Origin of the sequence: Streptomyces sp. NBC_00209 (assembly GCF_045206345.1) — a bacterium.
Classification (GTDB): domain Bacteria; phylum Actinomycetota; class Actinomycetes; order Streptomycetales; family Streptomycetaceae; genus Streptomyces.
On the sequence record NZ_CP108121.1, the window covers coordinates 1548209 to 1605879 of the forward strand.

Genomic DNA, 57671 nt, shown 5'->3' on the forward strand with positions numbered 1-57671 from the left:
GGGCGCTGCGCTTGGCGGTGCCCTTGAAGAGGAGGTGTTCGAGGTAGTGCGTCGCGCCGTTCAGCGCGGGCGTCTCGTCGCGTGAGCCGACGTTCGCCCAGATACCGAAGGTGGCGGAGCGTACGGAGGGCAGGGTCTCGGTGACGACGCGGAGGCCGCCGGGGAGGACCGTACGGCGGACCGTGCCGATGCCGTTGCTGCCCTTGAGAAGCGTTTGGGTACGGGCGACGGCCCGCCCCTCCGAGGAGGGGCGGGCCGTCGTCGCGGAACTACGGGACGTCACTTGTCGGTGTCGTCCTTCTTCTCGTCCTCTTCGCCCTCGACGACGGGGATGAGGGAGAGCTTGCCGCGGGAGTCGATCTCGGCGATCTCGACCTGGACCTTGGCGCCGACGCCGAGCACGTCCTCGACGTTCTCCACACGCTTGCCACCGGCCAGCTTGCGGATCTGCGAGATGTGCAGCAGGCCGTCCTTGCCCGGCATGAGCGAGACGAACGCACCGAAGGTGGTGGTCTTGACGACCGTGCCCAGGTAGCGCTCGCCGACCTCCGGCATGGTCGGGTTGGCGATCGCGTTGATCGTGGCGCGAGCGGCCTCGGCCTGCGAGCCCTGCTGGGCACCGATGTAGATGGTGCCGTCGTCCTCGATCGTGATGTCGGCGCCGGTGTCCTCCTGGATCTGGTTGATCATCTTGCCCTTGGGGCCGATGACCTCACCGATCTTGTCCACCGGGATCTTGACGGTGATGATCCGCGGGGCGTTCGGGGACATCTCGTCCGGGACGTCGATGGCCTCGTTCATCACGTCGAGGATGTGGAGGCGGGCGTCGCGGGCCTGCTTCAGCGCGGCGGCCAGGACCGAGGCGGGGATGCCGTCGAGCTTGGTGTCGAGCTGGAGCGCGGTGACGAACTGCTTCGTACCGGCGACCTTGAAGTCCATGTCACCGAACGCGTCCTCGGCACCGAGGATGTCGGTGAGGGCGACGTAGTGGGTCTTGCCGTCGATCTCCTGGGAGATCAGGCCCATGGCGATGCCGGCGACGGCGGCCTTGAGGGGCACACCGGCGTTCAGCAGGGACATGGTGGAGGCGCAGACCGAACCCATGGACGTCGAACCGTTGGAGCCCAGGGCCTCGGAGACCTGGCGGATCGCGTAGGGGAACTCCTCGCGGGACGGGAGGACCGGCACGATCGCGCGCTCGGCGAGCGCGCCGTGGCCGATCTCGCGGCGCTTGGGCGAGCCCACGCGGCCGGTCTCGCCGACGGAGTACGGCGGGAAGTTGTAGTTGTGCATGTAGCGCTTGCGGGTCACCGGGGAGAGGGTGTCCAGCTGCTGCTCCATGCGAAGCATGTTGAGGGTGGTGACGCCCAGGATCTGGGTCTCGCCACGCTCGAACAGGGCGGAGCCGTGCACGCGCGGGATGGCCTCGACCTCGGCGGCCAGCGTACGGATGTCCGTGACGCCGCGGCCGTCGATGCGGACCTTGTCCTTGATGACGCGCTCGCGGACCAGCTTCTTGGTCAGCGCGCGGTAGGCGCCGGAGATCTCCTTCTCGCGGCCCTCGAAGGCCGGGAGGAGCTTCTCGCCCGCGATCTCCTTGATGCGGTCGAGCTCCGCCTCGCGCTCCTGCTTGCCGGCGATGGTGAGCGCCTTGGCGAGCTCGGTGCTGACGGCCTTGGAGAGCGCCTCCAGGACGTCGTCCTGGTAGTCGAGGAAGACCGGGAACTCGCCGGTGGGCTTGGCGGCCTTGGCGGCGAGGTCGGACTGGGCCTTGCAGAGCGCCTTGATGAAGGGCTTCGCGGCTTCCAGACCGGCGGCGACGACCTCTTCGGTCGGGGCCTCGGCGCCGTCCTTGACGAGCTGGATGGTCTTCTCGGTGGCCTCGGCCTCGACCATCATGATCGCGACGTCGCCGTCCTCCAGGACACGGCCCGCGACGACCATGTCGAAGACGGCGTCCTCGAGCTCGGTGTGCGTCGGGAAGGCGACCCACTGGCCCTTGATCAGGGCGACGCGGGTGGCGCCGATCGGGCCGGAGAAGGGCAGGCCCGCCAGGATCGTGGAGGCGGAGGCGGCGTTGATCGCGACCACGTCGTACAGGTGGTCGGGGTTGAGCGCCATGATCGTCTCGACGATCTGGATCTCGTTGCGCAGGCCCTTCTTGAAGGAGGGGCGCAGCGGGCGGTCGATCAGGCGGCAGGTGAGGATCGCGTCCTCGGAGGGGCGGCCCTCCCGGCGGAAGAACGAGCCGGGGATCTTGCCGGCGGCGTACTGCCGCTCCTCGACGTCCACCGTGAGGGGGAAGAAGTCGAGGTTGTCCTTGGGCCGCTTGGAAGCGGTGGTGGCCGACAGCACCATGGTGTCGTCGTCCAGGTACGCGACGGCGGAGCCGGCGGCCTGCTTGGCCAGGCGGCCCGTCTCGAAGCGGATGGTGCGGGTGCCGAAGGTGCCGTTGTCGATGACGGCCTCGGCGTAGTGGGTCTCGTTCTCCACTAGTGAATTCTCCATACTCGTCGTCTTTCGTCCGAGCGCCCGTGTGGCGCCGGACGGAGCGGAGAAGCGCGCAGTCTCTGCGGGGCCGGTCTTCGATCGAAGCTCCCGGGCGTTGTCCCGGGGGCCACTACCGAGGACCGGCGGCGGCCGTGCGGCGCCTCTCCTCGTCTGTTGTTGTACGTCCAGGTTACTGAGGTTCCCCCCGGTACCGCACGTACGGCAAAGGGAGCGGCTCCCCGAGTCAGGGAACCGCTCCCTTGCGCAGCGTCCTTACTTGGCGCCGCCGGCCGCACCGCGGCGGATGCCGAGGCGGTCGACGAGCGCACGGAAGCGCTGGATGTCCTTCTTGGCCAGGTACTGCAGGAGGCGGCGACGCTGGCCGACCAGGATCAGCAGACCACGACGGGAGTGGTGGTCGTGCTTGTGCGTCTTGAGGTGCTCCGTCAGGTCCGAGATGCGGCGCGAGAGCATGGCGACCTGGACCTCGGGGGATCCGGTGTCGCCCTCCTTCTGCGCGAACTCGGACATGATCTGCTTCTTCGTAGCGGCGTCGAGCGGCACGCGTACTCCTCTTGGTCTTCGATGCGCCCACGAGTGCCCCTGGTCTGGTTCTCAGGGGAGCTTGGGTGACTCGGGAGCGAGGGTCCGATGAGCGCAGCTCCCAGAGCGAACCGGGAACGCGTACACAAACGGCCACAGCCAGACTACCAGCCGTCCGGACCCGGCCTCGCCGGGCGTCAGCCGGTGAGTGCCCTCGCGCGCGCGTAGAGGTCCAGGACGGCGAGGCAGAGGGGGAGCAGGGAGAGCAGGAGCGCGCTCTCGGCCAGGTCCAGGAATCTGCCCCAGAACGGGGAGAGGCCCTTGCGCGGGACGGTCGCCCCTGCGGCGGCGAGGAGCAGGGCGCCGGCGACGAGCGCCGCGCACAGTCCGGTCGTACGGGGGTACAGGGCCGGGTCGTCTCCCTGGACGGTGAGGGCGAGGCCGGTGACCGGGGCGGCGAACGCGCCGATGCCCGCGACCAGCAGGCAGGCGACCTGGGCGGTGTAGCGAAAGAGGCGGGCGCGGAGCAGCAGCGCGAGCCCGGCGGCGAGGGCGAGGAGGCGGGCCCAGGTGTTGTCCGAGGCGGCGAGGACGGCGGCCGCGGCGGCGGCCAGGCCCGCACAGCCCCCGGCCAGGCCGAGCAGCAGTTCGTGGCCGCGCCGGGCCCGGTCCGCGACGAGGCGGGTGTCGACGGGGGCGGCGTCCGGGGCCTCCGTGTCCTCGTGCTCGTCGCTGTAGGGGCCCGTCGGCCGGGGCGGCGCGTACCCGATCGGGAGCCGGGCGAAACGGGCGGAGAGGCCGGGCAGGAACGCGATGAGGCCGAGGGCGGCGGGGACGCAGACGGCGGCCGTGGCGGTGGCGGACGCCTCGGTGAGGATCGCGGCGAACGCGGCCAGAGCTCCGGCGCCGGCGAGGAGGGCGGCGCCCGCGAAGGGGGCGTCCCCGCACGGGGCCAGCGCGGTGAGGGCGGCCGAGACGACCAGGACGGCGGCGCAGCCGAGCAGGAACTGCAGCCGCCCCGCTCCCCCGTCCGGGTCCGGGACGATGAGGCCGGAGCCGGCGAGGAGGACGAGGGGCAGGGCGCCCAGACCGAGCGCGGCGGCGGTGACGCGGTCGGCGTAGACCCGGGCGCGTACGGCGGCGAGGGTGGCCGACAGGAGTCCGGCGACGCCCGCGACGGCTCCGGGTGGTCCGTGCAGGTCGTGGCGGACCGGGTCGGCCCGCCACAGGACGAGGGCCGCCAGGAGGAGAAGCAGCGCGCCTGCGGCCGGCGCGGCGCCGCGGAGCAGGTCGTCACTCCACAGGTGGCGGTCGCGGCCGGTGGCCGAGGCGATGGCGTCGGCGACGTCGTCGTAGACGGGCGGGGGCAGCGAGGCGGCGAAGGGGCGAAGGATGAGGATCTCGCCGTCGAGGACGCGTTGTGCGGCGAGGGTGCGGTCGCCGTCCAGGACCGTTCCGTCGAGCCGCACGAGGTGGTGGCCGGGGGGTGCGGTGTCGGGTGCTGCCGGTCCGGTGAGGCGCAGGATCTCGGGCCAGATGTCGGCGGCGGCGATGTCCTCGGGCAGGGCGACGTCGATGCGGGTGTCGGGCGTGACGACGGTGACGCGGCAGAAGCCGGTCGTTGCGGTCGGACTCACGTGTCGGGGGCCCCTGTTCGTCGCTGGTCGGCGGTGTCCGCACGATGGGCGGGTCACCCTAGCGGGCGGATCGGGGCGAAGGCTGACAGTGCGTAGGATCACGGGCGCTTCGGGGCGGGGGCCGACGGGGGTGGGCCCGACCTGTGTACCGCCCGGCCGCTCCGCCTCTCCCCGTTCGGCAGCGCCCCACACCCGCCCGCACCGAAGGATCGATGCACCGGTGAGCCAGATCGTCGTGAAGCGTCCGCCCCGCCTGCTGCCGCCGGAAGTTCCCACGAAAGAGGTGTTGTTGGAGCCGCCTCCGGTGGAACCGCGCGGGCAGCGCGAGGGGGTGTTGATGCAGCTTCTTCCGGTGCTGGGCATGGCGTCGTCGGTGGTGTTCTTCTTCTCGCCGCAGGCACCGCCGTTCATGCGGGTGATGGGTGTGCTGATGCTGGTGTCGACGCTGGCGATGGTGGTGGCCCAGGTGGTGCGGTACCGGCGCGGTACGCAGGGGCGGGCGGCGGACGTGCGGCGCGACTATCTGGCTCGGCTGGCGCGGGCGCGCCGTGCGGTGCGGCGGACGGCGCGGGCCCAACGCGACGGCCTGCTGTTCACGCATCCCGCCCCCGATCAGCTGTGGTCGGTGGTCGCCGAAGGGGGCCGGGTGTGGGAGCGGCGGCCCGGCGACGCGGACTTCGGGGTGGTGCGGATCGGCCTCGGCAGGCAGCGGCTCGCGACGCCGTTGGCCGTGCCGGAGCACGCTGCGGGTGAGCCGGAGCCGGTGTGCGCGGACGCGGTGCGGCGATTCGTGGCGGTGCACGGCTCGCTGGACGGCCTGCCGTTGTGCGTTCCGCTGCGGGAGGCGTACCGGGTGCGGCTGAGTGGTTCGGCGGAGCCGGTCAGGGCGGCGGCGCGGGCGTTGGTGGCGCAGCTGGTGGCGCTGCACTCGCCCCGGGACCTGGTGGTGGCGGTGGTGGCCGCGCGGGACGCGGTGGTGTGCTGGGAGTGGGTGAAGTGGCTGCCGCATGTCCAGGTGCCCGGTGAGGTGGACGGGGCCGGTGCGAGGAGGCTGTTCGCGCGGGATGCGGCTGGGCTGGAGCCGCTGCTCGGCGCGCTGTTGGAGGGGCGGGGGCGTTTCGTACCGGAGGGGGTGCCGCTGCCGGACCGGCCGCATGTCGTCGTGGTGCTGGACGGGGCTGGGGTGGCTCCGGGTTCGGTGCTGGGTGCTGCGGGGGGCGTGGAGGGGGTGACGCTGGTCGAGGTGGCCCCGGGTGACGCGGCGGGGCCGCGCGGTGCTCTGTGTGTGCGGGTGCGTCCCGGCGTGCTGGAGGCGGAGTGCGGGGTGGGGGTGCCGGACGGGTTGTCGCTGCCTGCGGCGGAGGCGCTGGCCCGGCGGCTCGCTCCGTTACGGGCCGGTGGGCGGGACGGGGACGAGCCGCTGCTGGCCGCGCTGGACTTCACGGATCTGCTGGATCTGGGTGACGCGGGTGCGGTGGAGGTGGAGCGGACCTGGCGGCCCCGGCCGGTCGCGGAGCGGCTGCGGGTGCCCCTCGGGGTGGGTGAGGACGGTGTCCCGGTGGTGCTCGACCTGAAGGAGTCGGCGCTCGACGGGATGGGACCGCACGGGCTGTGTGTGGGCGCTACCGGTTCGGGGAAGTCCGAGCTGCTGCGGACGCTGGTGCTGGGTCTTGCCGTCACCCATTCCTCCGAAACACTGAACTTCGTGCTCGCGGACTTCAAGGGCGGGGCGACGTTCGCGGGGATGTCGGGGATGCCGCATGTGGCCGCCGTCATCACGAATCTGGCCGACGACCTGGCGCTGGCCGACCGGATGGGCGACGCGCTGCGCGGCGAGCTCCAGCGCCGTCAGGAACTGCTGCGGGCCGCGGGCAACTTCGCGGGCGTCCACGACTACGAGCGGGCGCGGGCGGCGGGCGCCGCGCTGGAGCCGCTGGCCACGCTGGTGCTGGTCATCGACGAGTTCTCCGAACTGCTGACCGCCAAACCCGACTTCATCGACACGTTCATCCGGATCGGGCGCATCGGCCGTTCGCTGGGTGTGCATCTGCTGCTGGCGTCCCAGCGCCTTGAGGAGGGCAGGCTGCGGGGTCTGGAGACCTACCTCTCGTACCGGATCGGGCTGCGTACGTTCTCGGCGGAGGAGTCGCGGGCCGCGCTGGGTGTACCGGACGCGTACGACCTGCCGCCGGTGCCCGGTTCGGGGTTTCTGAAGACCGGTACGCGGGAACTGACGCGCTTCAAAGCGGCGTACGTCTCGGGGCCGTACCGGCCGGGTGGGCCCGGCCGGGCTGTCGGGGAGGGGGCGGGCGGCCTTGCGGCGGCGCTGTTCAGCGCGCTGCCGGTGCCTGCGTCCGTACCGGCGTCTGCGACCGCGACCGCGTCTGTGGCGGAGGTGCGCGGGGAAGACGCGGTCGTGGAGTCCGTGCTCGATGTGGTGGTGCGGCGGCTTGAGGGGCAGGGCGTGCCCGCCCACCAGGTGTGGCTGCCTCCGCTGGACCGGTCGCCGGGTCTGGACGCGCTGCTGCCGGACCTGGGAACGGACCCGGAGCGCGGCTTCACCGTTGCGGGGGATGGCAAACATGGTGGGCTGGTCGTTCCGCTCGGGCTCGTGGACAAGCCGTTCGAGCAGCGGCGGGAGGTGCTGTTCCAGGACTTCACCGGGGCGGCGGGCCACATGCTGGTGGTCGGCGGGCCGCAGTCCGGCAAGTCCACGGTGCTGCGCACGCTGGTGATGTCCTTCGCGCTCACCCACACACCGCGTGAGGTCCAGTTCTACGGGCTCGACTTCGGCGGTGGCGCGCTGGCGTCGCTGTCGGGCCTGCCGCACGTGGGCTCGGTCGCCTCGCGGCTGGATCCCGAGCGGGTGCGGCGTACGGTCGCGGAGGTGGCCGGGGTGCTGCGGGCCCGTGAGGAGCTGTTCCGGGCGTGTGGCATCGGTTCCATGGCCGCGTACCGGCGCGAGCGGGCCCGGGGCGGTCTGCCCGGTGAGGCGTGGGGCGATGTCTTCCTCGTCGTGGACGGCTGGGGCGGTTTCCGTACGGAGTACGAGGAGCTGGAGCCGGTCGTCGCCGACATCGCGGCCCGGGGGCTCGGCTACGGGGTGCATGTGGTGCTCACCGCCGCCCGCTATCTGGAGGTGCGGGCCGCGCTGAAGGACCAGCTGACCGGGCGGCTGGAACTGCGGCTCGGTGACGTGTCGGACTCCGAGTTCGACCGGAGGGTCGCCGCACAGGTGCCCGGCGGTGTGCCGGGCCGGGGGCAGGTGGCGGAGGGGCTGCACTTCCTGGCCGCGTCGCCGTGCCTCGGCCCGGTGGAGAACGCGGCCGGTCTCCCCGACCGTACGGCGGCGCTGGCCAGACGGATCCGGGCGGACTGGTCGGGTCCGCCGGCCCCGCCCGTACGTCTGCTGCCCGCCGTGCTCCCCGCCGAGCGGCTGCCCAAGGGGGACGAATTCCCGGAGCGGGGTGTCGCGATCGGTATCGCCGAGGCCGATCTCGATCCGGTCTTCGTGGACTTCGACGCCGATCCCTTCCTTCTGGTGTTCGGGGAGAGCGAATCGGGGAAGACCGCTCTGCTGCGGCTGCTCGCCCGGCAGATCGCCCGCCGCTACTCCCCCGACGAGGCGAAGCTCGTCGTCGGGGACTACCGGCGGGGGCTGCTGGGCGCCCTGCCGGAGAGCCATCTGCTGGAGTACGCGCCGACACCGGACGCGCTCGCGACGCATATGGAGGCGCTGGCCGGGGTATTCGCGCGGCGCCGGCCGCCGGCGGATGTCACGCCCCGGCAGTTGCGGGAGCGCAGTTGGTGGACGGGGCCGCGGATCTTCGTCGTCGTGGACGACTACGACCTCGTCGCGACGGGTACGGGCAGCCCGCTCGCCGCGCTCACGGACTGTCTGCCGTTCGCGCGGGACACCGGGGTGCGCTTCGTCCTCGCGCGCAACTGCGCGGGCGCGTCCCGTGCGATGTACGAGCCGTTCCTGCAACGCATCAAGGAGCTGGGCGCGCAGGGCGTGGTGCTGTCGGGCGATCCGGCGGAGGGCGATCTGGTCGGCTCGGTGCGTGCCCGCCCGATGCCGCCGGGGCGTGCGTGCATGGCGACCCGGCGCGGTGGGAAGAGCCTCGTGCAGACCGGCTGGCTGCCGGAACGGGGTTGAGTGCGGGGGCGGTCACGGGGCTTTGGCGGAGCGGATCCCCGGCCGCCTTGTTGCCTGTACGGTGCCGTGCAGAGCCAGGTACGAAAGGAGCCCTCACGATGGGCACGCAGGCGGAGAAGGACGAGCTGTACGCACTCGACATCTCGGGGGTGAAGTGGCTGTGTGCTCCCGGGACGGAGCAGGAGGAGGAGCGCGTCGAGATCGCGCACCTTCCCGGTGGCGCGGTGGCCATGCGGTCCTCTCTGGACCCGGACACGGTGCTCAGGTACACGGAGGCCGAGTGGGAGGCGTTCGTCCTGGGCGCCAGGGACGGCGAGTTCGACCTTCCGTAGGAACCGCCGGGCAGGCGTGGGGGCACGTTCGGGTGAACGTGCCCCCCTTCCTGCGTCCGGTCCCTGCGGGTCCGGCTCAGAAAGCCTCGGTGAACAGGCGCGAGGACCGCAGGTCCGTCGCCCGGTAGTGGTCCTTGCCGGTCTCGATGAGCCTCGCGACCTCATCGAGCCGGGCCCTCATGTGGTCTGCCTTGTTCCGGTACTTGTGCTGGAGGGCCACGTACTCGGCGTGCGCCTGGCCGTCCCAGGTGTCGGTGACGACCTTCAGGGCGCCGTCCATCTCCTCCAGGTCCCGGCAGATGTTCCGCGCGACCGCGCGGATGCGGTTGGCGACCTCCTGGACGCTCTCGTACCTGACCTTGGTGTGCGGGTCGTGCCCCATGGGGTTTCCTCTGGTCGTGTCGGGGAACGGCGCCGGGTTCAGACGCCGTTCAGGGCGGAGGAGCCGCCCGCGGAAGCCGGTTCCCGTACCGCCTTGAAGGCCGCGCGGACCTCCTCGTCGTTGGCGTTGCTGAGGTTCCTGGTGCCGTCGACGGCGTTGAGCAGTACGCCGAGGAGGCGCCGGATCTCGTCGTGGTCCTCGTTGACCACGAGCTGTGCGGAGGTGAACCCCGAGGCGCCGGCACCGGTCCAGCCGGCCCCCACCGTCGCGAGGACGTCGGCGAGCTCCCGGGCCTGCCGCGACACCGCCTCGGCGGTGTGGACGATCTTGTTCCTGGCCTGGACGACCGGATCGTCGGCAAGCGCGAATCCACCCGTGGGGCTGGTCATACGAGGTCCTCTCTCTGGGCCGTTCAGGCGGCTCAGGCTAGCCAGTCCGGCGTCCGTTCCCCGCCGCCACGAAGGCCCCTCGCGGGTGTACGGAGGCGGTTCCCGGCGCCCTCCGGCTCATCCCGTGCGGCGTCGGCGCAGCTCTCGTGCAACGGCCGCGGCGCCCGCCACCGTGCCGGTCAGGAGGGCCGTGAGGGCCATGGCCCAGGCGGCGTGGCGGCGGTCACGCCGCTGCGGGGTGTCGGCCGCCGACAGCGGCGCGGGGTCGGGTGCGCGGGCGCCGGGGGGTGGCCCGTCGGGGTGCGGGGCGTCCTGCGGGGCGTCGTCGCCGGACAGTGCGCGGACCGGGTCGACTACACCCCATCCGACGAAGTCGTCACGGCCGTTGACGGAGCGTTCCGCGGTCTGTTCGATACGGGCGGCGATCTGCGCGGCCGTCCAGTGCGGGTACTTGGCGCGCATCAGTGCGGCGACCGCGCTGACGTACGGGGCGGCGAAGCTGGTTCCGCTGTCGGCGCAGTGGCCGCGGCCGGGGGCGGTGGAGACGATGTCGACGCCCGGCGCGGCGACGTCCACGAAGCTCCCGGGCCGGGAGAAGGGGGCGCGTTCGTCGTCGCGGTCGGACGCGGCGACGGCGAGGACCCCGTCGAACGCTGCCGGGTAAGTGGGCGTACGGCTGCCGTCGGCGCCGTTGTTGCCGGCGGAGGCGACGACCACGATGTCCTGGCGGACGGCCTCGGCCACCGCGCGGCCCAGGTCGGAGCCGGGGGCCTGCGGGCGGACGGTCTCCTGCGAGATGTTGATGACCTGGGCGCGCCGGGCGACGGCGTGGCGGATCGCGTCGGCCAGCGACGCGTCGGTGCCGTGGTCGCGCGCGTCGTTCTGGCGGACCGGGATGACCGTCGCTCCGGGGGCGAGCCCGACGAAGCCGGTCCCCGCGCGGGGGCGGGCCGCGATGAGGCCGGCGACCAGGGTGCCGTGGCCCACCGTGTCGCCGGTGCCGTCACCGCCGGGTTCCAGCGTGTCGGCGCCGCGGGCGACCGCGCCCGCGAGCTGGGGGTGGGTGTCGTCCACCCCGGTGTCGATGACGGCGACGCGGACGCCCTCGCCCCGGGTGTCGTGCCACAGCTCGTCCAGGAGCACGCGCTGCAACGGCCAGGGGCGGCCCTCGAACCGCCGGTTCGCCGGGAGGACGCACGCGCCGCCGTCCGGCCCGGTGGCCGCACGCGCGGGCTGGGCCACGGCGAGGGTGGCCAGCGCGGCGAGAGCCGCCACCGTCCGGATCGCCGCCATGTCAGGAACCCTGCGGGCGGCGCGCGCTGGAGGTGTCGAGCCGGGGTCCGCGGGGAAGGAACTCCGACCACTCGGCCGGTACGAGGACGGGCCGCACGTCCTCGTAGCCGAGGCGGGTCTGCGCCTCGTTGGCACGGCCCCGAACATGTGGGGTGCTGCCGGTGGGGAGCGCGGAGTGCCCGGGGGCGCCGTCGCCGTTCCCCTGAACCGCGTACCGCAATCCGGTGTCCGTCACCAGGAAGAGTGATCCGTCGGGGCTGGTCTGGCGGCCCCGGACCTGGGTGTAGAGGAGCCCGCTGCCGGGGGTGACGTAGGTGCTGGTGCCGCCCGCGCCGACGGCGGCGGGGTAGGTGGTGCCGGCCCAGGTGCTCAGGGTGGTGCGGCCCCTGCCGTCCGTCGCCCGTAGTACGGAGCAGACGGTGCTCCGGTGCGCGGTGTCGACGCGGACGGCCTTGCGGGCGGGCCAGCGCGTGGCCTGGCCGGCGAAGGGTGCGGGGTCCGACACGAAGTCCTGGAGTCCCGCCGGGTAGGCGGCGCCGGCCTGGTCGAGGGCTGCGGTCTGCGGGGAGTTGACGATCAGCCAGGCGGTGAACTCGGAGACCGGCTGGACGCGGCCGTCGAGCACCACGTGGTACGCGGTGCCCGCGCCGGTCCTGGTCCGCAGCACCGCGCCGACGCGGTTCTCGCGGGCGGACAGCCGGCCCTCGACACGGGCGGGGGCGCCGATCTCGCCCGGGACGACGGGGAAGGCAACGGGGCTGCCGGTGTGCAGGGTGGCGAGCCAGTCGCCGGTGACGGGTCGCGGCCGGGCGCGGCCGACCAGGGCGTCGGTGAGGTGTCCGAGGTCGCCGGGCCGCTCGTCCACGCGGTATTTGGTGCCCCGGGCGTCCACGAGGTACCGGGTGCCGTGCGGGTCCTGTACGTAGAGGACCTGGCCGCCGGTGAGCCGGTCCGGGCCCTCCGTCAGCCGGTGGTCGCGGGCGGCGAGGACGAAGCCGGCCTCCTGTACACCGGTGCCTCCGCCTCCCGGCCGTACGCACACGGCCCACCGCTTGGCCGTGCCCGCGTCCCGCTTCCCGGGAAGCCGGTCGGGGGCGTACGGGATGCCGATGACCGGCCCGCGCGGAGGTCTGCCCGCGTCGAGGACGTCGTCGGCGACCTGGACGACGCCGTAGTCGCCGGGGTCGAGCAGCAGCCGGGCGGACGCGAGGTTCAGGACGGGGTGCAGCCGGGTACGGCGATGGGCGCCGCGGCCGGTGGTGAGCACCACGTAGCGGGTGGTCGACGTCCTGCCGACGACGACCTTGGCGCCGGGGCGGTCCCAGCCCTTGGGCGCGACCGGACGGAACATGCCGTACGCGCCGAACCCGGCGAGGAGCAGGGCGCCGGTGAGCACACCGGGGAGGACGGCGCGCAGCGGGCGCGGGGCGCCCTCGTCGGAACCGTCCGGTAAGGGCTGGAGGAAGGCGGCAAGAGCCCTCCTCTTCGCAAATGTGTACGCGTTCAGCTCGTCCCGTCGGGTCACCATGGCCCGGCCCGCCTTCCCTCTCCGCCCGCACCGCGCACCTGCGGACGCCCACCACTCGCGCTTCGGCGGGGCTTCTCGCTGTCGGCCACCACTATGCCGCCCGTGCCTGGGTGTTGACCGATCGCCGGTACGCTGTGCGCTTCCGCCCGAGAGCTCGGCGGGTCAGGTGCGGAGCGGGCCGGGACGGCGCGGACGGGGGCAGGGCGGGATGGCGAACAGGGGCGGGGCACGGCTGAACCGGCGGGCCGGGCCGATCGGTACTTTTCGATTGCAACAGCTGGTTCTGTTCGAAGCCGCGGTGTCGGTCCTGCTGTGCGCCTGGGTCGTCGGGCCCGCACTCCTGGGGCCTGCGGGCATGACGGCCGCGCTGCTCGTGGTCCTCGCCGTCGTGCGCAGGCGCCGCCGTTCCCTTCCGGCCTGGCTGGCCACGGTCATCGCCTTCCGGGTGCGGAACCGGAGGGCCGCCGCGCGGGTGCCGGTCGCCGGCCCCGGTGCCGGGTCCCCGGTGGCCCCGCTGACCGAGTGCGTACCGGGCCTGCGCACCTGTTCGTTCACGCACCGGGACCGGCGGCCGGTGGGCATGGCCGTCGACGGTACGCACCTCACGGTGGTGGTGCGGGTGGACGCGGAGGACACGGTGCTGCGGGCGGACCGGACCGCGCGGCCGCTGCCTCCGGGGCTCGTCCGGGACGTGATGGACGTCGACGGGATCCGCCTGGAATCGGCGCGGATCGTGCAGCACACCCGGCCCGCCCCGGCCCCGCATCTCTCCGGCGACGCGGTCGCCACGCTCAACTACGCACCCCTCCAGGCCCGTACGGGGTCACCGGCGGTGCGCCTCACCTGGGTCACGCTGACGCTCGATCCGGAGCTCTGCCCGGAGGCCGTACGCATGCGAGGCGGCGGCCTCACCGGGGCGCGGCGCTGTCTGTTGCGGGCGGCCGACCAACTGTCCGGCCGGCTGACCGGGGCGGGCTTCGGCGCGACCGTACTGACGGAGCAGGAGCTCGGGGCCGCGCTCGCCACCGCGGTTTGCGCGGATGTCATCGGTGCGCCTCGTGCCGACGGGACCGCGCCGCCCGCCCGTCGCACCCGGGAGACCTCGCGGACGTGGAGCTGCGACGGGCGCCGGCACACCGTGTACTGGGTGCGCCGGTGGCCGCGTTCCGGTGATGTGCCGATGGCCCGGCTGGTCGCGCTGCTCACCTCGGTGCCGGCGCCGGCCACGACGTTCAGCCTGACGCTGGCGCGGGGCGACCGGCAGGAGGTCGCCGCGGCGGGGCACCTGCGGATCAGCGCGCGCACCGATGAGGAACTTCGGGCCGCGCGGCGTGCATTGGAACGCGTGGCGCGCGGGGTGCGGGTCTCGCTCGTGCGGCTGGACCGCGAGCAGCTGCCCGGGGTCCTCGCGACGCTGCCGCTGGGCGGGGCCCACTGATGGCGGCACCCGGGTGGGCGCGGGGCCGGCTGGGGTTCGGGCCGGTCGGTCCGCGCCGGCGGCGCTACACCATCGGGCCCGAGCAACTGGCCACGCTGGACCTGCCGGTGGGCGACGACGGGGTGGTGATCGGCGCGGACGAGGAGGGCTTCCCCGCCGTGCTCGGCCTCAACCGCCCTTCCCCGTACGAGATCACACTCGTCGGCGGGCTGTGGACGGCACAGGTGCTCGCCCTGCGGGCGGCGGCGACGGGTGCGCGGATCGTGGTGGAGACGGGGCGGGCGCACGCCTGGGCGAGCCTGGCCCGGGCCGCCGGTGGCAGCGGGTGCGTCGCGCTGCACGAGGTCGGCCGGGTGCCTACGCCGGGCCCCTCGGCGGCCTCGCCGGTCGTCGTCGTACGGGACTGCGGCATGCGTCCACCGCCCGGGCGGGCCGCGTCCGGGCCGTGGCAGTCGGTGCTGACCCTGTTGCCGTATCTGGGTCCTGCCGCGTCCGGGCTGATGGAGAAGGCGTCGCTGGTGGGCGTGCAGCGGGTGTCACCCGACGAGGCGGAGGAGGCCGGGCGCCTCCTGCGGCTGCCGGCCGGCGCGGTCCGCGCGCTGCCCGCCCTGGCGGACGGGGCCACGCTCTGGTGCACGCGGCGGGGGAGCCGGATGGTGACGACCCGGGCGACCGACGCGGAGACAGGACTGCTGGGCGCCGCGCGCCGGGTGGACTGACCCGCGTACGCCTGGGAACCACCGCCGTGCGGTATGAGGGTGCGGCGGACGCAATGCACGGTGCAATTGTGCTTATTTGACCGCTTTGGGTTTCACTCCCTGCCGCACTCAGTCCACTTGGGTGCAGTACGTGACGTACGGGACAGCGTTCGCGGCGCCGTACGGCCTGCCGTGGCGGGGCCCATGGCGTTTAGGCTGGGTCCGGACGCGGCGGAGAACCTGTGGGCAGGCCATGTGCGTCCCAGGGGGAGAGCCGGGCGGTTCGCGTTACGGGAACGGCCCCCACCCACCACGGCACAAGGGTGCTCGACCACACCAGGAGGCAAAGTGAACGGCGATCGGGACGAGATGCGCGGGGGCTGGGACAAGCCCGTCGACGAGTCGTCCGACGCGGAGCCCGCCGAGACGACGGGTGAGTTCACCATCGACTACACCCCGCCCGCCTGGTACACGCAGAACGCGCCGGGTGACTCCCTGGGCGGCGCCGGTACGCCTCCGGCATCGCCCCCGCCGCCGAGCGGGGACCCGGTGCCGCTGCCCCCTCCCCCCGCGCAGCGCGGCTTCGACCCCGACTGGACCCCCGCCCCCGCCGGGCCCTTGGACGCGGGTGTGCAGGAAACCGGCGACCTCGACAGCGGCGCCACCATGCGGTTCTCGGCGTCCGCGCTGAAGCGGGAGATCGAGGAGCGGGACCGCGCGGAGCGGGAGCGCGAGGCGGAGCCGGACGCCGAGGCGGTGGGCGGCGACGCGCCGTCCGGTGCCGACGACGAAGCGTCCGAGGCCGCCGGTGCCGTTTCGGACGACGCCGAGGCGGGTACGCCCGGCGCGGAACCGGAGGAGTCCTGGGACGACGTCCTGGGAAGGGTCTTCGACTTCGAGCCCGAGGTAACGGAGAACACCCCGAAGCCCTCGGACGAGACCGGCGACACCCCGGTGGCCGAGGACAGCGAGGAGAGCGACGACTCCGGCCTCGCGTCGACCGGGGCGTCCTCGGAGCCGTACAGCCTGAAGCCGCACGACGCGGAGCCGTCCGAGACCGAACCGTCCGAGACCGAACCGTCCGACGCCGCGCCCTCCGACGAGGCCCCCGCCGAGACGGACTCCCCCGAGCCGGACGACGACGCTCCGGTGAACGACGCCACCCCGGACCCGGCACCCCGCGACGTACCGCCGGACAGCGCGCCGCAGGACGGCTCGCCGTCCCCCTGGGCGCCGGCCGCGCCCGCGCAGGGTGGTCTTCCGCCGCTGCCGCCCGCCTTCCAGCCGGCCGCCCAGCAGCCGCAGCCCCCGCAGCCCGAGCCCGCCCAGCCCGCGCAGCCCCAGCCCCCCACCCCGCAGTCCGGCTACGGCTTCCCCCAGCAGGCACCGCAGGCACCGCAGCCGCACCACCCGGCACCGCAGCCCCAGCAGCCCCTCCCGGCCGCCAACCTCCCGGCGCAGCGCCCGCAGCCGCCCGCGCCCCAAGCCCCGCAGGCCCCGCAGCCGCAAGCCCCCTGGTCCGCACAGCAGCAGCCCCAGCCGGCGCAGCAGCCCCACCCCCAAGGCGGCTACGGCTTCCCGCAGGGCGCCCAGGCCCAGGGCACCCCCGCCCACGGCACCCCCGCCCCGACGGCCGACACCCCGAACCTCCCCGCACAGGTCCCACCGCAGCCCCAGCCCGAACAGCCCCAGCCCCAGCAGCCCGTCGACCCCCGGGCCGGCACCTCCTGGCCCACCCCCGCCCCCCGCGATCCGCGTTCCGGTGCCGGCGCCCCGCTGGGCTACACCGCGGCCGTGGAGCTCACCTCCGACCGACTCATCCGGAGTAAGCAGAAGACCCGGAGCAGCCGCAACCCCTCGGGCGCCTCGCGCTTCAAGCTGGGCGGTAAGAAGGAGGAGCAGGAGAGGCAGCGCAAGCTGGAGCTCATCCGTACGCCGGTGCTGTCCTGCTACCGGATCGCGGTGATCAGCCTCAAGGGCGGCGTGGGCAAGACCACGACCACCACCGCACTCGGGGCGACCCTGGCCAGCGAGCGGCAGGACAAGATCCTCGCCATCGACGCCAACCCGGACGCCGGCACGCTGGGCCGACGGGTGCGGCGCGAGACCGGGGCGACCATCCGCGACCTGGTGCACGCGATCCCGCACCTCAACTCGTACATGGACATCCGGCGGTTCACCTCGCAGGCGCCCTCCGGCCTGGAGATCATCGCCAACGACGTGGACCCGGCGGTCTCCACGGCCTTCAACGACGAGGACTACCGGCGCGCGATCGACGTGCTCGGCAAGCAGTACCCGATCATCCTCACGGACTCGGGCACCGGTCTGCTGTACAGCGCGATGCGCGGCGTGCTGGACCTGGCCGATCAGCTGATCATCGTCTCGACGCCCTCGGTCGACGGCGCCTCCAGCGCGTCCACGACCCTGGACTGGCTGTCGGCGCACGGGTACGCGGAGCTGGTCCAGCGGTCCATCACCGTGATCTCCGGCGTCCGCGAGACCGGCAAGATGATCAAGGTCGACGACATCGTGCAGCACTTCCGGACGCGCTGCCGCGGGGTGGTCGTCGTGCCGTTCGACGAGCACCTGTCGGCCGGCGCGGAGGTCGACCTCGACATGATGCGGCCGAAGACCCGGGAGGCGTACTTCCACCTCTCCGCCCTGGTCGCCGAGGACTTCGCGCGCGCCCAGCAGCAGCAGGGACTCTGGACTTCGGACGGCAGCGGCCCGCCGCCGCAGTACGCCCCGCCGCTGCCGGGCCAGCAGATCCCCGGCCAGCAGGTCCCCGGTCAGCAGCCGTACGCACCCCAGCAGCCGTACCCCGGACAGCCGTACGCGCCGCAGCAACCCGGTCAGCCCTATCAGCAGCCCCAGCAGCCGCAGCCGTACGGCGGCCAGCAGCAGCCCCATCCCCCGCAGCCGGGCCCCGGCGCCGGGCAGAACTGGCAGCAGCAGCCCCCGGCCCAGACCCAGCAGCCGTACCAGCAGCCCCAGCCGCAGGGTGATCAGCCAGGTCAGCCGGGCCGGCCCGCGCACCCCGAGCTGCAAGGCCCCGTACCGCCCGCCGGATGGCAGCAGCAGCCGCCGCCAGCGCCTCAGCAGTAAGGCGTCAGAGGTCTGAACCAATGAGGGTCCGCATCGTCTCCGCGATGCGGACCCTTTTGGCATATCCGCAGACCACACGCCGTTTCGGGGACCGTTGACGCGGCTCGACCACCGCTGATAAACCTTCGCAACACCAGCCGGCGAACCGAAGTTCAACACGCCTTTCCCGTGCGAGTCATGACGCGAGGTCCCAGACCATGGTCGTAAGAGTTCCACCGTCCTCCGCCCCGCCACGCTCACGCCTGCGTGTGCTCCTGGCCTCCGGTGCCGCCGCCCTCGCTCTCGCAGCCGGGTCCGTCGTGCCGGGAATGCCCCTCGGGGCCGCGCCCCAGCAGGCGCAGGCCGCCGACAGTGGTGGCAAGACCGACAAGACACTCACCGTCGCGGTCGCGCAGAGCGTCGACTCCCTGAGCCCGTTCCTCGCCCAGAAGTTGCTGAGCACCAGCGTCTCGCGGCTCATGTACGACTTCCTGACGAACTACGACGCCAAGGACAACCACGCCATCCCCGGCCTGGCGACCAAGTGGGAGCCCTCCGCGGACAAGCTGACGTGGACGTACACCATTCGGTCCGATTCGAAGTGGTCCGACGGGCAGCAGGCCACCGCCGAGGACGCCGCCTGGACGTTCAACAAGATCATGGACGACGACGCCGCGGCCCAGGCCAACGGCAGCTTCGTCACCAACTTCAAGAAGGTGACGGCCCCGAGCCCCACCAAGCTGGTCATCGAGCTCAAGGAGCCGCAGGCCACCATGGCCGCGCTCGACGTGCCGATCGTGCCGAAGCACGTGTGGGAGAAGGTCGGGGACTTCTCGAAGTTCAACAACGACACGAAGTTCCCCGTCGTCGGCAACGGTCCGTTCATCCTGACGGACTACAAGGTCGACCAGTACGTGAAGCTCAAGGCCAACCCGGACTTCTGGCGGGGGAAGCCGAAGTTCGACGAGCTGGTCTTCAAGACGTACAAGGACCAGGACGCCGCCGTCGCCGCCCTCCGCAAGGGTGAGGTCTCCTTCGTCGCCGGTTCGCCCGCGCTGACGCCCGCTCAGGCGAACTCGCTCAAGGGCGACAAGAACATCAAGGTCAACGAGGGGCCCGGCCGCCGCTTCTACGCGCTGGCCACCAACCCCGGCGCGCAGACCAAGGACGGCAAGAAGTTCGGCGACGGCAACAAGGCGCTGCTCGACCAGAAGGTGCGCCAGGCGCTGTTCCTGTCGATCGACCGCGAGACGATCATCGACAAGGTCTTCCAGGGGCACGCCGTCGAGGGCAAGGGCTACATCCCGCCGCGCTTCTCGGCGTACGCCTGGGAGCCCTCCGCCGACCAGGCGCTGAGCTACGACCCCGACAAGGCGGGGAAGCTGCTGGACGAGGCGGGCTACAAGCTCAAGGGCGACCAGCGCGTCGGCAAGGACGGCAAGCCGCTCGACCTGCGCCTCCTGTGCCACGCCACCGACCCGAACGACAAGGCGGTCGGCAAGTACCTGAAGGAGTGGTGGGGCAAGCTCGGCATCGGGCTGAAGGTCGACTGCCTGGACGACGTCTCCGTGCCCTGGTACGCCGGTGAGTACGACCTCGCCTTCGACGGCTGGTCGGTCAACCCGGACCCGGACTTCGTCCTCGGTATCCACACCTGCGCGGCCCTGCCGACGAAGGCCAAGGCCAGCGCGACCACGGACAACTTCATCTGCGACAAGAAGTACGACGGGCTGTACAAGAAGCAGCTCGCCGAGTACGACCCCGCGAAGCGCGCCGAGCTCGTCGGGCAGATGCAGTCGTGGCTGTACGACTCCGGGTACATGAACGTGATGGCGTACCCGAACGCGGTCGAGGCATACCGCACGGACCAGATCAAGTCGATCACGACCATGCCCGAGGCGGCCGGCAACATCTACGGCCAGGACGGCTACTGGAGCTGGTGGTCGGCCGTGCCGGCGAGCGGCAACGGCGGCTCGGAGAGCGACAGCTCCGGCTCCTCCACCGGTGTGATCATCGGAATCGTGGTGGCAGTCGTGGTCCTCGCAGGTGGCGGCTTCCTGATCTCGCGGCGCCGCCGCACCACCGCGGACGATCGCGAGTAGGTTCTCGAACGGGATGCGGGGAACCGGCCGGCGCGGACCGCGCCGGCCGGTTCTTTCCAGGAACGACACGAGTAACGAGAGTTCCCCATGACAGCTGACAGCACTCCGGCGCTCGTGCAACAGGCGGACGCGGCCGCGGACGGCCCTCCGGCCGGTCCCTCGGCCGCACGCGGTCCACGGGCGCGCAACACCACGGCCTATCTGAAATATGTGGCCGCCAAGATCGCGGGCGCCGTCGTCTCGCTGTTCGCGGTTCTGGTCACCAGCTTCTTCCTCTTCCGGCTCATTCCGAGCGACCCGGTCAAGCAGATGACGGGCGGCCGGCCCGTATCGGCCGAACAACTGGAATCGCTGCGCCACCAGCTCGGGCTCGACCAGCCGATGTGGCAGCAGTTCACCAGCTACATCGGGGACGCCCTCACCGGCGACTTCGGTGTCTCGTTCGCGTACCACGCCCCGGTCATCGACAAGATCGTGGAGAAGCTGCCGGCGACGCTGCTGCTCACCGGCACCGCCTACGTCCTCTACAGCGTCATCGGCCTCTGGCTCGGCACCCGCACCGCCTGGCGCAACGGCTCGGCCGGCGACCGGTTCAACACCGCGCTCGCCCTCACGCTGTACTCGGTGCCGTCGTTCTGGCTCGGGCTGCTCCTGATCATCGTCTTCTCGGTGGGCGTCGGCCCGATCCCGGGCATGTTCCCGACGGGCGGGATGTCGTCGGGCGACACGAGCGGCTTCGGTTACGTCACCGACGTGGCGCATCACATGGTGCTGCCGGTGATTACGCTGGTGGCCGTCGGGTACGCGCAGACGCTGCTGGTGATGCGGTCCTCGCTGCTGGACGAGATGGGCAGCGACTACCTCACGACGGCCCGCGCCAAGGGGCTGCGGGACGACGTCGTACGCCGCAAGCACGCCGTGCCCAACGCGATGCTGCCCACCTTCACGCTGATGTTCGTCAACCTGGGGCATGTGGTCGCCGGGCAGATCCTGGTGGAGACCGTGTTCTCCTGGCCGGGCCTCGGCTCCCTCTTCTACCAGGGCCTCAGCACCCCCGACCTGCCACTCGTCCAGGGCCTCTTCTTCGTCTTCGCCACCGCGGTGATCCTGGCGAACACCCTTGCCGATGTGCTGTATCCGCTGCTCGATCCCCGGGTGGGCCGATGACCACGACCGATTCCATGCCCACGCCGACCCCGGCGCCGGCCCCGCCCGAGCCCGTCCGGAGCGCCCGCTCCCTGGCCCGGGCCCGTAAACGCCAGTCAGCGGCCCGCTTCTGGCGGGAATACCGCACGCACAAGGGCGGGATGTGGGGTCTGGCCGGCCTGGTGCTCATCGCACTGATCGCCGTGGCCGCTCCCCAGCTCGTCGGCGCCGACTCGCAGAGCGTCACCGAGGCGTCCGGCGGCGCGCTCGAATCGCCGAGCGGCGAGTTCCCGCTCGGCACCGACCAGTTCGGGCGCAGCGTGCTCGCGCTCCTGGTGTGGGGCGCGCGCGTCTCGCTGACCGTGGGGCTGCTCGCGGCGTTCCTTTGCGTCGCCATCGGCACGATCGTGGGGATCGTCGCGGGCCACTTCCGCGGCTGGTACTCGACGGTGCTGATGCGGGTGACCGACTGGTTCCTGGTGATGCCGACGCTGGTCCTCGCGGTCGCGCTCGCCTCGGTGATGGACCGCTCCCTGTGGACGATCATCATCGCGATCGGCGTCACGACCTGGCCGACCACCGCCCGCCTGGTGCGGGCGCAGACCCTCGCTGTGGAGTCCCGCCCCTACATCGAGCGCGCCCGCGCGCTGGGCGGCGGCCACGGCCACGTCATGCTCCGGCACGTCCTGCCGAACGTGATGCCGCTGGTGCTCGCCCAGACCACGCTGGCCATCTCCAGCGCGATCCTGAGCGAGGCCACGCTGGCCTTCCTCGGCCTCGGCGACCCGACCATCACCTCGTGGGGCAGCATGCTCCAGGACGCGCGTGCCGCGGGGGCGGTGAGCGCCGGTGACTGGTGGTACCTGGCACCGCCCGGCATCGCCATCGCCTTGGTGGCCCTGGCGTTCACGCTGTGCGGGCGCGCGATCGAGTCCGTCCTCAATCCCAAGCTGGGGGTGGCCCGTTGAGCACGACGAGCATCCACAAGACGCCTCTTCTGGAGGTACGCGACCTGACGGTGACGTACGCCGGCGGGGCCCAGGCCGTCCGCGGCGTGAATCTCCGGGTCGAGGCGGGGCGCAAGCTGGGCATCGCCGGGGAGTCCGGCTGCGGCAAGTCCACGCTGGCGCTGGCCCTGCTGCGGCTGCTGCCCGCCAACGCGAAGGTGACCGGCGAGATCCTGCTGAACGGCGAGGACGTCCTCGCGATGAAGTGGGGCCAGGTCAGGGCCGTGCGCTGGGCAGGCGCCTCGATCGTCTTCCAGGGCGCGATGCACTCGCTGAACGCGGTGCACCGCATCGGGGACCAGATCGCCGAGCCGATCCTGCTGCACAAGAAGACGACGCCGGCGGCGGCCCGGAAGCGCGCCGGTGAACTGCTGGAACAGGTCGGCCTGCCCGCGGCCCGGACGGACGCCTATCCGCACGAGCTGTCCGGCGGGCAGCGGCAGCGCGTGATGATCGCGATGGCGCTCGCCTGCGACCCGGGCCTGATCATCGCCGACGAGCCGACGACGGCCCTGGACGTGATGATCCAGGCCCAGATCCTGCGCCTGATCGAGCAGCTGGTCTCCGAGCAGGACCTCGGCCTGATCATGATCAGCCACGACCTGGCGGTGCTGTCCGACACCTGCGACCGGCTCGCCGTGATGTACGCGGGCCGGGTCGTGGAGGAGGGCCCGGCGTCCGAGGTCTACGAGAGCGCGCACCACCCGTACAGCAGGGCCCTGTCGGGCGCCTTCCCGCGCATCGGGGACCTGTCGTCCCGGTTCGCGCCGCAGGGCCTGCCCGGCGACCCGCCCGACCCGTCGGCGCTGCCGGCCGGCTGCACCTTCCACCCGCGCTGCGCCCTGGCCCTGGACTCCTGCGCCACGCAGGACCAGGAGCTGCGGGACGCGGGCGACGGACGGCAGGCCGCGTGCGTGCTGGCCGGTCCGGAGGGGGCGGCGCCGGTCCTGCCGGGCGCCGAGGAAGCAAGGAGCACATCATGACGACGACCCCCGTGGACCTGCTCAGCGCGCAGGGACTCCGGATCACCTTCCCCGGCCGGCACGGGGCCGAACCCGCGCGTGCGGTGGACGGGGTCGACCTGGACATCCGGCCCGGCGAGATCGTCGCCCTGGTCGGCGAGTCGGGGTGCGGCAAGACGACGCTGGCCCGCTCCCTGCTCGGCCTGGTCCCGCCGACGGCCGGTCGGATCACGTTCGACGGGAAGCCGCTGGCCTACGGGAGCCGGGCGCTCAAGGCGTACCGCAAGCGCGCCCAGCTGGTCCTCCAGGACCCCAGCGGCTCGCTGAACCCGCGCCACACGGTGTACGAAGCGGTGGCCGAGGGGCTGCGCATCCACGGCTACGGGGGCGACGAGCGGCAGGCGGTGCACGACGCGCTGTCGCGGGCCGGGCTGCGTCCGCCGGAGCGGTTCTTCCTGCGCTACCCGCACGAGCTGTCGGGCGGTCAGCGCCAGCGCGTCGTGATCGCGGGCGCGCTGGTCCTGGAGCCGGAGCTGATCGTGGCGGACGAGCCGGTCGCCTCGCTGGACGCGTCGGTGCGCGGCGAGATCCTGGCGCTGCTGCTGCGGCTGCGCGAGGAGCTGGGTCTCTCCGCCCTGGTCGTGACGCATGATCTCGGTCTTGCGTGGAACATCGCGGACCGGGTCGCGGTGATGTACCTGGGCCGCATCGTGGAGACGGGTGCCGTCGAGCAGATCCTGACGGCGCCGCGCCATCCGTACACCCAGGCGCTGCTGTCGGTGCTGCCGGAGGCGCCGGGCGATCCGGTGGTGCTCACGGGTGAGCCGCCGGACCCGTCCCGGGTGCCGTCCGGCTGCCGCTTCCACGCCCGCTGCCAGGTGCTGGCCTCGGGCGAGGCGGAGCGGGCGGGCGTCGCTGACGCCTGCCGTACGCGGGACCTGCCGGTCCTGTCGGGCGGCGGGGAGGCGCAGGTGGCGTGCCACTGGGCCACGGCGAAGGTGACCGCGCCGACCGTCTGACGGGCGGTACGGGTTTCCCGGCCGGACCGGCCGGGAAACCCGAGCGGTCAGTCCTGTCCGGCCTCGGCGGCGGCGACCAGTTCGCTGCACCGCTTCACGTCGGCGGCCATCGCCACCAGCAGGTCGTCGATCGTGTCGAACTTCAGCATCCCGCGTACGTACGCCAGGAAGTCCACGGCCACGTGCAGGCCGTACAGGTCGAGGCCGACGCGGTCGATCGCGTACGCCTCCACCGTGCGCTCGGTGCCGTCGAACTGCGGGTTGGTGCCGACCGAGATCGCGGCGGGCATCGCCTCGCCGTTCGCGTGCAGCCAGCCCGCGTAGACGCCGTCGGCGGGGATCGCGGTGTGCGGGAGGGTTTCGACGTTCGCGGTGGGGAAACCGAGCTCACGGCCGCGCTGCGCGCCCCGGACGACGACGCCCTCGACGCGGTGCGGACGGCCGAGGATCTCGGAGGCCCCGGCCACGTCCCCCTCGGCGACCAGGCGCCGGGTGAGCGTGGAGGAGAACGGCTCGCCGCCGCCCGCCGCGCCGCTCACCCGCAGGTCGATGACCTCGACGCGGTAGTCGTGCTCGGCACCCAGCTCGGCCAGCAGCTCCACGTTCCCTGCGGCCTTGTGGCCGAAACGGAAGTTGGGGCCCTCGATGACCAGCTGGGCGTGCAGCTTGTCCACGAGCACCTTGGCGATGAAGTCGGCCGGGGCGAGCCGCGAGAACTCCGTGGTGAACGGCAGGATCAGCATCGCGTCCACGCCCAGCTCCGCCATCAGCTCGGCGCGCCGGTGGTGCGGGGCGAGCAGCGGGGGGTGGCTGCCGGGCCGGACGACCTCGCTGGGGTGCGGGTCGAAGGTCACGACGACCGACGGCACACCCAGCTCGCGGGCCCGCTCGACGGCGCGGCCGATGATCAGCTGGTGTCCGCGGTGCACCCCGTCGTACGAGCCGATGGTGACGACGCCGCGCCCCCAGTCCTGGGGGATGTCCTCCAAGCCTCGCCAGCGCTGCACTCTGACCGCTCCTCGCCCGAACCTGTGTACGTGGATATCTCGCTTACGCAGGTCTAAGACTGCCATGCTCACGCCCTGCGGCCCGCATCGGCATGGTCATCGGCGCCCGCAGCGCCTCCACCGTGCGCCGTGCGCTGGGCCCCACGACGGCCGCCCACTCCTGCGGCGCGTCGGCCAGCCAGCCCGCGACCAGCGCGCCGAACCCGGGCACCTCGCGGACCAGCGCGACGAGCCGCCGGTCGAACAGGGCGGCCCCTTCGGGGGTACGCACGAGAAGCATCCCGGTCCGGTGCACCAGCGCCCGGGTGCGCACCGGTGACCGCCCGGCGCAGCCGGCCGCGGCGGCCCGCAGCAGGGCCTCCAGAACCACCGGGTCCGGGATCCCCCCGCGCAGCTCGGCGTCCAGCAGTACCTCCAGGAGTTCGTCGCGGGCGGGCTGCGACGCGGGGCTGCCGGGTGAGGCGAGCACCGCGGCCAGCGATCCCCGGACCGGCGCGGCCGCCGGGCGGTCCCGGAGCAGGCCGGTGAGCAGCGGCAGCAGCAGGGCGCGCGCGGCGGGTCCGTGCTCCAGGCGGCGGTCGAGGTACGCGGCGGCGTGCGCCGTGTCCTCCGGGTGGCCCTCGGCGTAGGCGCGTACGAGTCCGGCGGCGTGCAGCGCGAGCTCCGGGGCGTCGATCCCGGCCAGGGCCCGCAGTACCTCGCCCGCGCCCTGGTCCGGCCGGCCGAGCCGGTCCCGGTAGGCGGTCACCACGATGTCCGCGTGCGTGGGCAGGGCGGCGGCGAGCGCGGCGGCGGGCACGCGCACCTCCTGCGGGCCCTCGGCGACGAAGGCCCGGACGGCCTGCGGGAGGTAGCGGGCCCTGGTCCGGGGGTCGGCGACGAGCAGGGCGAGGACCGGCCCGTGCAGCTCGCTGTCGGCCGGGCGGGCCAGCACCGCGAGCGCGGCCCGGCGCACCCGGTCACGGTCCGCGTCCAGGGTGACGTGGGGGGCGACGAGCGTCGCGTACGAGACGGCGGCGACCCGGCGGGCGCGCCGGTCCTCGTCCCCGGCCCACCGCTCGACGGCCCGGCAGAGCGCGGCGGGCTCGTCCTCGGCGAGCGCGGCGAGCAGCTCCTCGGCCCGGGGGTGCCCGGCGGCGACCAGCGCGTCGGCCAGGTCATCGATCGCGAGGTCCCGGCGGGCGTGGAGGAGGGCCTGCGCGGCGGCGGCGACGGTGGGACGGACCGGGGTGTCCGGGGCTGCGGCGAGCGCCCGCTCGTCCGTGAACCACGCGCACAGGAGAGGCATGACGGTACGCGGATGGGCGGCGAGCCGCCGGGCGACGGCGTCGAGGAACCGCGCGTCGCCGCCCCCCTCACCCGGCGGCCCGTCGGCCGGGACGAGGCGCCGGAAGAGGTCCATCCGGTCGGCCTCGGGCAGCCGCGGCCCCCGCCAGAACCAGGGCCCGAATGCGGCGTACGCCCCGCGCGCCCCTCCCCCGCCCGCCTCGGCGGAACTCCGCACGACGCGCCCGGCGAGCAGCCGGAGCACGCCGAGGTACGGCCGGGCGTCGGGCACCCTGAGCAGCGTTTCGGCGAGCAGGCGCGCGGCCCACCAGCGCGGATCGGACAGGGGCAGGGCCCGGTCATCGTCGGCCGCGCCCGCCACCCCCTCCGGCAGCCGGTCCAGCGCCTCGATGAGATCCGCCAGCCGGTGTGCCAGGGCGGCCGTGCCGTGGCGGCGGGCCAGCAGCAGAAGGGCCTGGATCACCGGGCCGATGCGGTGCCGGGGCACGGGCAGGCTGCGCGGTCCGGCCGGCGGCGGGTCCTCGGCCGGTCCTCCCCGGCGGGGGTACGGCACCCGGCCGTCGTCCTCCGCCGGCTCCGCGTGCCACCGGTGCACCAGCGCCCGCAGGGCCGCGTCCAGATCGAGGTGCGTGCTCTGGATCCAGTCACCCACCTCTTCGTGGGCGAAGCGGTAGCCGGCGCCGGCCGGGACGAGGAGCCTTTCGGTGAGGACCGCCGGGGCCCATCCCGTACGCCAGGGGAACAGCTCCTCGAAGGCGGCCCGGTCCAGCTCGCCCTGGCCGGGGCCGAGGCAGCGGCGGGCCGCCTCGTGGACCTGTCCGGCCACCCGCGCCGCCAGGCGCCGCACCGCCGTGGGCCCGGGGCGGCTCCCGGCGGCGATGCGGACGGCGATGCGCAGGCACATCAGGTCGAGGTGGGCGGCGAAGACCTCCTCCGTGCCGGGGCGCCCGGCCGTGTCCGGCGGCAGGGCCTCGCGTACCTCGGCGAGCAGCCGGAGGGTCAGCGGATGGCGGTCGTGGCCGGCGGCGAGGGCGTCGGGCGGGAGGCCGAACCCTTCGCGGGCGCGTTCGGCCTGGCCGGCGGTGAAGTCGGTGACGCGGACCGCCGGGGGCAGCCGACGGGCGGGCCTGGCGGGCCGGTGCAGGGCCTCGGGAGGGCAGAGCGCGCCGGCCGTCTCCCAGTGCTCGGGGCGGCAGCCGACGACGAGCCGGGCGCCGTTGTCGCGGAGCCAGCCGACCGTGCCGGTGGTCCAGTCGGCGAGCCGGTGTGCCAGGACGGGCGGCATCTCCTCCGGGGCGTCGAGCAGGACCAGCAGCGGCACGCCGGAGGCCGCGGTCAGCCGGGCGACCCGTTCGGGTGTGGCGCTCGCCATGTCGCCCGGGGCCCCGGCGGCGCCGACGATGCGCCCGGCCTGCTGGAGCGTGCGCGCGACGGCGTCGGCGACGGAGGTGTCGTCCGCGAGGAGGTCGGCGCCGCGCAGCCACAGCGTGGGGGCGGGCACCGGTCCGGTCGCCCGGCGTGCGGCGATGGCGGCGAGCTCGGTGGTACGGCCGGTGCCGGGCTCACCGACGAGGCCGAGGACCACGGCGGGTTCGTCCGGTCCGGCCGCGGCGAACGCCTCGGACTCGGCGCGGACGTCGGGCCGCTCCACCGGTTCGTGCCGCTCGCCCGGGCCGCCCGCCGAGCCGACGGACATGGCGGTGAGCTGGAGGGCCCCGGCGAGGTTGAGATCGGGGCCGTAGCCGGGGACGGTCGCGGCGTTGCGCCGCAGCAGCTCGCCCAGCGGCCCGTCGGCGGGCGCCCCGGCGAACGGTGCGGCGCAGCCGGCGGTGGCGTGGGAGGCGCGCAGGGCGAGCCCGATGACGGCGATGACGGCCCCGCTGTCCGGGTCGAGCACGGGCCCGCCCACCGCCGCGCCACCCAGCCGGAGCGCGTCGCTGCCGTCCGTGCCGAGAGCCAGTTCCAGAGCCTTGTCGATCCGGTGGGTGCGGCCGCGACTGGTGTACGTGACCGGCGTGCGGCCCAGGATGCGCGCCTCGCGCAGGCCGTGCGCGGCGACCGTCACATACGTACCGGGGTCGATGCGCTCGCGTACGCACAGGGGCAGCGGCCGGACGCCGAGGGTGTCGGGGCCGCCGGTGGGCAGGAGGGCGAGGTCCCCTTCGGGCACGGCGGTGATGTCGGCGGCCTCGACGCGGTGGCTGCGGCCGTCCGTGCCGTGCAGCAGGAGGTACGGAAGGCCGTCGACCGCCTCGTGACTGGTGACCACCGTGCCCCGGTCATCGGCGACGAAGCCGGTCCCCCGCGGCCTGCCGGCCGGATCGCACAGTCGTACCAGCGTCGCCCGGTCCCCGCATCCCATGATCCGACGGTAGGCCGCCGAAGATCCCCGCGCGGACCACTCGGGGCGAAAGCGCCCCTGTCACCCCCCTGATTCACTCCGAGCGCCTGCCCGTTGGGGTGAATCCGGGGCGTTCGCTGGACAGAAATGGGTGGGGGATCGTGGAGCGGGCACAGGGGGCCCTGCCCGCTCCACGATGAGGGTCCGACAAGGCGCCGGCGCCCGGTCAGGCGAAGACGGCGAGGCTCTTGGCCTTGCCCTTCTGCTCCTCGACCAGCACCAGGAACCGCCCGTCCGGCCCGAAGACGGCGACCGGCCCCGGCGGGTAGGCGGGCATGTCCAGGCGTACGCCGTTCAGCAGCAGCTTCGACCGCTTCTCGTCCACGTCCCAGCGGGGGAACGCCGACGCGGCGGCCTCGGCCACCGGCACCACGGCCAGCTCCTCCTGGTGCTGGTCCAGGGTGCGCGCGCCGTCCAGCCCGTACGGGCCGACGCGGGTGCGCCGCAGGGCGGTCAGATGGCCGCCCACACCGAGCCCGGCGCCCAGGTCACGGGCGATGGCCCGGATGTACGTCCCCGAGGAGCAGACCACCGAGACGACCAGGTCGAGTACCGGCGTACCGTCCTCGGCGACGGCCTCGCGGACGTCGTAGACGCGGAAGGACGAGACGGTCACCGGCCGGGCCGGGATCTCGAACTCCTCGCCGCCGCGCACCCGCGCGTAGGACCGCTTGCCGTCGATCTTGATGGCGCTGACCTTGGACGGCACCTGCATGATGTCGCCGGTCAGGACGGCGACCCCGGCGTCGATCCCCTCGCGCGTCACCCCGGAGGCGTCGGCGGACGAGGTGATCTCGCCCTCCGCGTCGTCCGTGACGGTGCTCTGGCCGAGCCGGATCGTGCCCAGGTATTCCTTCTCGGTCAGCGCGAGGTGGCCGAGGAGCTTGGTGGCCTTCTCGACGCCGAGCACGAGCACACCGGTCGCCATCGGGTCCAGGGTGCCGGCGTGGCCGACGCGGCGGGTGCGGGCGATGCCGCGCATCTTGGCGACGACGTCGTGCGAAGTGAAGCCGGACGGCTTGTCGACAATGACCAAACCGTCCGGCGTCTTGTTCTGCGTCATTCGGAGGCGGTGTCCTCGTCGGTCTCGTCCTCCGGCTTGCGGTACGGGTCCGCCTCACCGGCGTACGCGGCGCCCGAAGACGCCTCGCGCACCTTGGCGTCCGAGGCCCGCGCCCGGTCGAGCAGGTCCTCGATGGCCCGCGCGTTCTCCGGGAGGGCGTCGGCCACGAAGGTGAGCGTCGGGGTGAACTTCGTCCCCGCCGCCGAGCCGACCGCGGATCGCAGGATGCCCTTGGCACTCTGCAGACCGGCCGCGGCGCTGGCCCGCTCCTCGTCGTCGCCGTAGACCGTGTAGAAGACCGTGGCCTCCCGCAGGTCACCGGTGACGCGGACGTCCGTGATCGTCACGTGGGTCCCCAGGCGCGGGTCCTTGATGCCGCGCTGCAGTTTCCCGGCGACCACCTCCTGGATGAGGTCCGCCAGCTTCTTAGCTCGCGCGTTGTCGGCCACTGGTCCGTCTCCTTCTCGCTTTGGTCCGACCGGGAATCGGTGGGCGGCGTCACGGGGCTGGGCACGCACGTCTGCGGCGTGCCCAGCCCCGCTCCTTTTCCCGCCCACCGATTCCGGTCGGACCTGCTCAATCGTCTTCGTCGCTGTGCAGCCGCCGTCGTACGGACAGCAGCTCCACTTCCGGCCGGGCGGCGACAAGGCGCTCGCACCGGTCGAGTACGTCTGTGAGGTGCCGGGTGTCCCCGGAAACCACGGCGAGGCCGATCTCGGCCCGGCGATGGAGGTCCTGTCCGCCCGTCTCCGCCGCGCTCACCGCGTACTTGCGCTGGAGTTCGGCGACGATCGGACGGACCAGGGAGCGCTTCTCCTTCAGCGACCGTACGTCGCCGAGAAGCAGGTCGAAGGACAGTGTCCCCACATACATGTATGCCCGGATGTCCCGCCGGTTCGGGTTCGCGCCCCGCCGATGACCGGCGGGGACACAAGAACCGTACACGGAACGGCCGGGGCCGATCGACGGAAATAGGTCCCGTCGACCGGCCCCGACTGTTGAGGTACGGGTCAGCCTCGCGGCTTCTCGCGCATCTCGTACGTCGCGATGACGTCGTCGATCTTGATGTCGTTGAAGTTTCCGAGGTTGATACCGCCCTCGAAGCCTTCGCGGATCTCGGTGACGTCGTCCTTGAAGCGGCGCAGACCGGAGATGGTGAGGCTCTCCGCGACGACCTTGCCGTCGCGCAGCAGGCGCGCCTTGGTGTTGCGCTTGACCTCGCCGGACCGGACGAGCACACCGGCGATGTTGCCCAGCTTCGACGAGCGGAAGATCTCGCGGATCTCCGCCGTACCGAGCTCGACCTCTTCGTACTCCGGCTTGAGCATGCCCTTGAGGGCCGCCTCGATCTCCTCGATCGCCTGGTAGATGACCGAGTAGTACCGGACGTCCACGCCTTCGCGGTCGGCCATCTGCGCGGCACGCCCTGCGGCGCGCACGTTGAAGCCGATCACGATGGCGTCGGAGCCGGTCGCCAGGTCGATGTCCGACTCGGTGACCGCACCCACACCGCGGTGCAGGACCCGGATGTCGACCTCTTCGCCGACGTCGAGCTGGAGCAGCGAGGACTCGAGAGCCTCCACCGAACCGGACGCGTCGCCCTTGATGATGAGGTTGAGCTCCTGGACCAGACCGGCCTTGAGCGCCTCGTCCAGGTTCTCCAGGGAGAACCTGACACCCTTGCGGGCGAAGTTGGCGTTGCGCTCGCGAGCGGCACGCTTCTCGGCGATCTGGCGGGCCGTACGGTCCTCGTCCACGACGAGGAAGTTGTCGCCGGCGCCCGGGACGTTGGTGAGACCCAGCACGAGGACGGGGGTCGACGGACCCGCTTCCTCGACGTTCTCGCCCTTGTCGTCGAGCATCGCGCGGACTCGGCCGTAGGCGTCGCCCACGACCATCGTGTCGCCGACGCGCAGCGTGCCTCGCTGGACGAGGACGGTCGCGACGGCACCGCGGCCGCGGTCGAGGTGGGACTCGATCGCAATACCCTGCGCGTCCTGCTCCGGGTTGGCCCGCAGGTCGAGCGAGGCGTCGGCGGTGAGGACGACGGCCTCCAGAAGAGCCTCGATGTTGAGGCCCTGCTTGGCGGAGATGTCGACGAACATCGTGTCGCCGCCGTACTCCTCGGCCACCAGACCGAACTCGGTGAGCTGACCGCGCACCTTGGTCGGGTCGGCACCCTCGACGTCGATCTTGTTGACCGCGACCACGATCGGCACGTCGGCCGCCTTGGCGTGGTTCAGCGCCTCGATCGTCTGGGGCATCACACCGTCGTTCGCCGCCACCACGAGGATCGCGATGTCGGTGGACTTCGCACCACGGGCACGCATGGCGGTGAACGCCTCGTGACCCGGGGTGTCGATGAAGGTGATACGGCGGTCCTCGCCGTTGACCTCGGCACCGACCTGGTACGCACCGATGTGCTGCGTGATGCCGCCGGCCTCGCCCGCGATGACGTTCGTCTTGCGGATCGCGTCCAGCAGTCGGGTCTTACCGTGGTCGACGTGACCCATGACGGTCACGACCGGCGGACGGGAGACCAGGGCCTCTTCGCCGCCCTCGTCCTCGCCGAACTCGATGTCGAAGGACTCGAGCAGCTCGCGGTCCTCCTCCTCCGGGCTGACGATCTCCAGGACGAAGTTCATCTCGTCCGCGAGGAGCTTCAGCGTCTCGTCGGAGACGGACTGCGTGGCGGTGACCATCTCGCCGAGGTTCATCATGACGCCGACCAGCGAAGCCGGGTTGGCGTTGATCTTCTCGGCGAAGTCGGTGAGCGAGGCACCGCGCGACAGCCGGACAGCCTGTCCGTTGCCGCGAGGCAGCATCACGCCGCCGACCGACGGGGCCTGCATGGCCTCGTACTCCTGGCGCCTCTGCCGCTTCGACTTGCGGCCACGACGCGCGGGACCGCCGGGGCGGCCGAAGGCGCCCTGTGTGCCACCACGGGCACCGGGGCCGCCGGGACGGCCACCGAAGCCGGGACGGCCGCCGAAGCCACCGCCACCACCGGGACGGCCCGCGCCGCCACCGCCGCCGCCACCGGGACGGCCGGCGAAGCCGCCGCCACCGCCGCCGGGACCGGCCGGACGACCTGCGAAGCCGCCGCCACCGGGACGGCCTGCGCCGCCCGGACGACCGCCGCCGCCACCGGGACCGCGGCCACCGCCGGGGCCACCACCGGGACGCGGGCCGGCAGCGGGACGCTGCGGCATCATGCCCGGGTTGGGACGGTTACCACCGGGGGCACCGCCCGGACGGGGAGCCTGCGGACGCGGCATGCCGCCCGGAGTCGGACGGGCGCCGGCGCCACCCTGGCCCTGCGGGCGCGGGGCGCCACCGGGGCCACCCTGCGGACGCGGGGCGCCGGGACGCTCCTGGCCGCCACCGGGACGCGGGGCGCCGCCGGGACGGGGTGCCTGCGGACGGGACATGCCCGTCGAGCCACCGGAGGTGAAGGGGTTGTTGCCCGGACGGGGACCGGCCGGACGTGCACCGCCGGGGCGCGGGGCGCCCTGGCCGGCGGGACGCGCAGGGCGGTCGCCGCCGCGCTGGCCACCGTCACGCTGACCGCCGTCACGCTGACCGGCCGCGGGGGCCGGACGCGCGGGACGGGGGCCGGGGGTCGCGCCGGCGGGGCGCGGTGCCTGCGGCGCGGCCGGCTGGGCCGGCTGGGCCGGGGCCGGGGCCGAGAACTCCGCGGCGGGCACCGGCGCGACCGGGGCCTTCGGCGCGGGCTTCGGACCCGGACGCGGGCCGGAGGCCGGCGCCGACGGGGCGGAGGGGGTGCTGCTCGGGGCCTCGGCGGCGGCCGGCTTGGGGGCCGGGGCGCCGGGCTTCGGGGCAGCGGGACGTGCCGCGGGGGCCGGAGACGGCGCCGCGGGCTTGGTGGGGGCGGCCTTACGGGGCGCGCCCGGCTTGGCAGCGGGCTTGCCGGCGTTGCCGCCGGGCCCCTGCAGTGCGTCAGTCAACTTGCGCACGACCGGCGCCTCGATTGTCGAGGACGCCGAACGGACGAATTCACCGAGTTCTTGGAGCTTGGCCATGACGACCTTGCTCTCCACACCGAACTCCTTGGCGAGTTCGTATACCCGGACCTTAGCCACTTCGCTCCTTTTAGGTCCGGGTTACCGCCGGACCGTCGCTACTTCATGGGCGTACTCATCGCGTACTCATCGAGTGCTCATCGCAATCTCGACCTACTTCCAACTCGCGAGGTACCTGACCGCACGGGGACCCGTGCCGTTCGTTTTCTTACGGTGTCACCCGCTCGACGAACCGCTGTACCGCGGTCGGGTCGAACGGCCCCTTGGCCTTGAAGGCCCGGGGGAAGGCCCGGCGGCGAACCGCCAGGTCCAGACAGTCGGGGACGGGATGCACGTAAGCACCCCGGCCGGGCAGCGTACCGCGAGGATCGGGGACGCAGGCGTCCCCGTCCGCGACGATGCGCAGCAACTCGGTCTTGGCCGCCCGCTCCCGGCATCCCACACAGGTTCGCTCAGGGCAAGCGCGGGCGTACGTCCGGCCAGACACGGCTAAGTCTACCTCCCCGCACCGACCTCACCCCTTTGGGGCAAAAATCGAACGTACGTTGTCGTGATCTCAGCGACCGTCCGACGGGATCTATTCCCCCTGGTGCCGCTCGGGAGTGCGTCAGCGCCGGTCCGAGCGCTCCCGGGCCCGCTCGGCGCGCTCGCGGTCGGCGACGTCGCGCTCGGCGTCGGTCTCGGTGTCCGGGCGGATGTCGATGCGCCAGCCGGTGAGGCGGGCGGCCAGGCGGGCGTTCTGCCCCTCCTTGCCGATCGCCAGCGAGAGCTGGTAGTCCGGCACGGTCACCCGGGCGGAACGGGCGCCGAGGTCAACGACCTCGACCTCGCTCACCCGTGCGGGCGACAGCGCGTTGGCGACCATCTCGGCCGGGTCGTCCGACCAGTCCACGATGTCGATCTTCTCGCCGTGCAGCTCGGCCATGACATTGCGCACACGTCCGCCCATCGGGCCGATGCAGGCGCCCTTGGCGTTGAGGCCGGAGCGGGTCGAGCGGACCGCGATCTTGGTGCGGTGGCCGGCCTCGCGGGCGATCGCGCAGATCTCGACGGAACCGTCGGCGATCTCCGGGACCTCCAGCGCGAAGAGCTTCTTCACCAGGTTCGGGTGGGTCCGCGACAGGGTGACGGAGGGGCCGCGCACGCCCTTGGCGACGCGCACCACGTAGGTGCGCAGCCGCAGGCCGTGGGTGTACTCCTCGCCGGGCACCTGCTCCTGCACCGGCAGGATGGCCTCCAGCTTGCCGATGTCGACCAGGACGTTCTTCGGGTCCTTGCCCTGCTGGACGACGCCGGTGACGACATCGCCCTCGTGGCCCGCGTACTCGCCGAACGTGCGGTCGTCCTCGGCGTCACGCAGACGCTGGAGGATGACCTGCTTGGCGGTGGTCGCGGCGATCCGGCCGAAGCCCGACGGGGTGTCGTCGAACTCCTTGGGCTCCTGCCCCTCCTCCAGATCGGCCGGATCCTCCTTGGCCCACACCGTCACATGGCCGCGCTCGTCCAGCTCCACGCGCGCCCGGCGGTGGCTGCCGTCGGTGCGGTGGTACGCGATGAGGAGGGCCGACTCGATCGCCTCGACCAGGACGTCGAACGGGATCTCCTTGTCCTGCGCCAAGCCCTTCAGGAGCTTCACGTCGATGTCCATGGCTACGCCTCCTCTTCCTTCTTGTCCTTGCGGTTGAATTCCAGCTCCACGCGGGCCTTGGCGATCTCGGCGAAGGCGATCCGGCGGGCGGTGGGCTTGCGGCCCTTGACGCCCGGCACCTCCAGGTCGAGACCGTCCTCGTCCACCGCGAGGATGCGGGCCACCAGCTCGCCGCCGTCGCTCAGGTTCAGCCTGGCGAGGCGCCCGGTGGCGCGTACGTAATGGCGGTGCTCCGAGAGCGGGCGGTCGGCGCCGGGCGAACTGACCTCCAGGACGTATTCGTCCTCGCCCATCACATCGGTCTCGTCCAGCTTCGCGGAGATCGCGCGGCTCAGCTCCGCGCAGGTGTCGAGCTCGACACCCTCCTCGGAATCCACGACGATCCGCAGCACTCTGCGGCGGCCTGCCCGGGAGACTTCGATCTCTTCCAGCTCCAGCTGCTCGGCGCTGACGAGCGGTTCGACCAGCCCGCGCAGCCTCTCGCTCTGGGTGGTGCTCATCCGGGTGACTCCTCGGCCGCGTGTGCTGTTGTGGGGATCTCGCGTGTCTGGTCAAAGGGTATCCGGTCGCAAGGGGTGTTGCTGTCAGCCGGTCCCCGGGGCGCGGGTACGCTCACAGGCGGTGATCACTTCCGGACAGATCCAGTCAAGACAGGTCCAGCCCGAAGGAGAGCAAGTGCGGCGTACGGGGACGACGCGCAGGGGCGCGCTCGCGGCGACCGGCGCGCTGGCCGCCGGGGTGGTGCTGTCCGGCTGCGGAAGCGACGACGACACGGGCGGGTCCACCAAGGGCTCCGCGCACGGCGGCGCGCGGACCGCCGCCGACGGGGCGTCCCCGGTACACGCGGAAAAGGCGCTGCGCACCGGCGCCACCCGCACCACGGCGACCCTGCTCGCCGGTTACGAGCACGCGCTCCGGGCCCACCCGACGACGGCGACGGCCCTCACCCCCCTGCGCGACGCGGTCCGCGCCCACCTCAAGGCGCTCTCCCCGGAGAAGACCCCCGCGCTCGGCATGGCCCGCTCCCGCGCCACCGGGCCCGCCGCCGCGGTCAAGGAGCTGGCGGCGGCCGAGCGCTCCGCGGCGGACGCGTACACCGCGCTGCTCCTGGAGGCACCCGGGGAGCTGGCCCGGCTGCTGGCCTCGGTCGCCGCCGCCTGCGCGGCACACGCGTACCTGCTGACCGAACTGGCCAAGGAGACCCCGGCATGAGCGACGGCAAGAGCGACGGCCCGCTGGAGGCGGCCCAGGCGGCGCTGGCCGCCGAGCACGCCGCGGTCTACGGCTACGGGGTCGCGGGCGGCCGGGTCGCGGCAGCGCGCCGGGCCGAGGCCACCGCCGCGTTCCACGCCCACCGCGCCCGCCGCGACGCCCTGGTGCGCACGGTCCGGGACCTGGGCGGTGATCCGGTGGCCTCGGACGCCGCGTACGCTCTGCCGTTCGCGGTGCCGGACGCCGCGGCGGCCGTACGGCTCGCCGCGGTCCTGGAGGATCGCGTCGGGTACGTCTACTCCGACCTGGTCCGGGCCGCCGACGGGTCGCTGCGGCGCGGCGCGGCGGACGCGTTGCGGGAGGCCGCGGTACGCGCGGCGCGCTGGCGGGGCAGCGGCGTACCCTTTCCCGGGCTCGCGGAGCGGGCCGGCGCCGCGGCCGGGACGGACACGCAGGCCGGGGCCGCCACCGCGCACTGAAAAAGGCGCACACGAGAAGGCTCTGAAAGGGAACACGGCACGTATGGGTTTTGAACCGCCGCAGCGTCTGGTGCGAGCGCTCGGTGAGTCGTACGGGGATACGGCCGCCGGGGACTGGCTCGCGGGGCTTCCCGCACTGACCGAGCAGGCACTGGCCGCGACCGGCCGCGCCCCGGTCGTGGAGCGGGTCGCGGCCCCCGGCGGGCGCAGCAGTCTGGTTCTGCTGGTCCGGGGGGCCGACGGCACTCCGGCCGCCCTGAAGCTGGCCCCGTCCGGTGCCGCGCCGGAGCTCGAACAGGCGGCGCTGGCGCACTGGAACGGCTGGGGCACGGTGCGGCTGCTCGATCCCGCGGACGGCGGGCGGGCGGTGGCGGGCGCGCTGCTCCTGGAGCGGCTGCACCCCGAGATGTCGCTGCGGTCGCTGCCGGAGGCGAAGGCGCTCCTCGAAGCGGCCGGGACGGTGCGCCGGCTGTGGGTGGACCCGCCGGCCGGGCACGGCTTCGAGACGGTCGCCGAGCGGACCGGGCGGCGGGTGGACGCCATGCGCGCCGCCGCCGCGTCCGACCCCGCGCTGGAACCGCTGGTCACCGCCGCGCTCGCGGCCCGTGACGAACTGGTCGCCGGCTCCCCCGAAACGCTGCTGCTGCACGGCAACTTCCGGCAGAGCAAGGTGCTCGCGGGTGAGCGGGCGCCCTGGCTGACGGTCGGTCCCGAGCCGCTGGTCGGTGAGCGGGCGTACGACCTGGCGCGGCTGGTGCGGGACCGGGTGGAGGACCTGATCGCGTCGCCCGCCGGGGCGACGACGGCCCGGCGCAGGGTCAAGAAGCTCGCGGACTCGCTGGACGTGGAGCAGGAGCGGCTGCACGGCTGGACGCTGTTCCGGGCCGTGGAGTCGGGCACCCGGGCGCTGGCGGCCGGGCGCCGCCAGGAGGGCGAAGTGACCCTGGAGTTCGCGGGCTGGCTGTGAACGCGCGTAAGGGCCCCGCACGGAACTTTCGTGCGGGGCCCTTACGCGTAGGGAGCGTCAGTCCTGCTCGGAGAGGCGGGCGATGGCCTCCTCGACCGTCAGCTCCTCGCGCTCACCGGTGCGGCGGTCCTTCAGCTCCAGGACGCCTTCGGCCGAGCGGCGGCCGGCGACCAGGATCTTCGGGACGCCGATCAGCTCGGAGTCGGTGAACTTGACGCCGGGCGAGACGCCGGCGCGGTCGTCCACCAGGACGCGCAGCCCGGCGGCGGCCAGCTTGTCGGAGACCTCCAGGGCCAGTTCGGTCTGGAGGGCCTTGCCCGCGGCGACGACGTGGACGTCGGCCGGGGCGACCTCACGGGGCCAGCACAGGCCCTTGTCGTCGGCGGTCTGCTCGGCGAGGGCGGCCACGGCGCGGGAGACGCCGATGCCGTACGAGCCCATCGTGACGCGGACGGGCTTGCCCTGCTGGCCGAGCACGTCGAGCGCGAAGATGTCGGCGTACTTGCGGCCGAGCTGGAAGATGTGGCCGATCTCGATGGCGCGGTCGACCTGGAGGCCGGTGCCGCACGTGGGGCAGGGGTCGCCCGCCTCGACCACGACGACGTCGAGGTAGTCGTCCACCTCGAAGTCGCGGCCCGCGACGACGTTCTTCGCGTGCTTGCCGTCCTTGTTGGCGCCGGTGATCCAGGCGGTGCCGGGGGCGACGCGGGGGTCGGCGATGTAGCGGACCTTCTCCAGGCCCTGGGGGCCGACGTAGCCGCGTACGAGGTCGGGGCGGCCCACGAAGTCCTCGGCGGTGACCAGCTCGACCACGGCCGGGGCCAGGTGCTCGCCCAGCTTGCCGAGGTCCACCTCGCGGTCACCGGGCACGCCCACGGCGACGATCTCGCCGTCGACCTTGACCAGCAGGTTCTTCAGCGTGGCGGAGGCCGGGACGCCGAGGTGGACGGCCAGGGTCTCGATGGTCGGGGTGTCGGGGGTGTCCAGCTCCTCGACGGGGCCGGCGGACGCGGCGTCGCCGGGGGTGGCGTTGTAGGTGACGGCCTCCGTGTTGGCCGCGTAGTCGCAGTTCGGGCAGTCCACGAAGGTGTCCTCGCCGGCGGGCGCCGGGGCCAGGAACTCCTCGGAGGCGGAACCGCCCATGGCACCGGAGACGGCGGAGACGATGCGGTGGTCCAGGCCGAGCCGCTCGAAGACGCGGATGTACGCGGCGCGGTGCAGCTGGTACGCCTCGGCCAGGCCCTCGTCCGTGGTGTCGAAGGAGTACGAGTCCTTCATCTGGAACTCGCGGCCGCGCAGCACACCGGCCCGGGGGCGGGCCTCGTCGCGGTACTTCGTCTGGATCTGGTACAGGATGACCGGCAGGTCCTTGTAGGACGCGCACATGTCCTTGACGACCTGGGTGAAGATCTCCTCGTGCGTGGGGCCGAGGAGGTAGTCGGAGCCCTTGCGGTCCTGGAGCCGGAACAGCAGGTCACCGTACTCGTCGTACCGGCCGCTCGCCTCGTAGGGCTCCTTGGGCAGGAGCGCGGGGAGCAGGACCTCCTGGCCGCCGATGGCGTCCATCTCCTCGCGGACGACGCGGGTGACGTTCTCCAGGACCTTCTTGCCGAGCGGCAGCCAGGACCAGATTCCGGCAGCGGTGCGTCGTACGTAGCCGGCTCGGACGAGGAGCTTGTGGTTGAGCGTCTCGGCGTCCGCCGGGTCGTCACGCAGTGTCTTGATCATCAATCGGGACATGCGCTGGACCTGGGCCATGGTGAACTCCTGCTCGGAAGGGTGATGGGCCCGAGGTTAGCCGGGCGGCCCGTGCGGGCGGAAATCCATTCCCTCACGTACGGCGCAGTGGCAGGGGCGCTCCCATCACCGCGTACGGCTTGGGGGCGCTGGGGAAGAGCACCTGGCGGGCGAGGTCCTGGTAGCCGAGGGAGCGGTAGAGGCCGCGGGCCGGGCTCTCCGTGTCGATCGCGGAGAGGATCGAGCGGGGCTGGGCGACGCCGTCGGTGATGGTGGTGATCAGGGTGCGGCCGATGCCCCGGTTCTGGAAGTCCGGGTGGACGTGGAGCTCGGTGATCACGAAGGCGTCGTCCAGCCAGTGGGCGCTGCCGGTGGCGCGGAGGTAGGGCTCCACGACGGTGGACCACCAGTGGCCGCGGTCGTTGGGCATGCCGTAGACGAAGCCGACGAGCCGGCCCTCGGGCGTCAGGGCGCCGAGCGCGCGGGCGTGCGGGTGGTCGAGGTGCCGGAGCACGATGTGCCGGCGGACCTCGGTCTCCCCGGCGCTCAGGCCGAAGGCGACGGCCTGTACGGCCAGTGCCTCGTCGACGCGGGCCGCGAGATCGATCGGCCCGACCCGGACGCCGGTGGTGCGGGGGCCGCCCCCGGAATCTGCTGCCATGGGCCGACCCTACTGTCCGGGGCGCCGGGTCGGGGGCCGGTCAGAAGAGCACGCTCATGAAGGCGCCGGTCTCCCGGAAGCCGATGCGGCGGTACGCCTTGCGCGCGGGGGTGTTGTAGTCGTTCACGTACAGGCTGACGACCGGGGCGACATCGGCCAGGGCGTACCGCAGTACGGCGGCCATACCGGTCTCGGAGAGGCCGCGGCCGCGGTATGCGGGGGCGACCCACACGCCCTGGATCTGGCACGCCTGCGGGGTGGTGGCGCCGATCTCCGCCTTGAAGACGACCTTGCCGTCATCGATCCGGGCGAAGGAGCGGCCGGCGCCGACGAGTTCGGCGACGCGGGCCTGGTAGAGGAGTCCGCCGTCGCCGGCGAGCGGGGAGACGCCGACCTCCTCGGTGAACATGTCGATGCAGGCGGGCATCAGGATGTCCATCTCGTCCTTGCGGACGCGGCGGACGAGCGGGTCGGGCTCCACGTCGGCGGACGGGCTCTCGGTGACCATGAGGGGCTGGTTGGCCCGGACCTCGCGGGCGGGACCCCAGCCCGGTTCGAGGAGGCGCCACAGCTCGGCGGTGGGCTCGGCGGGGCCGACGATCGAGGAGCAGCGGCGGCCGGCCCGGCGGGCGCGGTCGGCGAAGGCGCGGACGGCTTCGGGGCCGGCGCAGATGGGGACGAGGTTGGCGCCCGAGTAGCACAGGGAGCGGAGTCGGCCCTCGGCGTACCAGCCCCACATCTCGCCGCCGAGACGCCAGGGGTCGAGTCCGGCGATCTGCACGCGGGACGTCACGAAGGCGTTGGCCACGGGCTCGCTCTCCAGGACGGCGAGCGCGGCGCCGAGGTCGCTGGGTTCGAGGACCCGGGTAGTGGTGTGCGTCAACACGAGGGGGCCTCACCATGCGGTCTGCTGATTTCCGCACTGTAACCGAAGAGCCTGAGTGTCGCCGCCCGTGCCCGGGAACAGCTGTGCGCATCCGCCGCGGGCCCGCACGCGGCAACGCCCCGCCGAGGGTTTCCTCGCGGGGCGCTGCCGGGGGCGGGGCGGGTCAGCTGATGGAGACCTCGGGCTCGCCGGAGGCGATGCCGTCCTTCTCCATCTGCTCGGCGATCTTCATGGCTTCCTCGATGAGGGTCTCCACGATCTTCGACTCGGGCACGGTCTTGATGACCTCGCCCTTGACGAAGATCTGGCCCTTGCCGTTGCCGGAGGCGACGCCGAGGTCGGCCTCGCGGGCCTCGCCGGGGCCGTTGACGACGCAGCCCATGACGGCGACGCGCAGCGGGACCTCCATGCCCTCAAGGCCGGCGCTGACCTGGTCGGCGAGCTTGTAGACGTCGACCTGGGCGCGGCCGCAGGAGGGGCAGGAGACGATCTCCAGGCGGCGCTGCTTGAGGTTCAGCGACTCCAGGATCTGGATGCCGACCTTGACCTCTTCGGCGGGCGGCGCGGAGAGCGAGACGCGGATGGTGTCGCCGATGCCCTCGCTGAGCAGGGCGCCGAAGGCGACGGCCGACTTGATGGTGCCCTGGAAGGCGGGGCCGGCCTCGGTGACGCCGAGGTGCAGCGGGTAGTCGCACTGGGCGGCGAGCTGGCGGTAGGCGTTGACCATCACGACCGGGTCGTTGTGCTTGACCGAGATCTTGATGTCGCGGAAGTCGTGCTCCTCGAAGAGGGACGCCTCCCAGAGCGCGGACTCGACCAGCGCCTCGGGGGTGGCCTTGCCGTACTTCTTCAGCAGCCGGGCGTCCAGCGAGCCGGCGTTGACGCCGATCCGGATCGGCGTGCCGGCGTCCTTCGCGGCGCGCGCGATCTCCTTGACCTTGTCGTCGAACTGCTTGATGTTGCCCGGGTTCACGCGCACCGCCGCGCAGCCGGCGTCGATCGCGGCGAAGACGTACTTCGGCTGGAAGTGGATGTCCGCGATCACCGGGATCTGCGACTTGGACGCGATGATCTTCAGGGCGTCCGCGTCGTCCTGCGTCGGACAGGCCACGCGTACGATCTGGCAGCCGGAGGCGGTGAGTTCGGCGATCTGCTGAAGCGTCGCGCCGATGTCGGACGTACGGGTCGTCGTCATGGACTGCACCGAGACGGGCGCGTCCCCGCCGACCGCAACCGATCCGACCTGGATCTTCCGGCTGACCCGCCGTTCGGCGAGCTTGGTCGGAACGGCGGGCATTCCGAGAGAAATCGCAGTCATGCGCTGAGCATCCCCAAGGTGTGGATCGAGGTCCCGGTATCGGCGGGCTCCGGCCTTCGAGGTTACGTCACCGGGGGCGGCCGGGAGCACACCGCGTCCGGCCCCGTACGGAATGTCGGCGCGTCGGACGCACCCCGCGCACCGCCGGTCACTCGCGGTGCACCGGGCGCGTCCGACGCGCCCCGGTCAGGTGATCTTGACCGGGTTGACCACGTCGGCGACGAGGACGAGCAGGGTGAAGCAGATGAAGACCCCGGCGACCACGTAGGCGACGGGCATCAGCTTGGCGACGTCGAACGGGCCGGGGTCGGGGCGCTTGAAGACCCGGGCCGTGTTCCGGCGCAGCGCCTCCCACAGGGCCCCGGCGATGTGGCCGCCGTCGAGCGGGAGCAGCGGGAGCATGTTGAAGAGGAACAGCGAGAGGTTGAAGCCGGCCAGCAGGAACAGCATCATCGCGATCTGGCTCTGGGCCGGAACGTCCAGCGTCATCACCTCGCCGCCGATCCGGGCCGCGCCGACGACGCCGACCGGGGAGTCCGCGGCGCGTTCGCCGTCGCTGAAGGCGGCGTCCCACAGGGCGGGGATCTTCGACGGCAGGGCGACGATGGAGTCGACGCCGTTCTCGATCATGTCGCCCATGCGCACGACCGAGTCACCGAAGGAGAGCGGGACGATCTCCCTGCTCGCCTCGAAGCCGAGGTAGCCGGCCGTGACGTACTTCCCGGCGACCGCCTCACCGTGGGAGTCCTTCTTCAGGACGGCGTTCTTCAGGAGGACCGCGTGCAGGGTCTTCTCCTGCCCGTCGCGCTCCACCGTGATGGTGGCGGGGCCGACGGTGTCGCGGATGCGGTCGGAGAGGGTGTCCCAGGAGTCCATCCGCTCGCCGTCGAAGGCGACGATCTTGTCGCCCTTCTTCAGCCCGGCGGCCTGCGCGGGCGAGACGGCGTCGGACTTCTCGCAGGTCTGGCGCTTCGCGCTCTGCGGGATGACGCACTTCTGGACGCCGGCGACGCCGGTGGTGTTGGTCTGGAAGCCGAAGGACATGGCGACACCGAGGAAGATCGCGACGGCCAGCACCAGGTTCATGAAGGGGCCGGCGAACATCACGATGACGCGTTTCCACGGCTTGCGCGTGTAGAAGAGGCGGTCCTCGTCGCCCGGCTGGAGCTCCTCGAAGGAGGCGGATCTGGCGTCCTCGATCATGCCGCGCCAGGGCGAGGTGGAGCGGGCCTCCAGCTTTCCGTCGGCGCCGGGCGGGAACATCCCGATCATCCGGATGTAGCCGCCGGCCGGGATGGCCTTGATGCCGTACTCGGTGTCGCCCTTCCTGCGGGACCAGATGGTGGGGCCGAAGCCGACCATGTACTGGGGGACGCGGACGCCGAAGAGCTTGGCGGTGGAGAGGTGGCCCAGCTCGTGCCAGGCGATGGAGAAGAGCAGACCGAACACGAAGACGGCGATGCCGAGAATCGTCAGCAGGATCGTCGTCATGCTCATGCGCGTGCCTCCGCAATGGCCTTGGCCGAGAGTTCCCGGGCCCGGGTCCGCGCCCAGGTCTCCGCTTCCAGTACGTCCGCGACGGTGAGAGAAGTTCCCGACGCGGGCGTTCCGTGTTCGCCCACCACCGCGGTGACCGTGTCCATGATGCCGTTGAAGGGCAGCTTCCCGGACAGGAACGCGTCGACGCACTCCTCATTGGCCGCGTTGAACACGGCGGGCGCGGTGCCGCCCAGCGCGCCGACGTGCCGGGCGAGGCCGACGGACGGGAAGGCTTCGGTGTCCAGGGGGAAGAACTCCCAGGTGGACACCTTCGTCCAGTCGAAGGCGGGCGCCGCGTCCGGGACGCGCAGCGGCCAGCCGAGGCCGATGGCGATCGGGCCCGACATGTCGGGCGGGGTGGCCTGGGCGAGCGTGGAGCCGTCGGTGAACTCGACCATGGAGTGCACGTACGACTGCGGGTGGACGACGACCTCGATGCGGTCGAAGGGGATGTCGTAGAGCAGGTGCGCCTCGATGACTTCGAGGCCCTTGTTGACCAGGGTGGCCGAGTTCACGGTGATGACCGGTCCCATGGCCCAGGTCGGGTGCGCGAGGGCCTGCTCGGGGGTGACCTCGGCCAGCTCGCTCCGGGTGCGGCCGCGGAAGGGGCCGCCGGACGCGGTGACGACGAGCCGGCGCACATCGGCGCGGGTGCCGGCGGCGAGCGCCTGGAAGAGCGCGGCGTGCTCCGAGTCGACGGGGATGATCTGCCCCGGGGCGGCCAGCGCCTTGACCAGGGGGCCGCCGACGATCAGGGACTCCTTGTTGGCGAGCGCCAGGGTGCGGCCCGCCTTCAGGGCGGCCAGGGTCGGGGCGAGACCGATGGAGCCGGTGATCCCGTTGAGCACGGTGTGGCAGTCGCTCGCGGCCAGCTCCGTCGCCGCGTCGGGTCCGGCGAGGATCCCGGGGAGCGGCTCGCCCGCCCCGTACTCCTGGCGCAGCGCCTCGCGCAGGGCGGGTACGGCCTCGGGCGAGGCGACGCCGACGGTGCGCACCTTCAGCAGGCGGGCCTGCTCGGCGAGGAGGGCGACCCGGCCGCCGGCCGCGGACAGCGCGGTGACGCGGAAGAGGTCGGGGTTGCGCAGCACCAGGTCGATGGCCTGGGTGCCGATGGACCCGGTGGAGCCGAGGATGACGAGATCCCGGCGTCCTTCCACGGCGTCGAAGACGAGGTGTGGGTCTGCGAGAGGGACAGGGCTGTCGGTCATGCGCCCCATTGTCGCCGCTCCCCCTGTGCGCGGGGACAGGGTGTCCCGGGTTCGACCCGTGCGTGTCCCCGCCCCCGCGTTTCCCCCTCAGCCCGTGGCGGCGGCGAACGCCTCGTGGAAGCCGGGGAACGTCTTGCGTACGCAGCCGGGGTCGTCGTACGTGATGCCGGGGGTGCGCAGGCCGGCGACGGCGAAGGACATGACGATGCGGTGGTCGCCGTGGGTCTCGATCTCGACGGGTGCGGGCGTGCCGGGCCGGATCTCGATCCAGTCGGGGCCCGTGGTGACCGTGATGCCCATGCGCCGCAGGTTGTCCGCGCACGCCTCCAGCCGGTCGCACTCCTTCACCCGGGTGTTGCCGACGTCCTCGATGCGTACGGGCCCCGAGGCGAAGGGGGCGATCGCGGCGAGCGTGGGCATGGTGTCGGAGATGTCGCGCATGTTGACGGTGAGGCCGCTCAGGGTGCCGGTCGAGCGGACCGTGGTGGCGCCGTCCCTCATGGTGACGTCGGCGCCCATGCGGCGCAGGACGTCGGTGAACCGCAGGTCCCCCTGGAGGGCGCCCTCGCCGAGTCCGGGCACGGTGATCCCGCGGCCGGTGAGGGCGGCGGCGGCGAAGAAGTAGCTCGCGGTGGAGGCGTCGGGTTCGACCGCGTAGGTGGTGGCGCGGTAGCCGCCGGGCTCGACGGTGAAGACGGTGCCGTCGGGGCCGCTCCGGGTGACCCGGGCGCCGAAGGAGCGCATCATCGCGAGGGTGATCTCGATGTAGGGCGCGGAGACGAGGTCGGTGACGGTGATCCGCAGCCCGGTATCGGTGAGCGGGCCGAGCATCAGCAGTGCGGTGAGGTACTGGCTGGACTGCCCGGCGTCCAGGGTGAGTTCGCCGCCCTTGATACCGGCGGCCTCGATGCGCAGCGGGTGGTGGCCCTCGGCCTCCTCGTGGCGCAGGTCGACGCCGAGGGTGCGCAGCGCCTCGGTGAGCGGGGCGAGGGGGCGGCGGCGCATCTGCGCGGAGGCGTCGAAGCGGTAGCTGCCGCGGGCACCGGCCGCCGCGAGGGTGGGCAGGAAGCGGGCGGTGGTGGCCCCGTCACGGCAGTAGACGTCGGCCTCGGTGGCGGCGGGCCCGGCGGGGCGGCCGGTGATGTGCCAGGCGTCCGCCTCCTGCTCGACCTCGTAGCCGAGCGCGGTCAGCCCGGCCGCGAAGCCCTCGGTGTCGTCGGAGCGCAGCGGGCGTACGAGCGTGCTGCGGCCGTTCGCGGCGGCGGCCAGGAAGAGGGCGCGCGCGGTGACGGACTTGGAGCCGGGGACGTGGATGACGGTCACGGGCGTCCATCCTGCCGTGAACCGGGGCATGCGGCGGGGCGCGTCCAGTCGCTGGACGCGCCCCGCGTGCCCGGTGGCCCGGTGGCCCGGAACGGTGGATCAGCGGATCGGGCGGTGCACGTTCTCCTCGGCGGAGGGGCCGGGGGTGGCGTCGGCGATCCAGGGGCCCTCGCCGCTCGGGTCGACCACGCCCTCCTCCAGCCAGCCGTACGTGCCGGACAGGACGCCCTCCACGACACGCCGGTCCAGGTCGTCGGTGTTGGACCACAGCCGGGTGAAGAGCTCCTCGACGCGGATGCGGGCCTGGCGGCAGAAGGCGTCGGCGAGCTGGTACGCCTCGCGGCCGTGCTCGTCCGTGGCGCGCAGGTGCTCGGCGCGGACGCAGGCGGCGCTCATCGCGAAGAGTTCGGCGCCGATGTCCACGATCCGGCCGAGGAAGCCCTGTTTGGTCTCCATCCGGCCCTGCCAGCGGGACATCGCGTAGAACGTGGAACGGGCCAGCTTGCGCGAGGCGCGTTCGACGTACCGCAGGTGCGTGGCCAGGTCCGGGTGCCCGGCCGGGTTGAACTCGGCGTAGGTGGTGGGAAGTTGCCCCGGGCCCGCGACGAGCTTGGGCAGCCACTTGGCGTAGAAGCCGGCCGCGTTGGCGCCCGCCTTCGCCTTGGCGGAGAGCGGTTTGTCGGGGTCGATGATGTCGCCGGCGACCTTGAGGTGGGCGTCGACGGCCTCGCGGGCGATCAGCAGGTGCATGATCTCCGTGGAGCCCTCGAAGATCCGGTTGATCCGCATGTCGCGGAGCATCTGCTCGGCGGGCACGGCCCGTTCGCCCCGGGCGGCGAGCGAGGCGGCGGTCTCGAAGCCGCGTCCGCCGCGGATCTGGACGAGTTCGTCGGCGATCAGGCAGCCCATCTCGGAGCCGTACAGCTTGGCGAGCGCCGCCTCGATGCGGATGTCGTTGCGGTCCTCGTCGGCCATCTGCGAGGCGAGGTCGACCACGGCTTCCAGGGCGAAGGTGGTCGCGGCGATGAAGGCGATCTTGGAGCCGACGGCCTCGTGCCGGGCGACCGGCCTGCCCCACTGCTCGCGGACGGCGGACCACTCGCGGGCGATCTTCAGGCACCACTTGCCGGAGCCGACGCACATCGCGGGCAGCGAGAGCCGGCCCGTGTTGAGCGTGGTGAGCGCGATCTTGAGCCCCGCGCCCTCGGGTCCGATGCGGTGGGTGGCGGGCACCCGCACCTGGTGGAAGCGGGTGACGCCGTTCTCGATGCCGCGCAGACCCATGAAGGCGTTGCGGTGCTCGACGGTGATGCCGGGGGCGTCCGCCTCGACCACGAAGGCGGTGATGCCGCCCTTGCCCTCCGGTGACTTCGGTACGCGGGCCATGACGACCAGCAGGTCCGCGACGACACCGTTGGTGGTCCACAGCTTCACGCCGTCGAGGACGTAGTCGTCCCCGTCCCGGACGGCGGTGGTGGCGAGCCGCGCGGGGTCGGAGCCCACGTCCGGCTCGGTGAGGAGGAACGCCGAGATGTCGGTCCGGGCGAGCCGGGGCAGGAAGGTGTTTTTCTGCTCCTGGGTGCCGAAGGTCTTCAGCGGCTGCGGCACGCCGATCGACTGGTGGGCGGAGAGCAGCGCGCCGATCGCGGGGCTCGCGGAGCCGGCCAGGGCGAGGGCCCGGTTGTAGTAGACCTGGGTCAGGCCGAGGCCGCCGTACTTGACGTCGATCTTCATGCCGAGCGCGCCGAGTTCCTTGAGGCCGCGCACGACCTCGTCGGGGATCTTCGCCTCGCGTTCGATGAGGGCGCTGTCGACCCGGGTCTCGCAGAACTCGCGAAGCCGGGCGAGGAATTCCTCGCCGCGCCGGACGTCCTCGCCGGCGGGCTGCGGGTGCGGGTGGATCAGGTCCAGGCGGAAGCGGCCGAGGAAGAGCTCCTTGGCGAAGCTGGGTTTGCGCCAGTCCTGTTCCCGGGCGTCCTCGGCTACCTGGCGCGCTTCGCGTTCGGTCACCTTGGGCGTGGGCTGTTGTGCGGATGGAGCGGACATGAGGGCTCACCTCGCCGCGTCGTCGGGTGGGCGGACCCGGCAGGCGCACGGGCGGCGGGGTCCGTCCGCCCGTGCGTACCTGTCCGGTTCTACTCGTCCGTATGTACCCGATTCCGGCTACCCCGACCAGCCCCGGGGCGCCGATCGGGTCGGCCGCCACTCCAGTGCCCGCCGCCGGGTGCGGCATGCGTCCGCGTGCGCGTCAGAGCGCGAGGCCGGTGAGGACGAGGACGCGTTCGTAGGTGTAGTCGTCCATCGCGTAGCGGACGCCCTCGCGGCCCACGCCGGACTGCTTGGCTCCGCCGTACGGCATCTGGTCGGCGCGGTACGAGGGGACGTCGCCGATGATCACGCCGCCGACCTCCAGCGCGCGGTGGGCGCGGAAGGCTGCCTGGATGTCATGGGTGAACACGCCTGCCTGGAGCCCGTACTGCGAGGCGTTGACGGCGGCGAACGCCTCGGTCTCGCCGTTCACCTTCTGCACGGACAGGACCGGCCCGAAGACCTCCTCGGTGGCGAGGGTGACGCCGTCGGGCAGTCCGGCGAGGACGGTCGGGGCGTACGTGGACCCGTCGCGCTTGCCACCCGCGAGGAGCTGGGCGCCCGCCGCGACGGCCTCGTCCACCCAGGACTCGACGCGCCGGGCGGCGGCCTCGTCCACGAGCGGGCCGACATCGGTGGTGGGGTCGGACGGGTCACCGGTGACCTGGGCCTCCACGGCGGCGACGATCCTGGGCAGCAGCCGGTCGTACACGGCCGCGTCGGCGATGACGCGCTGGACGGAGATGCAGGACTGGCCGCCCTGGTAGTTGGAGAAGGTCGCGATGCGGGTCGCGGCCCAGTCCAGGTCCTCGTCGGAGGCGTAGTCGCCGAGGACGACGGCGGCGCCGTTGCCGCCGAGCTCCAGCGTGCAGTGCTTACGGGGCACCGAGTCCATGATCGCGTAGCCGACGGGGGCGGACCCGGTGAAGGAGATCACGGGCAGCCGCTCGTCCTGGACCAGGGCGGGCATCCGGTGGTTGGGGACCGTGAGGACCGACCAGGAGCCGGTGGGCAGGTCCGTCTCGGCCAGCAGCTCGCCGAGGACCAGCGAGGAGACCGGGGTGGCCGGGGCGGGCTTGAGGATGATCGGGACGCCGACGGCGATGGCCGGGGCGACCTTGTGGGCGCTGAGGTTCAGCGGGAAGTTGAAGGGCGCGATGCCAAGGACGGTGCCGCGCGGGAAGCGCCGGGTGAGGCCGAGCCGGCCGGTGCCGCCGGCGTCGGTGTCCAGGCGCTGGGCCTCGCCGCTGTTGAACCGGCGGGCCTCCTCGGAGGCGAAGCGGAACACGGACACGGCCCGCCCGACCTCGCCGCGCGCCCACTTGATGGGCTTGCCGTTCTCGGCGGAGATCAGCTGGGCGATCTCCTCGGTGCGCTCGGCGAGCCTGCGGGCCACGTGGTCGAGCGCGGCGGCGCGGACGTGGGCCGGGGTCGCGGCGAACTCCTCGCGCACGGCGTGCGCGGCGGCGACGGCCTCCTCGACCTGGGCCTCGGTCGGGACGGAGACCGTTCCGACGAGGCGCCCGTCCCAGGAGTTGGTGACGTCGAAGCTTTCCTCGCCGGTGGCCTGGCGGCCGGCCAGCCAGAAGGCATGGGTGGAGGTCATGGGGTTCCGGCCCTTCGATGGCGTGGGGTGTGTCGGCCCCCACGGTAGGGCCGCCGGGGCCGCCTGGCGTTTGTCCTGGGTGGAGCAGAACGGGACCGGGGCGCGCCTTATTGGCCAGGGCCTGACCCGCGAAGATCAGCCGGTCAGGCCGCAGGCGGCGTGGTGACCTTCAGGGCGAGCCAGAGCTCCATCCGGACGTCCGGGTCGTCCAGCGAGCGCCCGAGGATCTCCTCCACCCGCCGCATCCGGTACCGCAGGGTGTGCCGGTGGACCCCCAGGTCGGCGGCGGCCGCGTCCCACTGGCCGTGGTGCGAGAGCCAGGCGCGTACGGAGGCGACCAGATCGCCCCGGCCCTTGGCGTCGTGCTCGTACAGCGCGCGGAGCATCCCGTCCGCGAAGGCCCGCACCGCGTCGTCGGCGAGCAGCGGCAGCACGGACCCGGTGGCCAGCTCCGCGTGCTCGACCAGGGCCCGGCCCCGGCGGCGGGCCACCGAGAGGGCCTGCTCGGCCTGCTTGTACGCGGCGGACACGGCGACCGGGCCCGCCGGGGCGGACATGCCCACCACGACATCGGTCTCCCGGGCGGCGGCCGGCTCGCGCGGGGTGAGCTCGTCCTGCGCCTCGGCGTACGCCTGGCAGGCGGCAACCGCCGCACCGCCGTCGGCGGCCAGCACCAGGAGGCGTCCGCCCTCGGGCACCATCAGCAGGGTCTCCCCGGACCGGTCGGCGGCGGTGTCGAGGGCATCGGCCAGGAGCGCCGTGGCCGAGGGGTCCTGGCCCTCGGCGATGAGCAGCCGGAAGGGGGCGTCGAGCAGTCCGCCGTAGAGGTCCCCGGCGACCGCGCGGGCATGGTCGGGCTGGCCGGCGAGGAGCATCCGCAGCACCGCCGCGCCGAGGCGCTGCTCGGCGCCCTGGAGGGCGCGGGAGCGGGCGGTGGTGAGGGTGAGCAGGGCGACGGCCGAGTGCACGGCGTACCGCTCGGCGGTGCCGAGGGCCGCCCCGGTGCCGACGGCGAGGGCGCCGCGGACCCGGCGGCCGGTGCCCAGGGACTGGAGCTCGACGCGGTCGTCGGTGTCGCCGACGACCATGCTCGCCGGGGCGGGGCGGGTGCGCAGCCGCTCCACCTCGGGGGTGAGCCGGGCGGCGCGGCGGGCCGCCCAGTCGGGGGCGGCGGCGACGACGGCCCCGGCGGCGTCGTAGAGGGCGGCCCAGCCGTTGACGTGGGCGGCGAGGCGGGCGAGGAGGGCGGCGGGGCCGTCCACGGCGAGCGCCGCGCTCGTGAGTTCCCGCTGCGCCTCGAAGCCCGCGGTGACCGCGCGGTACTGGTCGGCCGCGATCTGCGAGGAGACCGCCTTGGCGATGGCGATGAAGGGGGTGCGGCGGGGCACTTCGAGCAGCGGCAGCCCGGCTTCCTCGGCGGCGCCGATCAGGGGCCGGGGCACCTCGTCGTAGGTGACTCCGACGGCGAAGCCGAGCCCGGCGACCCCGGCGTCGGCGAGCCGGCGCACGTAACGCCCCATCGCCTCCGGGTTCTCCGCGTCCAGGTTGGTCGCGGTGACCAGCAGCAGTTCGCCGCCCTCCATATAGGGGACGGGGTCGGTCAGCTCGCTGGCGTGGGCCCAGCGCACCGGTGTGCCGAGGCGGTCCGCCCCCGCGCGCACCGTGAGTTTGAGCGCCGAGTGCTGGACGAGCGAGGCGAGCGTGGGCGGCATGGGGGTGAGGGCCTTTGGCAGGGGGTGATTTCGCCGTCCCGTATGAACGGCTCACTTCGATTCTGCCAGGGTGGCAGAGTCCCTGTCACCGCTGCCACTCGTGTCCCGCGCGCCCCTGCCGCCCCTTGCCCTCAGCCGGCCAGCCGCACGAGCAGCGGGGGCGTGTGCTCGCCGTCCACGCTGGTCAGGGAGAGCACCGCGTGGCCGTGCGGCAGTTCGTAGGCGAGCCCGGACGCGGACCACCGCTCCCGTTCGACCTGGCGTACGGTCACCGCGTCCGTGGTGACGGCCTTGCCGGTGGCCATCTTGCGCAGGGAGTGCAGGGCGCGGGTGAGCGGCTGGTCGGCGAAGACGCCGTGCTGCGCGACCTCGCGGACCTCCACCCACTCCTTCCCCCACGCCTCCGCGAAGCGCTTGCCGTCCCAGGTGGTGAGGCCGGGGAAGACCATGGTGCAGCCGAACGCCCCGAGCAGCGTGGTGTGCAGCCCCTCCGGCACGTCGTCCAGGGTGCGCAGGGCGAGGACCGCCCCCGCGTTGACGGACCGGAGGCGGCGGATGCCCCGGACGGTGTCGGCGGTGACGGCGTGGGTGGCGTCGTCCAGGACGAGGCAGACGAACAGCGAGCGGTCGGTGCGGGCGGCGGTGACGGCGTTGAACTGGGCGAGCACCAGGCGGGCCAGGATGCGGGACGCCTCGGCGTGGCCCCGCTCCGGCAGGTCGACGCGGACCCGCAGCGGGTGCCGGCCCAGGGAGCGCAGCGAGAACGGCCGGGCGTCCTCGCCGGTGGCGAAGAACCCCGCGAAGGCGGGCCGGTCGAGCGTGGCGATCCGGTCGGCGAGGACGCCGGCCGGGTCGGCGCCACCGCCCGCCTGGCGGGCCCGGGCCTCCAGCTCGCGCAGCATCGCCTGGTGTCCCCCGGCCTCCAGGGCCTCACGCAGGGCGCCGAGCGCGGTGGCGGAGCCTTCGAGGAGTTCCCGCAGTTCGGGTACGGAGGGGAAGCGGCCGTGGACCGTGCGGAACGGGCCGAGCAGCTGGCCGAGTACGGTCGCGGCGCGCCGGGTCTCCAGGGTGGGGATGTCCCCGGCCAGCCCCTCGGCGAGGGCCGCCGCGGCCTCGTCCGGGTCGGTGGTGCCGCCGTACAGGTCGAAGTCGTGCAGGGACGCGGGGTCGCCGATGCGGATGACGACGTCGTAGGCGTCGTCCGGGCCGAGCCCGCCGCCCGCCCCGCCGACGGCGAGCACCGCGGCCTGGCCGGTGAGCGCCCGCAGCGCGAGGGCTTCCACGACGGGCCCGACGACCCGCTCGGTCTTGCCGGAGCCCGGCGGGCCGACGGCCAGCAGGGAGGTGCCGAGCGACGCGGGGTCCAGCGCCAGTCCGGAGCCCCGGCGCGGGTAGGGGTTGCGCGGGTCGTCGGCGCACTCCCCGATGCGGACCTGACCGGTGAGCGGGTCGTGGGTGGCGGTGCGCCGGGGCACGTCCCGGAGGCCGGAGGGGTGCAGGAAGGCGTCGGCGCCCTTGCGGAGCACGGTCTCGGTGAAGGAGGCCGGGCGGCCTCGCGCCCCGGTCCAGGCGTGGCCCACCCGTACGCAGTCCACGTCGTTCATCCGGCCCGCGTACACGGCGGCGGTCAGCGCCTCGGCTGCGTCGGCGGAGCCGGCGGCCCGCAGCTCGGGCCACTGGGCCCGCAGGGGGCCGTCCGCCGGGGCGGGGGCGGTGGCCGTGCCTTCCGTGCCCTGGGGGCGGGTGGGCGCGCGTCCGGCCCTCAGGTCGCGGAGGGCGTCTCCCCAGTGCGCGGCCCGGGCGATGGGCCACACGACGAGGGCGGTGGTCAGCGCGTAGCAGGTGTAGGCGGCCACGGTGGCCTTCAGCCGGTCGCCGCTGAGCAGCCACCCCTGCGCCGACCCCATGAGCACGAGCAGCAGCGGCACCTTCGGGGTCCAGGCCAGCCACAGCAACACCAGCGCGGCGGCCACCGACAGCGTCAGCCTGACGCGTTCGAACCGCTCGCGGGCGAAGTACCGCAGGACGTGGGCCCAGCCGCCCAGCCGGGCGGCGTAGAAGCCCAGAATGAGCACCAGGACCTCGTAGTACAGGGTGGTCGAGTCGACCACCAGGCCCGGCGCGTCGTCCCGCAGACCGCCCAGGACCCACCACTTGGGCCCGGTGATGATCTCGATCGGCTTGAACACGTAGGGGATGGTGCGCGCCGAGAGCAGCAGCCACAGCAGCAGCCAGAGGATCAGCGTCGCGGCCGGGCCGACCAGTGAGGGGCGCGGCGGGCGCTCGGCGGGCCGGGGCGTGAATCCGTACCGCCAGACGCCGGGTCCGGCCTCGGGCCGGGGGGCGTTGAACCAGTCGGCGGTGGGCGCGGCGGTGCCCGGGGCCGGGGTGTGCGCGAGGGGTGCCGGCCCGGCGGGAGGCCGGGCGGGCGGCGGGACCGTGGGCGGGTAGGCGGGCGGGGCGGCGGGGGGCGGACCCGCCGGACGCGGTACGGAGCCTCCGGCCCGCGCGCCCGGCGGCTGCGCGCCCCGCGTGTCCCACGCGCCGTGCGTACCGTCGTTGTCCATGAACCGTTGCCCCCTTGACCAGCCAGGTCCGTCACTGCACCGGTCAATCTAGTGCGCGCACACGGTGAGTTCAGCAACGCGCCCGGATAGTGACGGCCGGGATCACGCCCGGTACCCCCGCGCCGCCTTCTGTCCTCCGCGGACAACGACACGTACGCGACCACTACCGATCGGAGCATGCCCCGCCCTCGGTCCCGCGCCTAGCCTGCACAACGAAGAAGCGTCCGAAACACCCCCAGGAGCCCCGCATGACCGAAATCCCGCAGGAGCGCCGACTCGTCACCGCCATCCCCGGTCCGAAGTCGGTCGAGCTGCAAGACCGCCGGCTCGCGGCGGTCGCCGCCGGTGTGGGCTCCACGCTGCCGGTGTTCACCGCGCGGGCGGGCGGCGGGATCATCGAGGACGTGGACGGCAACCGGCTGATCGACTTCGGTTCCGGGATCGCGGTGACCTCGGTCGGCGCCTCCGCCGAGGCCGTCGTGCGCCGGGCCTCCGCGCAGCTCGCGGACTTCACCCACACCTGTTTCATGGTCACGCCGTACGAGGGGTACGTGGAGGTCTGCGAGCGGCTCGCGGAGCTGACCCCGGGCGACCACGCGAAGAAGTCCGCGCTGTTCAACTCGGGCGCCGAGGCCGTCGAGAACGCGGTGAAGATCGCCCGGGCGTACACCAAGCGCACCGCGGTCGTCGTGTTCGACCACGGCTACCACGGCCGGACGAACCTCACGATGGCGCTGACCGCCAAGAACATGCCGTACAAGCAGGGCTTCGGCCCGTTCGCGCCCGAGGTGTACCGGGTGCCGGTGGCGTACGGCTACCGCTGGCCGACCGGCGCCGAGAACGCCGGCGCGGAGGCGTCCGCCCAGGCCATCGACCAGATCACCAAGCAGATCGGCGCGGAGAACGTCGCCGCGATCATCATCGAGCCGGTGCTGGGCGAGGGCGGCTTCATCGAGCCGGCCAAGGGCTTCCTGCCGGCGATCGAGCGGTTCGCCAAGGACAACGGCATCGTCTTCGTGGCCGACGAGATCCAGTCGGGCTTCTGCCGGACCGGCCAGTGGTTCGCCTGTGAGGACGAGGGCATCGTCCCGGACCTGATCACCACGGCCAAGGGCATCGCGGGCGGTCTTCCGCTGTCGGCCGTGACCGGCCGCGCCGAGATCATGGACGCGGCGCACGCGGGCGGCCTCGGCGGTACGTACGGCGGCAACCCGGTCGCCTGCGCGGGCGCCCTCGGGGCCATCGAGACGATGCGCGAGCTGGACCTGAACAAGAAGGCGAAGCGCGTCGAGGAGGTCATGAAGGGCCGTCTCGAAGCGATGCGCGCGAAGCTGCCGAACGGCGGGCTGATCGGTGACATCCGGGGCCGCGGCGCGATGATCGCGATCGAGCTGGTGCAGCCGGGCACGAAGGACCCGCACCCGGAGGCGGCGACGCGGCTCGCGAAGGCGTGCCACGCCGAGGGCGTCCTCGTCCTGACCTGCGGCACGTACGGCAACGTCCTGCGCTTCCTGCCGCCGCTGGTGATCGGCGAGGACCTGCTGAACGAGGGCCTGGACGTCCTGGAGGGCGCCTTCGCGGGCATCTGAGCCCCGGATCGCGTGCGGGCCTGTGAAGAAAAGGTGGGGGGCCGATGGCGGGATACCGTACCCGCTATCGGTCCCCCGTCCCCTGACGTACGGTTTCCGCAGATGAGAGAAACACCCCGCCCGCAGGGGACTGCGGGTGAATCCGGGTCGGAGCTTCCTCGGCACCGTCCCGGGCGTGCCTTCGCGCACACCACTGGGGCATCACGCTCCGGAACTCCTCACCGATCGGATGGCCGCTCGCCCCACACCCCCCGGGGCGCGCGGCAAACCGGTCCACTCGTCCGCTCCGGAACAACCCCCCCAGTTCCGGGGCGGACGGCTTTTTTCTTCTCCCTGGTGTCGGGTCTGTCGGCCCTCTTCGCGCTGACCACCTGGCAGATCGCCGCCGACGGCCCGCTGCGCGGCCTGGACGAGCGCGCCGGGCGGACCCTCGTCGGCCACGGCCCCCGGTGGCTCACCGAATTCCTCGCCGATCTCGGCAATGCGCAGGTCGCCCTTCCGGTGCTGGCCTGTGCGATCGGCTGGTCGGTGCTGCGTGGACGGCGGCGGGAGGCGCTGGGCGCGGCCCTCACGATGGCGGCGGTACCCCTGCTCGTCGTACCGCTGAAGGACTGGATCGCCCGGCCCGGGCCGCTGACGGAGGCCACCGGCTACTACCCGTCGGGGCACGCGGCGACGGCGGTGGTGGCGTACGGGGCTTCGGCGCTGCTGCTCGCCGGCCGGGGGCGGCACGCGTGGATGATGCCCGTCGCCGCCGTCCTGCTGACGGCGACGACGGGCATCGGTCTGGTGCTCCGCGGCTATCACTGGCCGCTGGATGTGCTGGGCAGCTGGTTCCTGTGCGGGCCGCTGCTCCTGCTGTTGTACGGGGTGCTCAGCCGAAGTAGGCGTCGAAGTTCTTCGAGAACTCCCAGTTGTTGAAGCGGTCCCAGTTGACGGACCAGGTCATCAGGCCGCGCAGGCCCGACCAGGTGCCGTGGGTGGCGTAGGAGCCGCAGTCGGTCTTCTTGGTGAGGCAGTTGAGCGCCTTGGAGACCTCGGCGGGCGAGGTGTGTCCGTTGCCCGCCTGGGTGGAGGCCGGGAGGCCGATCGCGATCTGGTCGGGCCGCAGGCCGGGGAAG

44 protein-coding genes (2 of these 44 running past the window's edge) are annotated in these 57671 nt (G+C 73.0%); 15 read left to right on the forward strand and 29 right to left on the reverse strand.

Going from position 1 to position 57671, the window contains the following annotated elements; translation table 11 throughout:
• From OG867_RS06670 to eccD, 4 genes are all read right to left on the reverse strand, one after another.
• A protein-coding gene (locus OG867_RS06670; protein ID WP_406283563.1) for a M16 family metallopeptidase crosses the window boundary here: on the reverse strand, positions 1-283 show its 5' portion. 1097 nt of this gene lie to the left of the window's left edge; the window shows 283 of its 1380 coding nt (coding positions 1-283); its start codon is at positions 281-283; its stop codon lies off the left edge, out of view.
• Positions 280-2493, reverse strand: a complete 2214-nt coding sequence (locus tag OG867_RS06675) for a polyribonucleotide nucleotidyltransferase (RefSeq protein WP_328904477.1) — start codon at positions 2491-2493, stop codon at positions 280-282. Before OG867_RS06675 ends, OG867_RS06670 begins: the two co-directional genes overlap by 4 nt.
• A gap of 270 nt (positions 2494-2763) precedes the next feature.
• The gene (gene rpsO, locus OG867_RS06680) at positions 2764-3054 is read right to left on the reverse strand and encodes a 30S ribosomal protein S15 (protein ID WP_003965855.1); all 291 of its coding nucleotides are present in this window, start codon (positions 3052-3054) and stop codon (positions 2764-2766) included.
• A gap of 176 nt (positions 3055-3230) precedes the next feature.
• Positions 3231-4670 (reverse strand): type VII secretion integral membrane protein EccD, encoded by a 1440-nt coding sequence (eccD, locus tag OG867_RS06685; protein WP_406283566.1) that lies wholly within the window; start codon positions 4668-4670, stop codon positions 3231-3233.
• A gap of 220 nt (positions 4671-4890) precedes the next feature.
• On the opposite strand from eccD, the gene eccCa reads away from it, so the two are divergent.
• Both eccCa and OG867_RS06695 read left to right on the forward strand, forming a co-directional pair.
• Complete coding sequence (eccCa, locus tag OG867_RS06690) at positions 4891-8829, forward strand: type VII secretion protein EccCa (protein WP_406283568.1); 3939 nt, start codon at positions 4891-4893, stop codon at positions 8827-8829.
• A 98-nt stretch (positions 8830-8927) separates the two neighbouring features.
• Positions 8928-9161, forward strand: a complete 234-nt coding sequence (locus OG867_RS06695) for a DUF397 domain-containing protein (RefSeq protein ID WP_328902700.1) — start codon at positions 8928-8930, stop codon at positions 9159-9161.
• 76 nt (positions 9162-9237) lie between these two features.
• Here the strand turns inward: OG867_RS06695 and OG867_RS06700 are convergent, their stop codons facing one another.
• The 4 genes from OG867_RS06700 to eccB form a co-directional block, all read right to left on the reverse strand.
• A complete protein-coding gene (locus OG867_RS06700; RefSeq protein ID WP_328902699.1) occupies positions 9238-9543 on the reverse strand; it encodes a WXG100 family type VII secretion target in 306 nt (101 codons plus the stop codon).
• A gap of 38 nt (positions 9544-9581) precedes the next feature.
• On the reverse strand, positions 9582-9932 hold the full coding sequence (locus OG867_RS06705; protein ID WP_328902698.1) for a hypothetical protein: 351 nt from the start codon (positions 9930-9932) through the stop codon (positions 9582-9584).
• 117 nt (positions 9933-10049) lie between these two features.
• Positions 10050-11225, reverse strand: coding sequence for a type VII secretion-associated serine protease mycosin (mycP, locus tag OG867_RS06710; RefSeq protein ID WP_406283571.1), 1176 nt, complete (start codon positions 11223-11225; stop codon positions 10050-10052).
• Between the two features lies 1 nt (position 11226).
• Entirely contained in the window at positions 11227-12753 is a 1527-nt protein-coding gene (gene eccB / locus OG867_RS06715) for a type VII secretion protein EccB (RefSeq protein WP_328902696.1), read from the reverse strand.
• Between the two features lie 268 nt (positions 12754-13021).
• Here eccB and eccE point away from each other — a divergent pair, with 268 nt between their 5' ends.
• The 8 genes from eccE to OG867_RS06755 all read left to right on the forward strand — a co-directional run bounded on the left by eccE (position 13022) and on the right by OG867_RS06755 (position 24209).
• Positions 13022-14191 (forward strand): type VII secretion protein EccE, encoded by a 1170-nt coding sequence (eccE, locus tag OG867_RS06720; protein ID WP_406283573.1) that lies wholly within the window; start codon positions 13022-13024, stop codon positions 14189-14191.
• Positions 14191-14910 carry a hypothetical protein gene (locus OG867_RS06725; protein ID WP_406283575.1) on the forward strand — a complete coding sequence of 240 codons (720 nt, stop codon included), beginning with the start codon at positions 14191-14193 and terminating at the stop codon, positions 14908-14910. Before eccE ends, OG867_RS06725 begins: the two co-directional genes overlap by 1 nt.
• A 327-nt stretch (positions 14911-15237) precedes the next feature.
• A complete protein-coding gene (locus OG867_RS06730; protein ID WP_406283577.1) occupies positions 15238-17994 on the forward strand; it encodes an SCO5717 family growth-regulating ATPase in 2757 nt (918 codons plus the stop codon).
• Positions 17995-18191: 197 nt separating this feature from the next.
• Complete coding sequence (locus OG867_RS06735) at positions 18192-20075, forward strand: ABC transporter substrate-binding protein (RefSeq protein ID WP_406283579.1); 1884 nt, start codon at positions 18192-18194, stop codon at positions 20073-20075.
• Positions 20076-20162: 87 nt separating this feature from the next.
• Positions 20163-21242: an ABC transporter permease gene (locus OG867_RS06740; RefSeq protein WP_406283581.1), complete on the forward strand. Its 1080-nt coding sequence runs from the start codon at positions 20163-20165 to the stop codon at positions 21240-21242.
• On the forward strand, positions 21239-22189 hold the full coding sequence (locus OG867_RS06745; RefSeq protein ID WP_406283583.1) for an ABC transporter permease: 951 nt from the start codon (positions 21239-21241) through the stop codon (positions 22187-22189). Before OG867_RS06740 ends, OG867_RS06745 begins: the two co-directional genes overlap by 4 nt.
• Positions 22186-23211, forward strand: a complete 1026-nt coding sequence (locus tag OG867_RS06750) for an ABC transporter ATP-binding protein (protein ID WP_406283585.1) — start codon at positions 22186-22188, stop codon at positions 23209-23211. The genes OG867_RS06745 and OG867_RS06750 overlap by 4 nt, the downstream gene beginning before the upstream one ends.
• On the forward strand, positions 23208-24209 hold the full coding sequence (locus OG867_RS06755) for an ABC transporter ATP-binding protein (protein WP_328902688.1): 1002 nt from the start codon (positions 23208-23210) through the stop codon (positions 24207-24209). The genes OG867_RS06750 and OG867_RS06755 overlap by 4 nt, the downstream gene beginning before the upstream one ends.
• 47 nt (positions 24210-24256) lie before the next feature.
• On the opposite strand, the gene OG867_RS06760 is transcribed toward OG867_RS06755, so the two are convergent.
• The 9 genes from OG867_RS06760 to rimP all read right to left on the reverse strand — a co-directional run bounded on the left by OG867_RS06760 (position 24257) and on the right by rimP (position 36158).
• Positions 24257-25216: a bifunctional riboflavin kinase/FAD synthetase gene (locus tag OG867_RS06760; RefSeq protein ID WP_328902687.1), complete on the reverse strand. Its 960-nt coding sequence runs from the start codon at positions 25214-25216 to the stop codon at positions 24257-24259.
• A 43-nt stretch (positions 25217-25259) separates the two neighbouring features.
• Positions 25260-28865 carry a trypsin-like peptidase domain-containing protein gene (locus OG867_RS06765; protein WP_406283588.1) on the reverse strand — a complete coding sequence of 1202 codons (3606 nt, stop codon included), beginning with the start codon at positions 28863-28865 and terminating at the stop codon, positions 25260-25262.
• A gap of 205 nt (positions 28866-29070) precedes the next feature.
• Positions 29071-29967 (reverse strand): tRNA pseudouridine(55) synthase TruB, encoded by an 897-nt coding sequence (gene truB, locus OG867_RS06770; RefSeq protein ID WP_406283590.1) that lies wholly within the window; start codon positions 29965-29967, stop codon positions 29071-29073.
• Positions 29964-30416 (reverse strand): 30S ribosome-binding factor RbfA, encoded by a 453-nt coding sequence (gene rbfA / locus OG867_RS06775; protein WP_328902684.1) that lies wholly within the window; start codon positions 30414-30416, stop codon positions 29964-29966. Before rbfA ends, truB begins: the two co-directional genes overlap by 4 nt.
• Before the next feature lie 127 nt (positions 30417-30543).
• The gene (locus tag OG867_RS06780) at positions 30544-30840 is read right to left on the reverse strand and encodes a DUF503 domain-containing protein (protein ID WP_328902683.1); all 297 of its coding nucleotides are present in this window, start codon (positions 30838-30840) and stop codon (positions 30544-30546) included.
• Positions 30841-30977: 137 nt separating this feature from the next.
• Positions 30978-34070 carry a translation initiation factor IF-2 gene (gene infB / locus OG867_RS06785; protein WP_406283593.1) on the reverse strand — a complete coding sequence of 1031 codons (3093 nt, stop codon included), beginning with the start codon at positions 34068-34070 and terminating at the stop codon, positions 30978-30980.
• 148 nt (positions 34071-34218) lie between these two features.
• Complete coding sequence (locus OG867_RS06790) at positions 34219-34497, reverse strand: YlxR family protein (protein WP_406283595.1); 279 nt, start codon at positions 34495-34497, stop codon at positions 34219-34221.
• 120 nt (positions 34498-34617) lie between these two features.
• Positions 34618-35658 (reverse strand): transcription termination factor NusA, encoded by a 1041-nt coding sequence (gene nusA / locus OG867_RS06795; protein ID WP_018102330.1) that lies wholly within the window; start codon positions 35656-35658, stop codon positions 34618-34620.
• A 2-nt stretch (positions 35659-35660) separates the two neighbouring features.
• Positions 35661-36158 carry a ribosome maturation factor RimP gene (gene rimP / locus OG867_RS06800; RefSeq protein WP_328902680.1) on the reverse strand — a complete coding sequence of 166 codons (498 nt, stop codon included), beginning with the start codon at positions 36156-36158 and terminating at the stop codon, positions 35661-35663.
• Positions 36159-36333: 175 nt separating this feature from the next.
• On the opposite strand from rimP, the gene OG867_RS06805 reads away from it, so the two are divergent.
• From OG867_RS06805 to OG867_RS06815, 3 genes are read left to right on the forward strand one after another with little or no spacing between them, the layout of a single operon-like run.
• The gene (locus OG867_RS06805) at positions 36334-36870 is read left to right on the forward strand and encodes a hypothetical protein (protein WP_406283598.1); all 537 of its coding nucleotides are present in this window, start codon (positions 36334-36336) and stop codon (positions 36868-36870) included.
• Positions 36867-37349 (forward strand): ferritin-like domain-containing protein, encoded by a 483-nt coding sequence (locus tag OG867_RS06810; RefSeq protein WP_406283600.1) that lies wholly within the window; start codon positions 36867-36869, stop codon positions 37347-37349. Before OG867_RS06805 ends, OG867_RS06810 begins: the two co-directional genes overlap by 4 nt.
• 43 nt (positions 37350-37392) lie before the next feature.
• Positions 37393-38316 carry an aminoglycoside phosphotransferase family protein gene (locus OG867_RS06815; RefSeq protein ID WP_406283602.1) on the forward strand — a complete coding sequence of 308 codons (924 nt, stop codon included), beginning with the start codon at positions 37393-37395 and terminating at the stop codon, positions 38314-38316.
• Between the two features lie 57 nt (positions 38317-38373).
• Here the strand turns inward: OG867_RS06815 and OG867_RS06820 are convergent, their stop codons facing one another.
• The 11 genes from OG867_RS06820 to OG867_RS06870 form a co-directional block, all read right to left on the reverse strand.
• Entirely contained in the window at positions 38374-40074 is a 1701-nt protein-coding gene (locus OG867_RS06820) for a proline--tRNA ligase (protein WP_406283604.1), read from the reverse strand.
• A gap of 73 nt (positions 40075-40147) precedes the next feature.
• Positions 40148-40714 (reverse strand): GNAT family N-acetyltransferase, encoded by a 567-nt coding sequence (locus tag OG867_RS06825; protein ID WP_406283606.1) that lies wholly within the window; start codon positions 40712-40714, stop codon positions 40148-40150.
• A gap of 40 nt (positions 40715-40754) precedes the next feature.
• Positions 40755-41600 carry a GNAT family N-acetyltransferase gene (locus OG867_RS06830; protein WP_406283608.1) on the reverse strand — a complete coding sequence of 282 codons (846 nt, stop codon included), beginning with the start codon at positions 41598-41600 and terminating at the stop codon, positions 40755-40757.
• A 163-nt stretch (positions 41601-41763) separates the two neighbouring features.
• The gene (gene ispG, locus OG867_RS06835) at positions 41764-42918 is read right to left on the reverse strand and encodes a flavodoxin-dependent (E)-4-hydroxy-3-methylbut-2-enyl-diphosphate synthase (protein ID WP_328902673.1); all 1155 of its coding nucleotides are present in this window, start codon (positions 42916-42918) and stop codon (positions 41764-41766) included.
• A gap of 186 nt (positions 42919-43104) precedes the next feature.
• A complete protein-coding gene (locus OG867_RS06840; protein ID WP_328902672.1) occupies positions 43105-44415 on the reverse strand; it encodes a site-2 protease family protein in 1311 nt (436 codons plus the stop codon).
• Positions 44412-45674: a 1-deoxy-D-xylulose-5-phosphate reductoisomerase gene (gene dxr, locus OG867_RS06845; RefSeq protein ID WP_406283611.1), complete on the reverse strand. Its 1263-nt coding sequence runs from the start codon at positions 45672-45674 to the stop codon at positions 44412-44414. Before dxr ends, OG867_RS06840 begins: the two co-directional genes overlap by 4 nt.
• Before the next feature lie 78 nt (positions 45675-45752).
• Positions 45753-46988, reverse strand: coding sequence for a 3-phosphoshikimate 1-carboxyvinyltransferase (gene aroA / locus OG867_RS06850; RefSeq protein ID WP_406283613.1), 1236 nt, complete (start codon positions 46986-46988; stop codon positions 45753-45755).
• A gap of 99 nt (positions 46989-47087) precedes the next feature.
• The gene (locus OG867_RS06855; protein ID WP_406283615.1) at positions 47088-49034 is read right to left on the reverse strand and encodes an acyl-CoA dehydrogenase family protein; all 1947 of its coding nucleotides are present in this window, start codon (positions 49032-49034) and stop codon (positions 47088-47090) included.
• A gap of 202 nt (positions 49035-49236) precedes the next feature.
• Positions 49237-50682, reverse strand: a complete 1446-nt coding sequence (locus OG867_RS06860) for an aldehyde dehydrogenase family protein (protein WP_406283617.1) — start codon at positions 50680-50682, stop codon at positions 49237-49239.
• Between the two features lie 143 nt (positions 50683-50825).
• Positions 50826-52394, reverse strand: a complete 1569-nt coding sequence (locus OG867_RS06865; protein ID WP_406283619.1) for a PucR family transcriptional regulator — start codon at positions 52392-52394, stop codon at positions 50826-50828.
• 131 nt (positions 52395-52525) lie between these two features.
• Positions 52526-54961, reverse strand: a complete 2436-nt coding sequence (locus tag OG867_RS06870; RefSeq protein WP_405900171.1) for an ATP/GTP-binding protein — start codon at positions 54959-54961, stop codon at positions 52526-52528.
• 248 nt (positions 54962-55209) lie between these two features.
• Here OG867_RS06870 and gabT point away from each other — a divergent pair, with 248 nt between their 5' ends.
• Together gabT and OG867_RS06880 are read left to right on the forward strand one after the other, a co-directional pair.
• Positions 55210-56550 carry a 4-aminobutyrate--2-oxoglutarate transaminase gene (gene gabT, locus OG867_RS06875; RefSeq protein ID WP_328902665.1) on the forward strand — a complete coding sequence of 447 codons (1341 nt, stop codon included), beginning with the start codon at positions 55210-55212 and terminating at the stop codon, positions 56548-56550.
• Between the two features lie 102 nt (positions 56551-56652).
• Entirely contained in the window at positions 56653-57471 is an 819-nt protein-coding gene (locus OG867_RS06880; RefSeq protein WP_406283622.1) for a phosphatase PAP2 family protein, read from the forward strand.
• Here OG867_RS06880 and OG867_RS06885 read toward each other — a convergent pair.
• Positions 57425-57671: the 3' end of a chitinase gene (locus OG867_RS06885; RefSeq protein ID WP_406283624.1), read on the reverse strand. Its footprint extends 1577 nt past the window's final position; 247 of the gene's 1824 nt are visible here — the last part of the coding sequence; its start codon lies beyond the right edge, outside the window; its stop codon occupies positions 57425-57427. The genes OG867_RS06880 and OG867_RS06885 overlap by 47 nt on opposite strands.

What these genes read in the sequence shown, in the direction of transcription:
- OG867_RS06840 (WP_328902672.1), bottom strand. Translation starts at nt 44,415, where the DNA reads ATGAGCATGACGACGATCCTGCTGACGATTCTCGGCATCGCCGTCTTC.
- OG867_RS06705 (WP_328902698.1), bottom strand. Translation starts at nt 9,932, where the DNA reads ATGACCAGCCCCACGGGTGGATTCGCGCTTGCCGACGATCCGGTCGTC.
- OG867_RS06755 (WP_328902688.1), top strand. Translation starts at nt 23,208, where the DNA reads ATGACGACGACCCCCGTGGACCTGCTCAGCGCGCAGGGACTCCGGATC.
- gabT (WP_328902665.1), top strand. Translation starts at nt 55,210, where the DNA reads ATGACCGAAATCCCGCAGGAGCGCCGACTCGTCACCGCCATCCCCGGT.
- OG867_RS06780 (WP_328902683.1), bottom strand. Translation starts at nt 30,840, where the DNA reads ATGTATGTGGGGACACTGTCCTTCGACCTGCTTCTCGGCGACGTACGG.
- truB (WP_406283590.1), bottom strand. Translation starts at nt 29,967, where the DNA reads ATGACGCAGAACAAGACGCCGGACGGTTTGGTCATTGTCGACAAGCCG.
- OG867_RS06740 (WP_406283581.1), top strand. Translation starts at nt 20,163, where the DNA reads ATGACAGCTGACAGCACTCCGGCGCTCGTGCAACAGGCGGACGCGGCC.
- OG867_RS06725 (WP_406283575.1), top strand. Translation starts at nt 14,191, where the DNA reads ATGGCGGCACCCGGGTGGGCGCGGGGCCGGCTGGGGTTCGGGCCGGTC.
- OG867_RS06810 (WP_406283600.1), top strand. Translation starts at nt 36,867, where the DNA reads ATGAGCGACGGCAAGAGCGACGGCCCGCTGGAGGCGGCCCAGGCGGCG.
- ispG (WP_328902673.1), bottom strand. Translation starts at nt 42,918, where the DNA reads ATGACTGCGATTTCTCTCGGAATGCCCGCCGTTCCGACCAAGCTCGCC.
- OG867_RS06815 (WP_406283602.1), top strand. Translation starts at nt 37,393, where the DNA reads ATGGGTTTTGAACCGCCGCAGCGTCTGGTGCGAGCGCTCGGTGAGTCG.
- OG867_RS06695 (WP_328902700.1), top strand. Translation starts at nt 8,928, where the DNA reads ATGGGCACGCAGGCGGAGAAGGACGAGCTGTACGCACTCGACATCTCG.
- OG867_RS06880 (WP_406283622.1), top strand. Translation starts at nt 56,653, where the DNA reads ATGAGAGAAACACCCCGCCCGCAGGGGACTGCGGGTGAATCCGGGTCG.
- OG867_RS06825 (WP_406283606.1), bottom strand. Translation starts at nt 40,714, where the DNA reads ATGGCAGCAGATTCCGGGGGCGGCCCCCGCACCACCGGCGTCCGGGTC.
- nusA (WP_018102330.1), bottom strand. Translation starts at nt 35,658, where the DNA reads ATGGACATCGACGTGAAGCTCCTGAAGGGCTTGGCGCAGGACAAGGAG.
- rimP (WP_328902680.1), bottom strand. Translation starts at nt 36,158, where the DNA reads ATGAGCACCACCCAGAGCGAGAGGCTGCGCGGGCTGGTCGAACCGCTC.
- dxr (WP_406283611.1), bottom strand. Translation starts at nt 45,674, where the DNA reads ATGGGGCGCATGACCGACAGCCCTGTCCCTCTCGCAGACCCACACCTC.
- OG867_RS06745 (WP_406283583.1), top strand. Translation starts at nt 21,239, where the DNA reads ATGACCACGACCGATTCCATGCCCACGCCGACCCCGGCGCCGGCCCCG.
- mycP (WP_406283571.1), bottom strand. Translation starts at nt 11,225, where the DNA reads ATGGCGGCGATCCGGACGGTGGCGGCTCTCGCCGCGCTGGCCACCCTC.
- OG867_RS06700 (WP_328902699.1), bottom strand. Translation starts at nt 9,543, where the DNA reads ATGGGGCACGACCCGCACACCAAGGTCAGGTACGAGAGCGTCCAGGAG.
- OG867_RS06855 (WP_406283615.1), bottom strand. Translation starts at nt 49,034, where the DNA reads ATGTCCGCTCCATCCGCACAACAGCCCACGCCCAAGGTGACCGAACGC.
- OG867_RS06765 (WP_406283588.1), bottom strand. Translation starts at nt 28,865, where the DNA reads ATGGGATGCGGGGACCGGGCGACGCTGGTACGACTGTGCGATCCGGCC.
- OG867_RS06870 (WP_405900171.1), bottom strand. Translation starts at nt 54,961, where the DNA reads ATGGACAACGACGGTACGCACGGCGCGTGGGACACGCGGGGCGCGCAG.
- eccB (WP_328902696.1), bottom strand. Translation starts at nt 12,753, where the DNA reads ATGGTGACCCGACGGGACGAGCTGAACGCGTACACATTTGCGAAGAGG.
- OG867_RS06860 (WP_406283617.1), bottom strand. Translation starts at nt 50,682, where the DNA reads ATGACCTCCACCCATGCCTTCTGGCTGGCCGGCCGCCAGGCCACCGGC.
- OG867_RS06865 (WP_406283619.1), bottom strand. Translation starts at nt 52,394, where the DNA reads ATGCCGCCCACGCTCGCCTCGCTCGTCCAGCACTCGGCGCTCAAACTC.
- OG867_RS06735 (WP_406283579.1), top strand. Translation starts at nt 18,192, where the DNA reads ATGGTCGTAAGAGTTCCACCGTCCTCCGCCCCGCCACGCTCACGCCTG.
- OG867_RS06820 (WP_406283604.1), bottom strand. Translation starts at nt 40,074, where the DNA reads ATGGCCCAGGTCCAGCGCATGTCCCGATTGATGATCAAGACACTGCGT.